Consider the following 57671-nt stretch of genomic DNA (forward strand, 5'->3'; position numbering starts at 1 on the left):
CTCTGTAAGCGCATATTTGTTCTTACAGACAACAAACCTAGCCTTTTCTTYMTCYTTAAGAACCTATGCGTGCTTACAGCTCCATTTCCACCTCGAACAAACGCTGCCGCAACTCTGTAAGCGCATATTTGTTCTTACAGACAACAAACCTATCGTTTTCTCTCGCTGTAAGAACCTATGCGTGTTTACAGCTCCATTTCCACCTCGAACAAACGCTGCCGTAGCTCTGTAAGCGCATATTTGTTCTTACAGACAACAAACCTATCGTTTTCTCTCGCTGTAAGAACCTATGTGTGCTTACTGCTCCATTYCCACCTCGAACAAACGCTGCCGCAACTCTGTAAGCGCATATTTGTTCTTACAGACAACAAACCTATCGTTTTCTCTCGCTGTAAGAACCTATGCGTGCTTACAGCTCCATTTCCCACCTCAAGCAGACGTAGAAATTCGCTCGCCTACCATTTATTTAAACAAACATACATAGACCAAAAAAGAAAAATGACGGCACTGGAATAAGTTCCTGTGACGCCATTTTTTCAATATTTTTATGGTTTTTAATTAAATCGAAATATCTCTTCAGCGAGTTTAACTCTTTTTGGACACCCTATCTCTGCTACTTAACCGATGCCGCTAAAATATCGCCATAAGCCCAGTGCTTGCTAGTAACATCCTTCCACGGGGATGATGTTATGCCAACTAGTTTGACTCTGCCCAGCATTTTGTTGATCATACTGACTGCTTCTGCACGCGTCAGCGCGTTATTTGGCTTAAAGCTTCCATCCGCATAGCCATTAGTGATTCCAGCGGCTTGCACATTTAGAATAGCTGCCTTCGCCCAATGAGTCGAAATATCGGTAAAACCTGCTCCAGCCTTTGGTGCAGCACCGATAAGCGTGGATATAAGCTTCGCCATTTCAGCGCGTGTCATTGCTTTTTCAGCACCAAACGTTCCATCTTCATATCCTTGCATTAAGCCCATTTTTGTTACTTTCGAAATCGCATCCTTCGCCCAGTTGCCTGCGAGAACATCATGATAAGAAATGTCCGCCGCAGTTGCTTCCTGCTTCACGATTCTTAACAGAATAACCGCCATCTCAGCACGAGTAATCTTGTTTTCCGGTCTAAATGTACTATCCTCATAACCATTCATATAAGCGGCACCCAAGCTAGAATCGGCTAAACCCTCCACATGGACGAGTGAAAAAAGACTGAATTTGTCGACTGTGAATTGAAGGCCCATCTCGCCCTTGTCGTTAAACGGTACGATAATGCCCTTCAGCAGCTGCTTCGTTCCGTCGCTGTGCTCGATATATACAGCCAGGTCCTTCCGGTCTGCTTCGCTCAGCTTCACATCCTTCAAAGGCAAAATGAGGGTTACATTGCCTTTTGGCATATTCGTTTCAATGCTCATCGGACGGCCTATTATAGATGCCTCTTTATTTCCTGCAACGATCCTTAACATCGCTTCTTTATTCGCTCGACCCGCAATTTCCTGCTTCTTCGCTTCCTCCTTAACCGGTGTAAAACGAATGAATAGATCCTCCAGTGATGACTGAAGCAAGCCGCTAGCCACCATTATCTTAACGTTTTCTGTCGATATGCCTAAATCAATTTTTGCATCTGCGAACACTTTATTTGCTTCCTTCGGCAGAGTGACAGAAGTTAGTGTTACTTCATCCTTCGTATCAGGAATCGTGATATTAACCAATTTGTGTCCTGCTGCTGTGACGCTGTTTACAGCTTTTTGCGCTTGATCAACAGTAATCGGCACATCATCCGTTTTCTTGCCATCCGCTTGTGTCGTACGCGTGATTACAACCTTAGCGGCATTTTCAACTTCAATCGTGATGAGCTCCTTAGCTGGAGCACTCGTGGTTATAGGTGCCGATGTTGGTGTTATCGATGGCGTTGCCGACGGCGTCGGCGCTATTGTTTCTTCCGGTGTTGCTGTTGGCGTTGCTGACGGTGATGCTGTTGCCGTTGGTGTTGCCGATGGCGCTGTTGTTGCCGTTACCGTTGCTGTTGCTGTTGGCGCTGTTGTTGGCGTTGCCGTTGGCAACGTCGCCGTATTCACCTCAAACTTCACACCATCCACCAACATATATTCGCCGGATTTTTTAACCGCCTTAATCGTATGAGCGCCATTTGCTAGCCCAGATATGCTGTATACCGCTTGCTGGGTCAGTCTGCTCGCATGATGCGCGCTTACTGTTTCCTTAAATACATCGTCAACGTAGACGTCTATGTCACCTTGAGAAGCTGACTTCGGCGCAATTAATGTTATGCCGGTTCCAGTGAATGAATATTCAACATAATCGCCATCCGTCTCCGTAGCGTGCAGGTCATTTTGATAATCGCCTTTATAGGAAATGGCTAAGCTCACCGTTCCATCCGGCTGTGCGGCAAGATATTCTTTTTTAACTGTAATCACACTACCCGATATCGTGTAATCACTGCCCGCCGCAAGCGTTATAGCGCCATTCGTAACACCAAGCAGATTGCTGCCATCAATACTAAGCGTTGTCGTTACATCGGCTTGTGCCGTCTTGTCAAAGCTTGCAGCATCCGGACTAATCATATCTGCAACTCTAAACTGTAATTGGTCTAACAGCATATAATACCCGGATTTCTTAACGACCTTAATTTTATGTGTTCCTTCAGACAATCCCTCAATACTATAAACCGTCTGCCTAATTTGCCGGCTAGTATTGTACGTGCTGATCGTTTGCTTAAACACGTCATCCACATAAACATCGATATCCCCTTGCGAGGAATCTTTCTCCGTTACGATCTCAATGCCTGTTCCCTCAAACCCATATTCAAAATAATCATTGTTCGCCTCCGTGTAATGGACATCATCCTTGTAATCGCCTAATCCACGGTTTCTTCCATGCTGCCATGCACCCTTATAAGAGATTCCGCTATCATCATTATTAATAGATACATAGCGGCCTCTAGACGTATCGCTTACTGCGATAGCCAGTATTTGCGCAGCTCCACCGCTAAAAGACAACGTCAGATTGGTCATTCCATTTGGCTTGGCCGCAAGGAATTCCTTCTTAATCGTAAGCTGGTCGCCCGACAACTGATAATCGACGCCTGCCTGCAAAGCCGCCGCACCATCAGCAATACCGCTCAAGCTGTTCCCGTTAAAAGTGAGCTTCGTCCAAATATCTGCTTGTGCATTCGCTCTCTTGTCGAAGCTTAATGCGCTTGGGACCATTGTGCTGTTCTGACCTGTCGTATCACTTACGACAATCGATAGGTTCTGTACCATTCCGTGATCAAAGCTAAAACTCAAATTCGCCATGCCGAGCGGCAATGATGCCAGATACGCTTTATTAATTGTGACTGTACCGTCCAAAACGATATAATCGCTGCCTGCCGTCAACGTCGTTGTGCCATTCGAAATACCGACAAGCGTATTTCCATTCAGCGTTAACGTTGTTGCGATATCTGCCTGCATATCTGCCTTCTTATTGAAGCTAGCTGTGACGGGGTTAATTGTGCTGTTAGCAGCAGATGAATCACTTACAGCAATCGCCAGCGTCTGCGTCGCTCCGCCATTAAAGGCAAAGATCAAGCTCGCAGTCCCAAGAGGCTGTGCCGCCAAATATTCCTTTTTAAGCGTCACTACATTGCCATCAACCGTATAATCCGCGCCCGCTATCAAGGCTCCTGAACCACCTGCAATACTGCTTAGGCTGTTTCCATCGACTGTTGTCGAAAGAGTAAAATCAGCCTGCTGCCCATCAGCCTTATCAAACATTCCACTGCTCGCGCTAATTAAATCCGGCACACTAATTCTCAGCTTATCGAGCAGCAGGAAGTAACCAGACTTCTTCACCGCTTTAAGCGTGTGGGTTCCGTTAGTGAGTCCTGTTATGTTGAATACTGGCTGCTGTGCCAGCCTTCCGATGTTGTAGGTGCTGATCGTTCGCTGGAATACGTTGTTCACATAGATGTCTATTTCACCTTGTGAAGGGTCCAGCTCGGTAATGAATTCAACGCCCGTTCCCGTAAACGTATACTCAAAATAATCGTTGTTGTTCGCCTCCGCATAATGCACATCATCCATATAATCGCCAAGCCCGCGGTTATAGCTGCGGTTCCAGCCGCCTGTATAGACAATAGACGGATGATCATCATTGATGGAAACCGACCCGCCTACAGATGTATCCCTTACGACTAAGGAAACATGCTGCTCCGCACCTGCACTGAATGAGAAGGTTAAAGCCGTCGTTCCCATAGGAAGCCCCGCTAGATACTCCTTCTTAATCGTCAGCTGGCTTCCCGATACGGTGTAGTCTGTGCCGATTGCCAAAGCGTTTCCTTCATGCGCAGCGCCCGTTAATTCATTGCCGTTTAACGAGGTCGTCAGCGTAATATCAGCTTGAGTGGACAGCTTCTTATCAAAGCTCACTGTTGCAGGAGTAACCCTGCTATCCCTTATTGTCGTGTCGGTTACGGTTATGGCAAAAGTCTGTGATGCCCCGCCGCTAAACGCAAATGTTAAATTCGCGATGCCTGCCTGTCTTGCTGCTAGGTACTCTTTTTTAATCGTAACGGTATCACCTGATACGGTGTAATCCGTACCAGACAACAGTACCGTTCCATTGTTAGTGATACTATTCAGTGTATTTCCGTTCAGCGTCATTACCGTCGCAGCATCAGCCTGCTCCGAAGCCTTCTTATTGAAGCTTGCCGCAGATGGGCTAATACTGCTGTTTTGCGCTGTGTTATCCCTTACATCAATAATGAGATTTTGCTTGTCTCCGACTAGCTCCTGCCCGCCGTTGCGAACCCAATGGCCAGAATATTTCATTCCGGTGTCGTCGTCATTAGCAGCTGCTGTTCCATCCTGTGCCACTACCTTGAACAACCTCGAAGCATGCGAAGCCAAATTTTCATCACTGAATCCAGTCGCAAATGAGCCCAAATCCTCATGGCTCCACAGATCACGGACAGTGGCTGGACCGGTGATGCCAATATCACTCCAATTCACGTTAACCGTCGCAGCAGAGCTTCCGAGATTAAAGAAACCAACCGTATAGCTTCCATCACCATTATTCGCATACCACACCTGCTGTTCCGTCGCTGTCGATACAGGATGTCCCGGCCTGCCAGCCTGATTGACCGCGATTACTTCTTCATTCGTCAACAGCTCGATGCCGTAATCGTCCAAATTTGTCATGTCATTGCCGATGTATAATTGCGCCGATGAAATCGCCCAGAACGACATCGCCGACATCCGCTCGTCCTTCGTGATGCCATCCATTGTTCCATTTCCGATATTCAATGAATCAAAATCATTCCAGCCGCCTGGACCTGCATGACGCCAGAACTGCTCTGCTTTCGGGAATAGTCTAGCGATATTAGGCCAAGCCGTTAAACCTCCGTTGCCGCAGTAGCATTCGATGTCCCAGTCCACACGCCATCCGTTTGCATACTGCTTCCAGTAATCGATGTATTTGATATCAAGCGCCCAGGAAAGCTCCAGCCAAATTTGGTGGGGAGCCAGCGCCTGCGACCAAGCCTTTACATCGTCACGCGCATCCAACGAAAGGTCAGAAATGCCTGAGCCTGGCGTCACGCTGTCAAATTTCAAAAAGTCGATGCCCCATTCTCCATAAAGATCGGCAATTGAATTTATGTAGCTCTGCGCGCATGGCTGGCTGAAATCTATTTTGTAGCCGAGCCCCCAATAATCCGACTCCTGAATCGGCTGAGCCGCGATGTCCTTCATCGAGCAGCCGGGAGCGCCATAGATCGGCAGATCCTGATCATAAGCTTGCGGCGATAAACCTGGAATGCCATACAAGCCGATCTTTTGCCCATTCGCATGGACGTAATCGATCACCTCTTGAAAGCCATTTGGATATAAAGTTGTACTTGGGATTGGCCGCCCATACTCGTCCATTCCGCCATTCCATGCCGCATCGATATTAATATACTCGTAGCCATAAGGCTGAAGCTTCTCATGCATGGCATCCGATTGCGCCTTAATATTGTCTGCGTTAATCCACTGCCCATTGCCCGTATAAACCTGCAAGCTGTAGCTGCTCCAGCCCATATATGGCTTCGCAGCTAATCCATTATTCGCCGCCTCCGCAACATCTGTTTTTGGTATCACGATTCCTAGCTGCGCTGTAATCATCACAACGATTAGCAGCCACAAACGTGATTTTTTCATTATTTGCGTCATTATTTAGCTCCTTTGTTTATGAAATAGGATCAGGCTTTTATCTCGCAATAAAGAACCTGATCCTTTGAAATCACTATTATTTAAATGATTGGTCGTACGCTTTTTGCAAAATTTCGAGATAACGATCGATTTTCAGATCCTTGAGTCCCTTCACGTAACCGTCCCAATCCTTCTCAAGCGATTTATTTCCGGTAATGAATTGAAGCGCATTTTGCTCAATAAATGACTTAATGTTTGTTTGCAAAATGCTTGCCTCATCGATTTCCGCTGAATCAATCCAAATCGCCCACAATGGGAAAAGCTCCTTCGGCTCATGGCCTTGATACAGTAGCGTCGCTTGATACAGTCTGCGCTCATAGTTGGCGGAATCATAAATATCCGTACCTTGAACCCAACTGTCTCGGTATTCCCTTGGCATGTAGAAGTGAGCCGTTCCACTCCAACCTGCATTACGAGGCGCTTCGCCTTCAACCGCAGGAATCGTTGCTACCTTCGGTGTAACGCCTTCTCCAAGCGCTACTTCGCCTTCCTTCGGCTTTCTCCAGTCGATGCCTTCCATGCCGGAAGCGCCGTTCGTTTGTCCTTCTTCTGTAAACATGTAATCCACCAATTTAATAAGCGCAATTTTTTGTTCTTCAGATGCTTTATTTGTGATTACAAATTTTGCTCCCGGCGCAACGCCGCCGCCATCATGAGTCGCGAACGAGCCATGTGGTCCTGTAAGCGGAGGTACGGGGTTGTAATCAGCTGAGTTTTTGTTGCCTACATCGATATTTACGAAGATAGCAGGATGCATGCCGGCGCCAGCGCCCAAAATTTGAGCATCGCCATTTTCGCCAATCTTTTTGAAAGCTTCCGCGTTTTGTGCAAAGGCGCCCGGATCGATTAAGCCTTCATCGTATAACGATTTAATATACGTTAAGCCTTCTCTCCATTCCGGCTTAAGCGCAGCCGACTCTACTTTACCGTTGGTTAGATTCAAGTAATTGCGGTCATCGTCATAGACAAAACCATTCATGAGGAATGGAATGACGCGTACGCCAAAGTCCTCGATTGAACCGCTTAGCGGCACTTCATCAGCAATGCCATTGCCGTTTGGATCTTGTGTTTTGAACGCTTTTAATACAGCCTTAAACTCTTCAGGCGTTTTGGGCATTTCCAGCTGCAATTTATCCAGCCATTTCGTATTCAACCACATTTTGTTCGGATACGAGCAGTGGAAGCACTGGCTGTAAGCGACAAGTCCGTAAATATTGCCATCGGGTGCCGTGTTGAACGCTCTTAAGTCAGAGTTATTTTCCATAGCTGCTTTAATGTTTGGCGCATATTGCTCGATCAGATCGTTCAGAGGCACCAGCACCCCTTGTTTTCCATACTTCACAACATCAGCCTGCGTGAATTGATCAATGTAGCCAGGAAGCATATACGCATCCGGGTAATCTCCGCTCGCTAATGAAATCTGACGTTTTTCCTTCGCGCCATCCGGTGGAGTCGTTTCAAATTTAAGTTTTATGTTGAATTTCTCTTCTACAAATTTGGTGAATTTATTCGTAGCCATATCGATATTCGGCTCTTGTACCGCAAATATCGTAATTTCAACCGGTGCGGTTGCTCCCGTCTCTTCCGATTGTGCCTTTGGCGTATTTGTTGCCTTATTAGTGTTGGAAGTTCCTTTATTATTCGAGCACGCGGCAAGCACCAAGCTGATCATCAGCATGATTGCGAGCAAACTTACGAGTCTCTTTTTCAAATGTATCGCTCCCTTTTTCGATTTGTGCCATACTTTTGTATTGCAATTACACTACAAATGAACCACCTCCTCTCATGCAAACCAGCGCAGTTTCTGCCTCTTTCCGGTTAGCCTTTGACTGAGCCAACAAGCATTCCTTGTACGAAATAACGCTGTACGAAAGGATAAATAATAAGAACTGGCAGCGTAGCGACTACGATCAGCGAATATTTAAGTAGCTCTGACAGCTGCTGCCTTTCCACTTGCTTCAAGGCATCCGTTACGCTTGCGCTGTTGTTCATAATGATGATGCTCCTCAGAACGAGCTGAAGCGGAAACAGCTTCGCTGATTTGAGAAAGATTAAGGCATCGAAGTAGGCATTCCACTGACCTACGCCGTACATTAGGAAAAGCACCGCAAGAATGGGCTTGGATAACGGAATAACCACGCTTCGCATAAATCTGATGTCGCTGCAGCCATCGATCTCGCTTGCTTCAAACAATTCATCTGGAATGGACGACTGGAAGAAGGAGCGTGCAATAATCACCTGCCATACCCAAACGGCATTCGGAATGAGCAGCGCCCACCGCGAATCGATCATGCCAAACTCCTTCACCACCATGTACGTTGGAATCAAACCGCCGCTGAAGAGCATGGTGAACGTAATGAGCATCATAATGACGCTGCGGCCAAAAAAGGATTTGCGCGACATCGGATACGCAATCATGACCGTAAGCACTACGCTGATCAACGTTCCTGCTGCAGTATAGAATAGTGAGTTCCCGTACCCTCTCATAATTTCCGGCGTATCGAACAGAACCTTAAAGCCCTTAAAGGAAATATCAACGGGCCACAGCCAGACACGGCCGGAAGTAACGGCTGCCGGGCTGCTGATCGAGCTACTGATAATATAAATAAGCGGATAAATAACCGCGATCAACACAACTGCCAATATGACATAAATAATGAACAAAAAAATCTTATCGCCTGTTGAATCCTTAATCGTTTGTCTGATTGGTGCCTGCGATGCTATCTTCGTTGATGCCATAGGCGCACTCCCCTTTTACCAAATGCTTGATTTCATAAACCGTTTGGCCAAACCGTTAACCGTGAACAGCAGCAAGAGATTGATGAATGAATTAAACAAGCCTACCGCTGTAGCGAAGCTGTAATTGGCATTTAAGAGTCCAATTTTGTACACGTATGTGGCGATTATTTCGGAATTAACGATATTGAGCTGATTTTGCAGCAAATAAATTTTCTCGAAGCCAATCGCCATTACGCTGCCTACATTTAGAATGAGAATGATCGTAATGGTCGGCAAAATGCCCGGCAAATCAACGTGGACGATTTTCTGAAATCGCGAAGCGCCATCCACTTTGGCAGCCTCATAAAGCGTAGGATCGATGCCCGCAAGCGCCGCCAAATAAATGACCGCGGAATAACCAGCCGTCTGCCAAATATCCGACCAAACAAAGATCGATCGGAACATGCTGGCTTCACCAAGGAAGTTGACTGAATCCATGCCGAAGTAGTGGAGCGCCACATTCACAAAGCCAAGCCGCGGCGCCAGAAACATCATAATGATCGATACCATAACGACTGTAGAGATAAAATAAGGAGCGAAGGTGACCAGCTGTACAAGCCGTTTGAAACGGCCATTTCGCACTTCATTGAGCATCAACGCCAAAATAATTGGTATCGGAAACCCCGCGAGCAATAAATAACCGCTGACGTATATGGTGTTCTTGACCAGCGTCCAGAACATCGGATTTTCAAAGAAAAGCCTGAAGTTTTTGAGCCCGACCCATTCGCTGCCCCAAATGCCTTTAATGACGTTGTAATCCTTAAAGGCAAGCACCGCATTCAACATCGGGTAATATTTAAAAATAAGAAAAAACAATACAGGCGGTATAATGATAAGGTACAGCTGCCAATGCTTCTTGAAGCTTTTGCTCGCTTCATCCGCAAGGCTGCGCTTGCTCTTTTGCTTTAGCAGCTTGTTATTCAATACAATCTCTTTTTCCAGAACAATCCCCCCCTAGGTAGCTAATGGCCGATGAAATGACAGCGCTTTCTATACGATGATCATAGTAGAAATCTATATTATCCAAACAGGTACATTTGCGTCTTTTAACGTACAATAACCCCTGTTTTCAGGGGGCAAATCGCCGCAGCGGCGTACAATTTTCAGGATTGCTGCTTAGAAACGCCAAAAAAACCCGACTGCTCGGGCAGTCGGGTTATTGCTTATGCAATTCTAGTGCATAGGTTTGTTTTGGTCATATGCTTTTTGCATGATTTCAATAAAACGATCGACCTGCATATTTTCTAGTCCGCTCACGTAAGTATCCCAATCCCTATCCAAATCCAAGTTGCCGGTAATAAATTGAAGCATGCTTTGATCGATGTAATTCATCAAATTTGTGCTCAGCATACCGACTTCATCAGCTTGTGCCGAATCAAGCCAAATGTTCCACACCGGAAACATTTCATCTGGCTCATGTCCCTCATACAGCAGAGTCGCTTCAATAAGCCTCCGCTCATAGCCGTCGGGCGCGTATATGTCTTTGCTTGCGACCCAGCTGTCTCGATAATCTCTTGGCATATAGAAATGAGCCATCCCGCTCCAGCCGGTGTTCTTTTGCTCTGTGCTTTCGATGGGGATCAGCGTTGCAAATTTGGGCTCCAGCCCTTCACCAAGCGCCACCTCACCAGCTACCGGCTTTCGCCAGCCTACGCCTTCAAGACCTGATTGCGCTAGGGTTTGTCCTTCCGGCGTGTACATGTAGTCAACCATTCGAATTAAGGCAATTTGCGCTTCTTTGCTCGCCTTATTCGTAATGACAAATTTAGCTCCCGGTGATATGCCGCCGCTGGCAAAGGTAGCATAGGAAGCATACGGCCCCGCAAGCGGCGGCAGCGGTGCATAATCCTTCGTTCGCTCACTCACGAAGATAGCAGGATGCATGGCTGCAGCTGCGCCGAGAATATCAGCATTTGCATTGTCTCCAGCTTTTTTTAGCGCCTCGGCATTTTGAATAAAGGCTCCCGGATCAATTAAGCCCTCGTCATAAAGTGACTTAATATAGGCAATCCCTTCCTTCCATTGCGGCTTATTGGCCGCTGTATCCACCTTCCCATTATTCATATATAAATAATTGCGGTCGTCATCATAAATGAAGCCATTCATCAAATAAGGAACAATATGAACGCCAAAATCTTCCGTCGAGCCGCTCAGCGCAACTTCATCCATCAAACCATTTCCGTTCGGGTCGTTTTGCTTGAACGCTCTCAGCATCTCTTTGAATTCGTCTGTCGTTTTGGGCATATCAAGCCCTAACCGCTGAAGCCACTTCGTGTTTACCCACATTTTGTTTGGATAGGAGCAGTGGAAGCATTCGCTATAAGCAACAAGCCCATAAATATTGCCATCAGGAGCTGTATTCAAAGCTTTAAGCTTCGGATCTTTTTCCATCGCGGCTTTAATGTTCGGCGCATATTGCTCTATGAGCTCATTTAACGGCAGAAATACGCTTTGCTTGCCATACTTCAACAAATCGGATTGTGTGAACTGGTCAATGTAGGCCGTTAAAATATAAGCATCAGGAAAATCGCCGCTTGCAAGTGAAATTTGCCGTTTCTCCTTTGCGCCGTCCATCGAAATAATGTCCCAATTAAATTTGACATTAAATTTATTTTCAAGCAGCCTCGTAAAATCATTTTTTTTTAAATCGATGCTGGTATCCTGCTGGGCGAAAACATTAATCTCGACCGGCTTGTCTATGGAAGCAAGCGAAGCTGCATCCGTATGAGCTGGCTCATTGCTTTGCGAGCACGCGGCAAGCAGTAAAACTACAAGAAGTATAAGCGCAGATAGGCCTGCGATTCTTTTCTTCATTCAAACCCTCTCCTTATCGGTAACTGCGCTGAACGCTTACACTTCGATCGATTGTCGATATGAGCTTGGCGCAACGCCCATGACTCGCTTAAAGGCTCTTCGGAACGAATGAGAGCTGTTGTACCCGACGCGAGCAGCGATTTCATCAACAGTATAAGCGTTCGTCCGTAATAAGGAGGAAGCCTGCTCTATACGAATCATCTCCAAATAGTCAGAGACATTAATATCCGTAACCTCTTTGAACAATTGGGAAATGTATTTCTCCGGCCGCTCCACCCGCTCTGCAATGCGGTATAAGGTCATCTCGGAGTCGCCATAAGCCTCAGCAATAAACTGCTTAATTTCCTCGACGGTTTGAATATGAACATGATTTTTTTTGCTGTTGATGATGCTGCATAATGCTTCTACAATTTCGATGATTTCCTCCTGTATAGCCGCCATTGGATTAGAAGCTTGAATGCCGATGATTTGATTTTTCAACGCATGCAGCAACTCGGATTCCATGAACGTTTTCTGGTCCAGCAGCTTAAGCAGCGTACCCTTCAGCTCGCCGATCAGCTGCTGCTTCATCTCGATAGAAAGCTGCTTATTTTCCATATTAATATTCATAACCGAATGAACCATCCGCTTTGCCTCATCCGAATCTCCCGCACGAATGGTGCTAATCAAGCGCTGCTCAATGTCCATTGGATAATAATATGTCGCTGTTTCAAGCCTAGAGTCCGTAAACCATACGAAGCTCTTTTTGCTATTAAATTCGGCATACTCGATCGTTTGCTTCGCCTGCTCATAGGAATGGCTAACGTCAAGAATAGTCGTGAACGCATCTCCGAATGCTGCAGTGACCGAAATCTTATACTCCCTATAAGCGATATCGGACAGCTTCTCAAGAATATGACTCATTCGCAGCTTAGCTGCTTCGACTCCATACTCCCCTTCCATGGACGTTATAATCGTCACAATTCGATCCGAGCCAAGATCCGTCATATGCAGCTGGCTGTCCAGATCGATTAACGCCTTTTTCAAAATGAGTCTTGCTGCATACAGCTCGTTCAGTATTTCTACGTTGTCCATGCCGGAGTATCCATTAATCTGCAAAATACCGACATAACCCTCATTTGTATCAAACCTCGTATCCGCCTGTACAGCCGCTGCCGTAATTTCCTCAGTGGTGTGAAACTCCCCAGCAATTAACCGTTTTAAGAAACCATCTCTAACTAAAGGAAGCTGCCGTTTTAATTCCGTCTCCAGGTGGCGATTGCTCGTAATGATGCTCGATATGTTGCCCTGCAAAAAATCATATTCGTTTCGGCCCGTAATGCCATCCTTGCCAAACTGCTCCTTCATTACCGTAAGCAGCCTATTCATTGGTGCGCTGTTTCGGTAGGACAGGAGCAGACCAGCCAGCAGGCCGAGAAGTAAAGCGATACCTGTCACCAGCCAAGTAATATGTTTAATTTGATTTGCGTTTTCCATCAGCACCTGCTTTGGAATTCCCGCTCGATAGGTCCAACCATTTTTTTCGGAATGAATCGTAATGACAAGATCATTATTATAAAATTGGCTAACTTTGTCTTGGATGAGGCGTGAATCCGAAGACAGCAGCTTGGCATTTTCCTCGCTAATTCCGCGGAGTCCTACTGTATTCCCTTGCGCATCGCTAATATGAGCCCAGCCGCCGTAACGATCCTCTACTCCCGCGAGCAGGCTAGATATGTTTTCTTCATCAATCATGACGACCACAGTAGCAGGTGATGAGCCGCTAAAGCTGTCCAAAGGGAGCGACTGCATATACGTAACGACGGAGGATTGTTTGGCATTGCTAGTAAAGGAGCGAAGAGGCATAATTTCACTTCGGTGAGTTTTGTCCAGTACTGTTTCCTTCCATTCCGCGAGCGTAAGATCGTTATAATGAAAGTTCTGATAATAATGTTCGGGACGGAAATAGGCGGAGCCCTGCGTAAAGATCACATCATAGTTATTTAAGTAGATAAAATAGTTTTGCAAGAAATCATTTGTCTGGCTAAACGGCGTTACTTGTCTCACCATGCTCCAAATGCCATAGACGTTGACGATGTCGCCTTTTTTCTGCTCATTCATTAATTTATTTAAATCAGGATTCAAAGCGAGCTGCCTTGTGAAGCCCTCAACCTCAACCATCCTTCTCTCCAAAATATCCTGGCTCCGCTGCAGCAATGTGACGCTATTCTCAATGGAAATGGATTGTGTCACCGAGATTGAAGTACGATAGGAAACGTAACCTGCTATGCTTGGAATGACCAAGATAATAAGATATGAAATGAGAAATTTCCGAAAAATGGTTGAGTACTTTGGCACGGTCAACCCACCTCCCTTGATTGTTAGCGCTTTCATAACATAGGCAGTACAGAAGCCTAGAAGCAACAAAAGAGCTTCGCTCATTTATAATAACTTACTGACGCGAAAAGACAACTACTATTAAAAACAAGTAGTTGTCTTATTCACTGACTAGGCTCATTCCGTTTAAGCTTCTTGCTGTACTAGAGCTTTCAAGTCTTTATCGAATCGATATACGCGGCCGGGCATCAAAGAGACTTGCACTTCCTGCTCACCGAATCTTACGACCGTTTCACCTGCAGAGAAAGCTTGAATCGTTACTTCAGTCAGCACGCCATTTTCCCACGAGACGTCAACCTCTACATTTCCTTTGGCACGCAGTCCTTTGTATGACCCTTTGTTCCAGACAGCCGGAAGCGCTGGAAGTAAGTGAATTTCGCCCGGCTGGCTTTGAAGGAGTAGATCCGCTACCGCCGCAGTTCCGCCATAATTGCCGTCGATGACAAAAATATTCGTCTCCGCTCCGGCTACACCCGCCTTGGAATAGGTCAGCATATTATCGAAGCACAGCTCTCCAATTAAATGAGTGATATGCTTTAGCGCACGATCTCCTTCGTACAATCTGGAGAAGCCGGTGGCGAACAGTACAGCTGTAAATTCAATATCCTCCAGCTCATCGGTCTGCATCCGGCCAATCAACGTTTGCTTAGCGGCAGCACTCAGCTCCGGCGTCTTCCGCGGCGTAATTTGATTGCTCGGGTATAAGCCAAATAGATGAGCAAGGTGGCGATGCTCCGGCTGCGCCTCCTCATAATCCTCGAGCCATTCCTGCAGCTGTCCTTTTTTTCCGATCATGAGAGGCGGCATCAGCAATAACGCTTGCTCCAGCTTCTCTTGGAACTCAGAATCCATTTGCAGCAGCTTCGCCGACTCTAGGCAAAAGGTGAACAAATCCCATATCAGCTGCTGGTCCATCGTCGAGCCCATCGACAGCTGCTGAGCTTCATCCTTGCTGCCGCTCGGATAAAAGCTGTTCTCAGGCGAATTGGACGGTCCGGTTACGAGCCAGCCATAAGTAGGGTGCACAGTCATATAATCGAGGAAAAAGACCGCCGATTCCTTCATAACGGGATACGCCTGCTTCATTAGGAAATCGCGGTCAAGCCCATACTCATAATGCTCCTTCAAATGCATCGCAATCCATAATCCGCCTGTTACATTCAGTCCCCAGCCCGTCTCCCAGCCCGGAGCCGAGAAGCCCCAAGCATTCGAGAACACATGCGCCACCCAGCCCTCGCTTCCGTAGAAATCCTGAGCCGCTTGCCTGCCTGCGACAGATAAACGTTCAATATAATTCATCAAAGGTACATGGCATTCCGCCAAATTGCTTATTTCCGTCGGGTAATAGTTCATTTCCGTGTTGATATCCAAGTGGTAGTCGCAGCTCCAAGCCATGCGATTCGCTTCGCCATCGTTCCACACGCCTTGCAAATGCAGCGGCAGCGGCGAATCCTCGCGCGAGCCTGCAATCGTTAGATAACGGCCGTATTGGAAAAATAAAGCGACTAAATCCGGATCATCATACTGCCCGTTCCGAAGCTGCTTCATCCGCTCGTCTGTTGGTAGCTTCGCACTCGCCGTATCGCCTAAATCAAGGGTCACACGAGCGTACAAATCGCGATAATCTACAATATGATCCGCTCTTAGGCGCTCATAACCTTTGGCAATAGCATCGTTAATTTGCGCATGGCATTCCGAAGCCCAATTCTCATCTGTCCTGCCATAATCCGTATTCACCGCAAAATATATAAACGCCTCATCCGCTTGCGATACCTTGATTTCATTACCAGTGGTTTCGATAATGCCGCCCACGGCAACGACCTTAACCATACCCTCGCAAAACACACCACATTTTCCGTTGCTGTGCACATCTTCCGTCGCTTGGCCGCGGAATCCAATTGCATCGTCATCCGCAGCTGTCGTTGCAAAATCTCCGGTTCTTCCTTGAATGCTCAGCGAGAAGGATATTGCCCCTTTTAACTCACTCTTTATGCGTGATACAACAATACCATCGGCATGCGTTGCGAACGTTTCACGTGTTATTTTGCCGCCTGAGCTTGTATAGGAAGTTTGCACAATTGCCTTTTCCAAGCTTAACTCACGTACAAGATCTTCCCCTTGCTGCTCGAAGCGCAAATTGATATCGCACACAGATAGGTTTGTGCCAAAGTTTTGCTTATTCGGCTGCAGCCCTTGCTTAGCAAGCCGGTCTCCCTCGCTATAATTGCCCTTGAAAAACTGCTCTCTCATCTGCTCCAGATTGGCTTTCGGGTTTCCATTTCCTTGAATGCGCTCCACTTGACCCGACCAGTAAGTAATTTCTGTCATGTTCCATGTTTCGCTTTCTATTCCACCGTGAATGACCGCGCCTATTCTTCCATTCCCTATCGGCAGTCCTTGCTTCCAATCCGTTGCTGGCCCTGAATACCAAAGCTTTGAATGATTCATGCAGTCCCCATCCTTTAGTTATAAGATTCGTGTAACAATTGAATTGTCAATTTCCCTGCTATCTATCGAATACGGAATTCATTAAAATATTTAGGAATGATTTCAGTGGAAGCGCCCGGCAGCTCCGGCAGCACATATTGTCCATTCTTGACGGTTGCCGGTTCAACAAAGATCGTTCTGATCCAAGGGATATACTCAAGCATCATTGCCCCCGGCGTAGCCGCCACCAAATGCTGGTGAATTTGTCCCATATCGCCGACATGCGGGCAGATTGGTATGTCGTACGAAGCGGCCAGCCCCGCGACCTGCAGCCACTCCGTAATACCCGCTACCCGCGTAACATCAACCTGACAATATTCGATAGCGCCTTGATGAATATAATCACGGAACGCATATTTCGAGTACACATGCTCACCGAGTGCAATCGGAACATTTAGTGCATCCGCCAGCTTCTTATGACCTAGAATATCATCAGGATTAAGCGGCTCCTCCAGCCAAAATAAATCAAATTCCTCCAGCTTCTTGCCCCAGGTCATCGCCGTATTAATATTCCATTGCTGATTAACGTCGATCATAAAGATCACCTGATCGCCAATCGCTTTGCGCACCGCCTTCACTCGGTCATAATCTTCATGTGGATCGGACTTGCCAACCTTAATCTTCACCCCCGTAAACCCCTGCTCAACAATGTCCGTGACATCCTTCAGCAAACGCTCCTTCGACCAGTTCAACCAGCCGCCGTTCGTGTTATAGGCTTTAATGCCTTTTGATTTATGTCCGCCAAGGTACTGCCATAACGGCTTGTTGGACGCCTTCGACATAATGTCCCATAACGCAATATCCACAGCAGCAAGCGCCATATGCGTAATGCCTGCCCGTCCGATCCAGTGCATTTTGCCATACCGCAGCGTCTCCCAAATCTCTTTTACCATAAAAGGGTCCTTGCCGATCAACTCCGGAGCGTAATAACGTTCAATCGTGTCGACGATCATATCATCGCCATGGGCGCAGGTTCCTGTGTAGCCGTATCCGACGTAACCTTCATCTGTAAAGATCCGAACGCCTGACAGTCCCCAATGCGTCGCCACATTAATCGCATCCGTTATTGGCGGGTCGATGGGCACATGAAGAACGAATGTTTCAACTTTTGTAATTTTCATCGTTTGTACTTCCTTCCTTTTGTTTAATAGCCTAGCGAAGCTCCACCCTCAACCGGAAGAGCTACACCCGTAACAAAAGCCGCTTGCTGGGAAGCCAAATACAGTACCGACTGCGCAATCTCCTCCGAGGTTGCCGATCGGCCAAGCGGATGCATCGCATTCAGCGCATCCAGCGCTGCTGCTTGATCAGGCTGCTGTCTGAGCCAATCTTCCAATAAAGGCGTCATCACACCGGCCGGACACACACAGTTGACTCTTACACCATCCGCTGCAAAATCGAGCGCCAATGACTTCGTCAGCGCAATAACGGCACCTTTGGAAGCAGCATAAATCGGATTATTCCGCTGCCCGATAAGACCGTTCAGCGAAGCCATATTCACAATCGTGCCTTTGGTCTGCCGCAATAGCGGAATCGCATGCTTGATCATCAGATACACGCCCTTCACATTTACCGCAAGAACATGGTCAAATGACTGCTCATCGATTTCCTCAAGCGGCTTTGGCAAAATAACCGCCGCATTGTTATACAGAACATCGAGCTTGCCGAATGTCTGAACCGTTTCTTTCATAAGCGCTTCAACCGCACTCTCATGCGATACATCCGTCTGAACTGCCCGTGCACTTATATATGGAAGCCCTTTCAAAAATCCTTGTTGTTTATTGATTTCATCAGCCACGCGCTGCCCTTCATGCTCATTCCAATCCGCTATGACGACTTGTGCGCCTTCTGCCGCGAACAACCGTGCGCTTTCCTCGCCGATACCAGAACCGCCGCCGGTTATAAGCACAACCTTATCTTTAAATCTCAAAGGCATTCCTCCATATACACGCAATCGTTAATGTAGCTAAAGAAAAGATTTATGTTGTTAATTGATCCACATCAGCTATTGCTGTTCATTCCCTAATATTTTTGTTATTGTATCATCTATACAGGAACGTGTATTTGATCAGACATCCATTAAGTTGACAATTCATCCGCTAAATTTTATATGAATATACCAAAGAAAAGGGTGTTCGCTTGAAGAAGCTGAACGAGATCACGCCTCATGTCGGAGATTCCATGTATTACCTTTATGATGGCAGCTCCAATGAGAAGCTGCGCATTTGCAGCGTTTATGCCTTTCATTTATTTACTGATGGTCCCGGAGAAATGGAGATTGACGGCAAGAAATACCCCATCAACAATCGAACGCTGATCTTTCTTAGGCCAGAGCAGCCTCACGCCTTCCATATTTCATCCGACCATCCGCTGTCCTCCTACAATTTGTATTGTGATCTCTGGAATCAGAGTGATCCCGTCTCTGCCAATCGAACGTTCATCTACGCCCCGGAGCCGTTCGAGCTGAATACCGTCGCCCCTTCCATGGCATGTGATGAACTCGACACCCTGCCATGCGTATTTTCCTTGCAGCCTTATCCAGAGCTGTATGATTCCTTCTTAATGCTCGCTAAGCTGTATAACGATACGCAATTTTACCGAACAGAGATGATGAACAGCTTGCTCTATGCTTGGATTCTGAACTGGTACAATACGATTCATACGCACCAGCCTACCGATTATCGCATCGTCCGCTTGCTCACGCATCTAAACGCTCATCCTGAGAAACGCGAGTCCGTCGAGACATGGTGGGAATTTTGCGGGCTGAAGCGAACCTACTTTCATGCTTTGTTTTTACGAGAAACCGGACTCACGCCTAAAGCCTACCATCACAAGCTGCTCATGAGACGCGCTTCCCATCTCTTGCTCGAAAGCGAGTTGAGCGTTACCGCCATTGCCGAGAAGCTTGGTTATGCCTCTATCCATCCATTTACACGCCATTTCAGTGCCTTCTATGGCACCAGTCCAAAACATTACCGTATGCAGCCTCAGTCAGAGAAATGACCACCCCAGTGTGCAGCAACGAAAAAAGCTGTAAGCACGTATATGTGCTTCTTACGCCAATTCGACGTGCGCGGAACAATGAAAAATGGCTGTAAGCACACATTTGCGCTTACAGCCTCAAAATAGCCTATGTAGCTCGTCCGTAAGCACACATAYGTGCTTMTTRCGCCAATTCGACGTGYGCGSAACAATGAAAAATGGCTGTAAGCRCAYATTTGCGCTTACAGCCTCAAAATAGCCTATGTRGCTCGTCCGTAAGCACACATACGTGCTTATTACACCAATTCGACGTGCGCGGAACATTGAAAAAGGCTGCTCCTCCTCCTATTTGAAGGCGGTTAACAACGACTTCGCTTCCTCATGTTCTGGCTCCATCGCCAAAACTTGATGCGCATATTGCAATGCTGCTGGCTCTTCGCCCTCTTCATAGCAGCAAATCGCCAGCTTGTAGAGTGCATCCACAGTCGTCTTGCCAGCCTCCATCGAACGCTCCAAATATAGCCTCGCATCCGCATACAGCTCCAGCTCATAAAGCAGACTTCCGCATGCCAAAGCCAAATGGTGCTGTTCATTCATCGGATAATAGCCCGCCCACATCATTTGCATGCCTTGCCGAAGATCATCGGCTTCTTCGTCGCTGCTATCTGGCAGCAGCGAGTGTATGCGCTCAGCGCTTTGAATGAACAATTGCGCATCGTAGCGGCTCAGTCGCCAGAAAGCTAAAATGGCGTACATCTCTAGCGATTCCAAATGCTCGTCAAACCATAGCTTCAAGCTAAAGAAATCATCCGGTCCAAAACGTTCGACAAAACGACGATAAGCTAAGCGTGTGTTCGCATAGGTCGCTGGCTTCTCCAGCATGATGATGCAGCCGACATTCAAATTTTTATAATGATGGTTAGTAAAATAGGACAATGCGCCTTTTTGTTCAAAAACATGCTGTATCGCATGATAATTGGCCGTGAGCGAAAAGCTGCCGTGATGAATCAGTTCGGGCGGCTCAGCAAATGCCCAGTTCTCCATTCGGTGATCGCCTTTATCGGCTGTAAGCAGTACAAATCCCGCTTGTGATAACCGTCCAAGCCGTTCAAGACAATCCATCCCAATCTCCGGGAAGAGGATATGCGAATCCTCAAGCTGCTGCTTATACAGCTCGATCACATTCCGATAGGGGTACGATTGCTCTTCATACTCGGCTGCCCTTCGGTAATGATACTCGGGCTCTATGCTCACCAGCATGTCCGATACATCTATGCCATTCTCCTCAGCAGCAGGTACCGCAAAGGACACCTTACATTCAAAAATATGACCTTCATCCACATAAATGAGCTCTTGCGGAATGCTGTCAAAAAAATAATTGGCAACAAGCAGCAGCGGCTCCTTCAGGCCTGCCTGCTTTATCGTGACACCCGATTCCGTCAGTTGAAGCTCTGTATCACGTACCGCGTCAAACTTAGCGAAATCGAGTATGCCTTGCTGGACAAATGGCTGTAAGCGTTCATGCTGCTGCCAATAGTCAATATTTTTGACTGGCAAATCACTCATGATGTAACGAAACGGCGGAAGCTCCATACCAGCAAAATCTATCAGCTCACATAATGCCGTCAGCACTTGATAGGCTAGTCGACCCGAGCCTGCTCCAAGCTCAAGGATCGTAATCGGTTCCTCCGATATGCCACCTAACCTTGCTCTATCCTGTAAAAATCCAAATATGATCTCCGCATAAGCAGACGCGATCACAGGATTGTTCGTAATGTACTGCGGCACTTCATCATTTTGCCACGCCTCGATGCCCTGCTCTTCAAAATAAGCGCGCTGCAGCTCCCAAATAGGTGCTTCGCTAAATCGATAAATCGGCTGATCGCTATTATTCATTCTTTTAAACCTACTTTGCTTAATGTAATAAAAGAATTAAACTGGCCTTACCCAAATATCCTAGGTCAAATCCATCAGCTTTAAACCTAGCATCTGTATGCAGCCTTGTCTACTCTTGCCTTAATGAACCAACGAAAAGGTTTCACCTGCCATACGCAAAAAAGGAGACGCGCCTGCAGGCTCGTCTCCTATTTCTGACTATATTAGACGATTTAAAATACCTTCGTCGTCCAAGATTCACAGTTCCATGTATCGGTTACAACATCGCGGTAAAATTCTGGTTCGTGAGAGATAAGCAAAATGCTTCCTTTGTACGCCTTAAGCGCACGTTTCAGCTCATCCTTCGCATCGACATCCAAGTGATTGGTTGGCTCATCCAGTACTAACAGGTTTGTTTCGCTGTTGATCAGCTTGCAAAGGCGAACCTTCGCCTTCTCGCCGCCGCTAAGCACCGCAATTTTGCTTTCAATATGCTTGGTCGTCAGCCCGCATTTCGCGAGTGCCGCACGTACTTCGAATTGGGAGAGTGAAGGGAACTCCTTCCACACTTCCTCAATACACGTATTGTAGTTTGCATCCTTAATTTCCTGTTGGAAATATCCGATTTGCTGATGCTCCCCGCGTTGTACCGTACCCGATATAGCTGGAATTTCGCCTAAAATACTGCGAAGCAGCGTCGTTTTACCAATACCGTTCGCCCCTACGAGAGCAATCTTCTGACCGCGTTCCATACGAAGATCAAGCGGTCTCGACAACGGACTGTCATATCCGATAACAAGCTCCTTCGTCTCGAATATGAGCTTGCCGGAGGTTCTTCCGTCCTTGAAGTTGAACTGCGGCTTCGGCTTTTCCTTCGCAATTTCAATGACATCCATCTTATCGAGCTTCTTCTGTCTCGACATCGCCATGTTCCGCGTCGCTACGCTCGCTTTGTTGCGTGCTACGAAGTCCTTCAGATCAGCTATTTCCTGCTGCTGACGCTTATATGCCGATTCAAGCTGCTGCTTTTTCATTTCATGAACCTGTTGGAAGTATTCATAGTCGCCAACATAGCGGTTCAGCTCTTGATTCTCCATATGATAAATGAGGTTAATTACACTGTTAAGGAACGGAATATCATGTGAAATGAGAATAAATGCATTCTCGTACTCTTGCAAGTAACGCTTCAGCCATTCGATATGCTGCTCATCGAGATAGTTCGTCGGCTCATCGAGAAGCAGAATGTCCGGCTTCTCCAGCAGCAGCTTCGCTAGAAGCACCTTCGTCCGCTGCCCTCCGCTCAAATCATTAACGTCCTTATCAAGACCAATATCCGTAAGGCCAAGACCACGAGCCGTTTCGTCAATTTTCGCATCGATCAAATAGAAATCCTGATTCGTCAGCGTATCCTGAATCGTTCCAACATCCTCAAGCATTTGCTCGAGTTCCTCTGGCGTTACATCGCCCATTCTGCCGTACATATCGTTCATTTCTTGTTCCATATCGAGCAGGTACTGAAAAGCTCCCTTCAGCACGTCCCGCATCGTCATTCCTTTGCTGAGAACCGCATGCTGATCGAGATAACCTACGCGCATGCGCTTCGACCATTCAACCTTGCCGTCGTCAGGCTGCAGCTTACCTGTAATAATGTTCATAAAAGTGGACTTGCCCTCGCCGTTAGCGCCGATCAGTCCAATATGCTCGCCTTTAAGCAGGCGGAAGGATACGTCGTTGAAGATCGCGCGATCTCCAAAGCCGTGGCTTAGTCGTTCTACGTTTAATATGCTCATGAATGACACCTTTTCTTTTGGAATATTATCGTTTTATTATAAACGTTATAGGCCCTACAACTCAATGTGGGATTAAATTGTTCATGAACTTCGACACGATTCGATAATTTTGATATAATTAACATGAAATTTTTAACATATTTCGGGTTAGGCGGTGCCATCATGAGTTGTCAAAATTGTGAGCTTGTCCCCCCTATTCAAGACCAAGGTAAGATAAAACTCGTTACCCCGCAGAAATCCGAACAGATACAATACACATCCAAAGAACAGCTTTTGGAGTATTTGAACAAGCTGTTGCAGCAATTGAGTCCGGAGGAGCAATCAGCTGTTCAAATCGAATTTGGGAACGTAGGAGAGACAAGCTCTGCTTTGACTCCCAATCGTCTCCCTCTCAACCTATTTGCCGCACGCATTCATCACCATCACCTCGTCCATATGATAGCTGATAATCATTTTACAAGTTTTATGCAGCCCATTATGGATATCGATAGCCAAAACATTTTCGCCTATGAGTTTCTCATGCGCCCTGCCGAAGGGCAACCTGCCTTCCAACCTTATGAACTCTTTCAGGTTGCACAGCAAACTGGCCTGCATTCTTTTCTTGATCGCTCTGCTCGTATTTCAGCAATTCAAGTCAGTGCCATGCACCTCAAAAAGGGAACAAAACGGTTCATAAACTTTTTGCCTTCATCCATTTATAATCCTAATTATTGCTTAAGTCATACCTTTGAGGCGATTGAGCAATATGAGCAGGACCCGCAGGATTTTGTTTTTGAAGTCGTAGAAACGGAAAAGATTTCGGATGTGTTGCATTTAAAAAACATTTTTAATGTATACAAAGAGCACGGTATTCAAGTTGCACTGGATGATGTTGGATCTGGATTTTCTACGTTAGACGTTTTGGAAGAGCTCAAGCCCCATTTTGTAAAAATAGATCGTGAATTGGTAAGCCACTGCGATAGCAACGATAAGAAACAGAAGCTCATTGCAGACATCGTGCGAAGTGCGAGATCGTTTGGTGCTACGGTTTTAGCAGAAGGAGTGGAACGGAAAGAAGAGCTCGATTTCTGTAAAACGCAGCAGATCACTCTTGCTCAGGGTTATTTAATAGGCAAGCCTGCCCCGCTGCCATTATCTAATCAACCAATTTTGATTTAATTAACTTCATCTGAACCCATCTTTGCCACGGTATCCTCCATGTGATTATCGTGGCCTTTTTTTATACATGTTCAACACATTCCCTCTTTCTCTTAAACTCCAATAATCAAATGCAGCTCTCCAAAGCGCAGTTCGCGATTGACAATAGCAAGGCAAGTGGTTAATATTGTCGYATAAAACTATTATAGTTTTTTTAGTTTTATCAAGTCTAAAAGTTTTCTCTCAGGGGGTCTGTTCTTGATAGATCGAATTATGAAAGCATTTATCGAAGAGATTCATGATAAAGGAATCAAATTTACAATGGACGATTTGGCCTCTCGGCTAGGGATTAGCAAACGGACATTGTACGAGCATTTCCCTTCTAAAGTAAGTATTTTGGAAGCACTCATTGCGCAAACTTTAGGTGAATTCGATGAGAAAACAGCTCTGATCACGCAAGACGCAAGCTTATCCATTATTGAGAAAATCAGAGGTATTGTAACCCTTCTAACAAAACATTATGAATTATATGATATACGGATATTGGAGCAAATGAAGCGCTACTACCCAGAGCAATGGAAAAAAATTGATGATGCGCTGACCGATGACTGGGATGCATTGCGCAGCGTCATTGAACAAGGCATTCACGAAGGTATAATAGTTAACAAAAATATATCTGTCATTATGAAGCTAATGATCGACGCAGCAAACTCAACACTCGATCAACGCTTTTATCAAAAAAATGATATTACGCTTTCCGAAGCTTTATCCACCATTGTCGATATTATTCTATTTGGACTAGTGCCTAGAGCTGCAAAGGGAGAATAAAAGCCAACGCTTTTATTCTTTTTTTAAACAGCTAGAAAACTATAAAAACAAAAATAGTTTCATGAGTATTGAAATTTACTGTAAAAGAAAGCGAGTGAACAGAATGAGTCTTCATTTTTGTGAAGTATCAACAGAAAACTGGCGCGCTGTAGCCGCATTATTGGTGTCCAAGGAGCAGCAATCATTTATTGAAAGCAACGCCTTTTCTTTAGCCGAATGTTTATTTGAGAAAAACGCAACTTCGCTTGCATTATATGATGGCGAAACTTTAGTCGGCTATGCGATGTACGGCTGGCAAAACAACGTGAACAAGAGTGTGTGGCTTGACCGCTTTATGATTGATTACCGATTCCAAGGAAACGGATATGCCAAGCGGTTTATTCCTATACTACTCGAATATTTTCAGCAATTATTTGAAATCAGAACCATTTATTTGAGCCTCCATCAACATAATTCGCGTGCTCAACAGCTTTATGAACATTTTGGATTCCGCTTAAACGGTGAGATTGATGCAGAAGGGCCGGTTGTCGGAATGGTCATGGAATTAAATTTATAGAAACATAATAGGTGAAACCATATGAAAACATTATTTAGTAATCGTGTTTATTTATTAGTTACCGCTTCTGATTTATTGCAAAATATAGGTACATGGATACGTAACATTGCTTTGCTCTTTTTTGTATTGGAAAAATCAAATAATGACCCGGTCGCTGTGTCGATGCTGACGGTTATCGAATATTTTCCTATCTTTGCTGTTGCCCTTGTAGGCGGGGCGCTCGTTGATCGGTGGAATCCCAAAAAAACGATGATTATAGCTGACTTATTAAGTATCGTATCTATTTTGCTCATCATTGGCGTTTTGGATCTAGGCTTCTGGCCAGCTATTTATATCGCCACTTTCGTATCCACTATTATTACACAGTTCTCTCAGCCATCATCCATTAAGCTCATTAAACGTTTTGTCGAACCGCAGCATGTTGGAGCAGCAGTTGGTTTAACGCAAAGCATGAACTCGATTTTCATGATTGTTGGGCCTGTCATCGGTACCGCTATTTACGTTAATTTTGGACTTAAGGTATCCTTATACAGCTTATTGATCCTATTCGCCCTTTCTGCCTCCTTCCTTTCGTTTCTTCCTAAACAGACCCGTGAAGAGAAAAAAGAAAACAGCTCTGTTCTGAAAGAAATTAAAGAGGGCATGATCTACCTCCGTCAAAATAGAATATTGGTTGTTATAGCCGTATGGTTTGCTATTGATGGTCTGTCTTGGGGACTTATTCAACCACTCGATGTATTTATATTGACGGAAAGGCTGCAATTACCGAAAGAGAATTTGCAATGGTTTAGTATGTTATACGGAGTCGGGATGTTAGCTGGGGGATTAATAGCTGCTTCTATTGGCAATCGTTTTGAAACTCGGAAAATATTTACCGTTGTTATTATTGTAACGGCGACGGGAGTGCTCGTTCAGGCGCTTTCCACTTACGTTTGGTTAACCGCATCATTCCATCTGCTGGTCGGTTTATTTTATACCGTGCTGCAAGTACTGCTGAATATGCTATTTATCAAATCCGTACAGGATGAATACGTTGGCCGGGTTAACGGTGTGATGGTTCCTGTATTTATCGGATTTATGTTAATCGGTACGTTTTGCTCAGGGTTTCTGAAAGAAGCGACCTCTTTAATTTTTGTGTACGGGACTTCCAGCTTCGTACTGCTGCTGACGCTGCCTATCATCGCTAGAATAAAGCCAAAGCATTTGAGCAAAATGAAGCACTAGCCGTGAGCTAGGTATTAAATCAAAGAAAACACCCAACTATTCTCGCGAAAAAGCGAACTCGCAAGTTAGATGGGAGATTAGATTAAATCGCTATGATTAACCTTTTTTTATGGCTTTTAATAAAAGGATTGCTCTACGTTACTCTATCTGTTTTTTGTCGTGCGACGCGAAGTTGCGGCTGTCCGTGACTTTGCGTCGTATTTTTTATTTTTTATTCTTGCCGGTTTTCTGGATAGATTGCTGACGGTTGCCTTTGGTCCAAAAAATGAACCAACTACTTTGAAAGTAGGAGGGATCTGTTGAACGAAGCCAAACAACTGCTGCATTCTTCCCATCATGGACATGATTCCATCCATACCGCCGATTCGACTAAACATAGACCCTGCTCTTTCAAAACCAGGCTCAAAAGTAGAATCAACCGGTTGACTAAAGTCATTAAATGGTTCATCTACAGTAGGAAGAATTGCGCTTATACGAGCTCTTTTTCTTCTTTCCACTTCGAATCACATTCCTTTTCTTAGTAATGTTGAAATAGGTCTACTTCAAACTATGCAAGTACACCTCTATCGGTATAGTTAGTCATCTATAAAGCTCAAATTTTACCTTATCTTTTTAAAATATAACCTTTCTGCGGGCCTTTTATATGCTTCCAGCCTACTAGCTTTACATTATCAGGATTCATCGGCGATATATCAAACGTCAATCGGTCCTCTCCGACTGAAATGTGCGGACCAACTACAGGAATGGCTGCCCCTCAACCAAAACCAGAACAAAACTGAATAAAACCGAATAATATGGAATTGTAACTGGTTATAAAATCCAGAGGAGGCGATTCGATTTGTTTACCGATGAGCGTCGTGACAAGATTATTGAGCTGCTACAAAAAAACGGCAGAGTACTCGCCAAGGAACTAGCGGATATGTTTGAATTGTCGATTGATTCCATCCGAAGGGATCTATCGATTATGGAGGAGAAAGGGCTGCTCAAACGTACGCATGGCGGCGCAATACCAGCTGCTAAAGTCCGCAGCGCCCCGCTCCCGCCAAACCTTCGTTATAAAGAGGCTTCACCGCATCAAGATGCCATATCGAAATTAGCAGCTTCTTTTATACAAGAAAAGGATACTGTATTTATAGGCAGTGCAGGCATCCATTACGGCATGTTAAAGTTTCTTCCTGAGGTACCTTTTACGGTAGTTACGAATGCAATCAGAGTGGCTGATGCGTTGAAGGATCGTGAAGAAATTGATGTTTATTTGATAGGCGGCAAAGTGAAAAGTTCCGGAAACATTTCCGATACACTCGCTAATCAGTTTCTTAGACAATTCACTTTAGATCTGTGCTTCGCTGCTGGGGGCGGAATTTCTAAAAACGGGGTAAGCACCTCTTCTCCAGAAGTAGCTTCATTAGGACGAACGGCGGTCGAAATTTCTAGAAAACGAATTTGTCTAGCTCCTCATGAGAAGCTAGGCGTCGATTTTTTTGCAAAAGAAGGCCCCATCACCGATATGGATCTATTAATTACCGATAGTGAAGCCAGCATAACGGCTATTGAGGATATTGAGAACAAAGGTGTCAAAGTGTTAATTGCTCAGATTCCAGAGGTATCTTAATCATTCTTAATCGGGGCTGCGGCTGCAGCTCCGTCTTGCTATTTATCAACATGGGACGTATCACATAGATCGCTCGCGTTTGCTTGTATCCGAGCGTTAGCGGAAAACCGCGAATGCTTGCGCCTCAACTAAGAGCTAAGACATCAATTAATCGTAATTACCACACTTTTGTTTCGTTTCCCGCTTGTCGCTCTTGACGGTAACGCTGCACCCACTGCTCTGCCACATCTTCTGCTAACTTATCAAAAGCTGGCGGAGCAACCTTCACCGACTCGGACTGAATGTTCAGAAAATCCAGCACCCTCAGCACTGTTCCTTCATAATCGAGAATAAAATCTTCGTAAACGATCGTAAGTGGAACGATCCCTTCTTCTGTAAAAAAGTCCTCCATCGCCGCTTCCCGAAGCGAGCTTTCGATGAACAAATGGTTGATTGCATCAAAATTATACTTATCGGCAATATCATGCTCTTGCGGTTTTTGGCCATGCTGCCGATGCCACTCTCCGGATACGATGGCCCGCCACCAAGATACGGCTAAACGGACTTTATTTCTTCTCGTCATATAGATATGTTTATCGCAATTCGGAAAAGCTGCACGCCAGACACTAGCTTTTGTCGCCGTATCAGGCAATTGAAAGATGTTCCGAAATGCAGTGATCCATTCGCTATTCATACTTGTTTTCAAGCCAAAAACACCATTTGACGAAGTACCTTCCCGCCACATCTGCTCCATTTTGTCCACCGTCATTGTCTTGGGATCATTGAAGAGCAGCCATTCCGCAGGATTTCCTGCTAGGCCAGTTGATGAAAGAGCTTCGTTCAGCAGGGTACTCCCTGTACGCTGTGAAAACCATATCGTATAACTTTTTTCCGGTCTCATTTATATATCACCCTCTCTATTCTAGATATTGTTCAATCGGGATTCGATGTACGCAACAAGCGCATTTATAGCATCTGCTTCGCCAAACTTCTCCGTGTCTATGATCATATTAGGTTGTATCGGCGTCTCGTAAGGGGAATCAATGCCCGTAAAATCCTTTATTTCTCCTGCTCTCGCTTTGCGATATAAGCCCTTGGGATCACGTTGTTCGCATTCCTCCAGTGAGCATTTCACATACACTTCAGCAAAATCATCCGGACCAAACCGCTGCTTGATCTGCTTTCGGTACGATTCATAAGGGGAAATCATCGGTACAAGGACAACAAAACCTTTCTCTAGAAACATATCCGCAATCTCCATTGCACGGCGCATATTTTCCAGTCGTGCCTCTTCCGTAAACCCAAGATCCCGATTCAAGCCTTGCCGTAATCGATCGCCGTCAATGATGACACATCTGACCCCCCGCCTCAGCAGCTCACTCTCCGCCCCGCAAGCAAGCGTCGTTTTTCCTGAACCGGACAACCCCGTTAACCAGAAAATAGAACCATTATGACCATTCCACTTTTCCCAACTCGTCCTTTGCATAGCCGAGGCCTCCTTTCGATATGGAGCCGAAGCCCACCATGTCATCTGTTTGTTTTTAGTATAGAGATTTGGGATGTATACGGGCAAGGTAATGATTTATTATAGCCGTTTGTGGGGGAGCAACGCTTACACCAGCTACAGCTGAATTATGATTCTTTTTCCGTCTCCGCTTCCCACTTGGCAATTTCCTCTCGGACGCGTGGCGCAACCTCTGTTCCTAGCAGCTCAATGGCTCTCATCACTTGATCATGCGGCATAGTACTTAAAGGCACGTACATCATAAAACGCGTAACGCCTACATTTTTCCGAAGATGAATTATTTTTTGGGCAACAGTTTCCGGATCACCCACATAAAGTGCTCCTTCAAAGCTCCGCGCGGCATCAAAGCTGGAACGGTCATAATGCGCCCAGCCTCGCTCTTTCCCCAGTTTATTCATGCCTGCTTGCGTGGAAGGAAAAAATGTATCTGCTGCTAGATCCGTATTTTCTGCAACAAAACCTATGGAATGAGACCCCACTTTAAGGCGCGACTCATCATGGCCGGCATGCGCAGCCGCTTTCTTATAAAGCTGTACCAGTGGTTCAAATTGCATCGGGCTACCGCCAATGATCGCCAGCATCAATGGCAGGCCGAGCAGTCCAGCACGGATTGCAGAGTCCCGATTGCCTCCGCATCAAGTCCCACCTGATCGGCAAGGACAATTTCCTCGACAACCTCACGCAATCGCTGCGCATGACTTATTACTGCACCCGTTTGAATATCCGGCTTTGTTTCTACAAACGAAGTTATACCTATTTCCATGGTCAATCTCTCCTGTTCAAAATATTTATTTTCATACGGCAGGGGCAGTACGCCTCGTCATTGCCCAAAACAGAAGAGCGAGTGTACTAACCGATGCTCCAAGCAAACATACTCCGTTCCAGCCGTAATGGGCATAGGTAAGCGTCGATGAGATCGAACCAACGGCACTTCCAATGGAGTAAAAAACCATGTATCCCGCTGCAAGCCGGCTGCGAGCTTCCGCATGCAATGCGAAAATCATGCTTTGATTCGTGACATGTACCGCCTGCACAGCCAAATCAAGAAGAACAATGCCAATAACCAAGGCGAATAGCGACTGATCTGTATAGCTGATTAACAACCATGATAGGAGCAATAGAATCAAAGCTATGCCCGTCGTTCTCTGTCCATAACCTTGATCGGCAAGCTTTCCCGCCCTTGCAGCAGCTAACGCTCCAACAGCGCCCACGAGGCCAAACGCCCCAATGGCAGTGTGAGAAAGAGACCATGGCAGTGCGCTAAGGGGCAGTACTAATGAAGTCCACAATATACTGAAAGCCGTAAAAATCAGCATAGCCAGAACTGCCCTTATACGTAGGATCCTCTCTTGTACGAACAACATAAACACCGACTTAAGCAGCTGAGGATAAGACAGTGATTTCACTTCTCGCTTTGCATTTGGCAAAACTTTAAATAATGCAACAACCATAAGAAGCATCAATGCTGCAGAAAATAAATATACGGAACGCCAACCCGCTATATCTGTTAATACTCCTGCTATCGTTCGTGCAAGAAGGATTCCAATAACAATTCCACTTGTTACCACGCCAACGACACGTCCTCTTTCGGCAGGGGCAGCTATGCTCGTTGCAAATGCTACAAGCGTCTGAGCTACAACCGCAAGCAGTCCCACCAAGGCCATACCTGCGAAAAGCATCAGGCTGGAGGAGGCAAACCCAACGATAACTAGAGCGATCACGGAAAATAACATCTGACCGATAATGAGTCGGCGCTGGTTCAGTAAATCTCCAAGCGGTACCAACAGTAACAATCCCAATCCATAAAAAATTTGGGTGATCGTAATCAGAATGCCAATGGTTGAATAGTCAATTCCAAACGCCATCGACAGATGATCGAGCAGCGGTTGTGCGAAATAGATATTCGCAACAGACATCCCGCAGGCAACTGCAAACAACAGTGTGACCAAGCGAGTCATGGAGGAACCCTGAACGGAATTGCGATCGTTATTTGTTCCCTGTGATGAATTCATCTTTACCTTGTTATAGACTGCTGCTTTTTCTCTAAGCTCCTCCATTTCAAACACACCTTTTCTTCATTCATTTTAAAAACTATTTTTTATGTACCGATCGGTACGTTATATTGCTCGGTAAATATAGCGCATAAAAACGATCTCTGTCAACGGAAAAATGTTTTCACATGGTTTTAGGTTAAAAACCAAGTTTATATTGTGATTAACGGATCTTTCATTTGACATTGCAAATCGCAAATTATAAAATAATACCATACCAATTGGTACGTAAATATAGACGATTGACTATTGTATTTGATTAAACACTAGAAAATAAAGAGTACCGAGAGGTTTTGACTATGGGAAGAACCCGCGAATTTGACGAAGAAAAAGCATTGGATGCAGCTATGCAGCTGTTTTGGGAGAAGGGCTATGAGGCTACCTCACTTAGCGATTTAACTTCCAGAATGGGTATTCAACGACCTAGCCTATACTCAGCTTTTGGTGACAAAAAAGAATTATTCGAAGCTGCACTGCGCAAATATACGATGTCGCGCGCTGCTCTCGTTCGAACCAAGCTTCAGAGCTATTCCTCTGTAAAGGATGCCTTTCGCCATTATTTTGAAGGGGTTGTTGCTGAGGAATACGGAGAAAATCGCAACCGTGGATGCTTTAGCATCAATACGATAGTCGAGCTTGCGCCGCATGATGAAAAATTCGAAATTCTCACAAGAGAACATCAAATGTACCTGTCCGTCATATTTCTAGAGACCATCGAACGGGGCATACAATCGGGTGAGCTCGAAATTTCAGTAAACGCGAAAGCTTTATCACAGTCGCTAATCGTATCGTTAATTGGGTTAACGGTAATATTGAAAGCACGTCCAGAACAATCATTTATTGATAATACAATAGAAATCATACTTGCACAGCTTAAAGAAGCACCCGTTCACGGTCAGTAATTCAGTAGAAGAATGAATGTTATTACCATCTATGCACCACATAAAAATAAAGCCCACTGACCTGTTGGTCGGCGGGCTTCATCCGTTTATCTCATGCTGTAAACAATAAATTTCACCTTGCCTCAATGCTCATGAGAAAGAATGTTGATAAGCTTACCAAATGGGTCGCGTACATAGAAACGCCGAACACCCCATGGCTCCACAGCGATGCCATATTCGATTGGAAACCCAGCTTTTTTCATGCCATCAAAAGCAGCTTGGAGATCATCGACTTCGATTGACATATCAGGCACAGGCGTGTCAGATCCCCCTTGTGTGGCAAAACTAATTTGTATGCTCATCTCTTCGCTCGAACCGTAAGTTCTAATCCAACCATGATCCATTAATAACTCAAGACCGAGTACATCCTCGTAAAAGCGTTTTGCAGCGGTAATATCCTGCGCTTCAATATTCGTGACGATCCGTTTGACCCGCATCTTAATCCTCCCATCATCATTCGATAATTACTAATGCTTCTTCCCGTAATAATTCGGTTAAATGCTAGTGACAACCTTTTCAATGACAGGGATAATAAAAATAGAAAACAAAATTTCATTTTTCTAGAGGTGAGCTAATGACGGAACGTCTGCCCTGCCAAACAGAAGGCTGCATAGCAACTGTTCTACCAGCTACCGCAGCCAAGACAGGCGGAATATGTATGCCCTGCCAACAAAAAAAGCTTCGATTGGAAAAGGAAGACTATATTGCCCGCAATCGTAGATTTGTCGATCCTTATAAAGATGTTACCGAAACCGTTGAAATTCTTAAAATCATGCATACACCTAAAAAACATGATCCGCTAGAGGTCCTTCTCTCCTACCCAAAAAGCGAACAGGAACTCTATCATAACCTCACTCCAAAGGAAGTCGCTCAAATGGAGGCGTATGCTGTACAACTTATTGAAGAGGGGGAGCTGGATCAGGCCGAAGAGATTTTGTTATCGCTCGTTTGCTTTGCTCAGGCAACCATCCATCTTGGCTTGGATGCGTTAGTACAAAAAGAATGTTTTTATCCAGGGATTCTTTTCAAAGATGCTCTGCCTTCCATTAGAAACAAAATCATGGAACGGATTCATTACGATAAGGAGAATCGCAACCATCTACTGTCAGCCCTTGTTTGGATCGGAGATGAAGAGATTGTACGTCAGTTTGATAGCTGGGCAAAGTCAGCTCCACACTGGGCTAGCGAACTTTATGTATCCCCTGAAAGCTATACTCATGAGGCCGGTTGGGAGCTGGATGATGAGGGAAACAAGATAACATTATTCCATTCGGTTCGCTATGCATTTAAGGCTGAAGATCAATTTACTGAGAATAAAGCAGTGCTTGCGCTTAAGGACAGTAATCACACCTGCCCATGGTGCGACGGCCCAATAGAAGTACTATTTGATTGCAATCTCCTCGACCCGGTTCTGCAATTTCTGAATCTTGAAGGTGAACGTTTGCGATTGGCTGCATGTATGCGGTGCGCTGCTTATTATGGTGTGCAGTTCATGGAAATTGATTATCAGGGTCATTTGAGCTGGAGTTCCTATAATCAGCTGCCGAAGCATTTTTCTCGAGAGATTTATGAGGATACAGAGCCTGTCCATTTGCTACACATGGTAGACCAGCCTAGAGGCAGTTATGAAGCTTCGTACTGGACCCTTGAAGTACCTGCCACACAAATTGGAGGGCATCCGACTTGGATTCAGGATGCTGAATACCCGTCTTGCCCTAGTTGTGAGCAAACAATGGTATTCATTGCCCAGCTGGACATGGAGCAAGTCGGAAATAGTGAAGGTATTTACTACACCTTCCTTTGCCGTAGTTGCCAGATGTCAGCGACAAGCTTCCAGCAGACATGATTTGAAATCGGAGAAGAGACCCACTCCGAGTGGGTCTGATTACCTCAAAGAGGAGGTTAGCTCTCCGCGCTTACGATTTGACGAATGTTTTCTTAATCGCCTCTAAATACCCGTACCCGTACAAATCGTCCGGCAACAAATAACTCGTCTCCGTCCACTCATTCCAGCTGTTCACCGTGATGAGCGGAGGTTGCTCTGGATGTGCGTCCGCATATTGCTTCGCTTGTTCAAACGCCTTCTGAACGTTGTCTGGCGTATTGTTCTGAACAACAAGCGGAACACGTTCCTTAAATCTCGGATTATTATCCCAGCCAACCGAGATGTGCGGATAATACGGAATGTCGTATGCTTCGTCAATGCGGGACCACTCTTGAACGACATCCACCATGATTTCGTTGTAATCACGGTCTACGTTCACGAAATGAACGTACTGATAGTGGGTCAAGCTGTCGAAGCCAAGCAGCTTCACGATCTCTTTCGCCGTTACCTTTTCCCCGCCGTCAACGCCGCTGAGATTGAAGTTCTGCTCTCCCCACAAAGTGAGCTGCAGGTGTAAGCCAGGCAAGCCTTCTTCGACGCATTTGGCTCTGAACCAAGTGAATGCATCCTTCGTTTCTTCCGCACCGCCCAAACCTCTCATCAGATTGGCAAGATCGTAAATATTAAATATTGGTTTGCCATCAATCGTGTAGTAAGACGGATGCTTAAAATATTGATTGATCACGCGATCGGCGATGATCTCGAATTCTTTGCGGTCGACCGCGCCATCCCAGATCATGGCGCCTTCCATATCGTGCGACAAGCGGATATCCCACGTATTATTCACGCTATGGTTTGCCCACATCAAATAAAATTTTACTCTATCGTTGTTTCTCGCCTTCAGATAGCCGTCGTTGAGGCAATTTTCCAAAAAGGGGCGTTTGTCGTACCAGTACCAATCGTAAATGAATACATTGACGCCGTGGTCCGCCGCCGCGTTGATCTGCATCTCCATCACATAGGGGTCCGCTTCGTTGCAGTAGCCCCACAGCGGCTTGCGCGGCCAATTATGTTCGGGAAACTTCTTGACGGCGTTCTTGACAGATTGCCACTCCCCAATCCCCTCCGGCCAGAACATTCTAGTTCTTGGTTCGTCCCCTGTATAAGCTGGCCATATGTATGCCGCGACGTCATACTGTTTGCTCAAGTGCATTCCTCTTTTCAACGATTTTTAGAATTGGAAGCCCTTACACAATGCTCATTATAACCAATATCCCACACACGAACAGGGGTAAAAAAGACATTAGATCCGGGTAAATACGACATAAGACTCCCTAACCGCCATCATATTACAACAAATAGAAGATGCCAATCAGAAATCTCTAGTTAACTGAATACTACGAATAGAGTCACAACATCCCTCTTTTTACAAAATATAAAAAGGAATCTCTTTCCCCTTATATCATTGAACATAAAAAACGGAAAACACCTAATTTATCTAATAGGTATTTTCCGGCTTCTAATCGATAAAGAGGCTGCGGAATCCGCAGCCTCTTTATGTAATGCTTAAATGAATTTAGCTTTTTGAAGCAGCCTTTGGATAATGGCGGCTGTTTCAGCCCTAGTAATATTTTTCTGAGGCTGCAGCTCCCCATTATAACCGCCGATAACACCGAATTGAATCGTTAATGCCGCGGCTTGGCGAGCCCATGCTGCTATTTTGGTATTATCTTTAAAACCATGAAGCAGATTTTGCTGCTGTACATTGCCAAGCTCATTATACAAATCTGCCAGCTTCATTGCCCTCGATAAAATAACCATTGCTTCCTGTCTAGTAATCTTTTCGTTAGGCTTGAATGAACCATCGCTGTATCCATCAACCAATCCGTACGAATACGCGATTTGAGCTGCTGAATGATACCAATCCTTTTCTGATATATCTGTAAAGCTTACAGATTTAGCAGCAGAGCTTAAACCTAATGCCCTTATCATTATAGCTGTGAATTCTGCTCGAGTTATTTCGTTATCCGGTAAAAACCGCTGCTCGTCAGAACCATTAATGATAAGTCTTGATGCCAGATCATGGATGCTTGTTTTGGCCCAATGCGTTGCGACATCGCTAAATGATTTTTGATGATAAATGAGACCGTACATGCTGTTAGTCATGCTGCTCAGGACAGCGTAATAACGTCCGCCTTCTTCTATTACCTTAGTTGGAATATGAATGAGCGATCCGTCCGAAATTAGCTTTACTCCCGTCATAATACGCTTAGGATCTAGTCCTTCAGGCAATGCGATGCGTCTCTCTACAAAAGTATCAAATTGATTCAGCTCTATTTCCTTGCCCCCAAAGGATGCTTTCACTGAAAACCTGACTGGCGGAGCGATAAGTGTAATTTGTCCGTTATCTCTATCCTTATAAACAAATTCTGAGTTAGGAGCATGAATGATTTCCATCTTGAGAGTTATATCCTTCAGTGAAACATTAGATCCGAATTGGTTAAGCCATTCATCCATATGAACTTGATCCATCGGAAAGCTATAAGACGCTTTTTCAGACATTAGTTGAATAACAGCGTTACTGCTTTCAAAGACTGAAAGAAGCCCAGCATTTATTTCCCAATTCACGATATCAGATTGATTATGGACCGTAATCGTAATAACGGGTTTATCGCCTGCTCCCTTCAAAAGCTCTTTAAGCTGTGCTTCCTCAAAGACCACCGTCGTTACTTTTTTACCTTCTATTGTCCTGACAGTTGCCTTAACCATTTGTACTGGCTTGTTTCCTATGCTAACTGTGATATCAGAATTCGTTTCTGCATTACCACTGCCATTGCTGGAACCGCTGCTTGCTTGGTATTCAATAGATGCTGCATGTGCCACACTACTATTACCTGCTGCATCTCGGTATTGAACGTATAACTGCTTAGATCCATAATCTCCATCCAAAATCCAATTTTTGGTGAGCAATACATTCTCCCAAGCTGACCAAGCCAACTTATCGGCAGAAAACCGCATTTCAGTAACACCACTACCATCGCCATCTGAAGAAGTTAGAGATAGTTTCACTTCCTTGCTACTCGTTACAGTAGCTCCGCTATTTATGGTAATCGTTCCTGTTGGTATCGTCTGGTCAAGTTTTATTTTATCTTGAATAACGGAATGACTTACATTGCCTGCCTTGTCTTTAAACTGTACGAATACTGATTTCTCCCCGTCGCCTGCTCCAAAGCTCCATGCCTTCGTTGCAGCGGATGGCTCCCAGCTACTCCAATCCGTCCCATTGCCCGAGAAGCGCATCTCGACAACGCCACTTCCTTTACTACTGTCATCGCTAGTAAGAGTTAGAGTTGTATCCGCAACATTCGTCCATTCCGAACCAGCTTGATCAATGGTTAATGTACCGGTTGGAGCAGTAGTATCCACTAGGAAAATAATCGTAGTAGCATTACCCGCTCCATCCGTTACGACAAGTGTATAGCTACCGTCTACAGTAATCTCCGTACCACTTGTAAAAGCTGCTCCATTCAATGTTGCCGTTCCTTCATTGAAGCTAACTGTCACTTTATCCTTGTACATGCCACCATCCGCAACTCCTGTTACGATTGGTGCTACTTTATCAATCACAAAGTTCACCGTTGTTACATTTCCAGCTGCATCCGTCACGACGAGCTTATACGTGCCGTCTTGAATGACTTCAGTCCCACTTATAAAAGCAGTTCCATTCAATGTTGCCGTTCCTTCATTATAGCTAACTGTCACTTTTTCCTTGTAGATTTCACCATCCGCAACACCTGTTACGATTGGTGCTACCTTATCAATTAAAAAGTTCACCGTTGTTGCATTTCCAGCTGCATCCGTCACGATGAGCTTATACGTTCCATCCTGATTAACTTCAGTACCACTTGTAAAAGCAGTTCCATTCAATGTTGCCGTTCCTTCGTTAAAACTAACTGTCACTTTATCCTTGTAGATCCCATCTTCGGTTACTCCAGTTACTACTGGTGCTACAGTATCAATCAAAAAGTTCACCGTTGTTGCATTTCCTGCTGCATCCGTTACGACAAGTGTATAGCTACCGTCTGCAGTAACCTCCGTACCGCTTGTAAAAGTAGCTCCATTTAATTTCGCTGTTCCTTCATTGAAGCTAACTGTCACTTTTTCCTTGTACATACCACCATCCGCAGCTCCTGTTACGATTGGTGCTACTTTATCAATCACAAAGTTCACCGTTGTTGCATTTCCTGCTGCGTCCGTTACGATGAGCTTATACGCGCCGTCCTGAATGACTTCCGTACCACTCGTAAAAGCAGTTCCATTCAATGTTGCCGTTCCTTCATTATAGCTAACTGTCACTTTTTCCTTGTATATTCCACCATCCGCAACACCTGTTACGATTGGTGCCACGGTATCAATCACAAAGTTCACCGTTGTTGCATTTCCTGCTGCATCCGTTACGATTAGCTTATACGTGCCCTCTTGAGTAACTTCAGTCCCACTTGTAAAAGCTGCTCCATTCAATGTTGCCGTTCCTTCATTGTAGCTAACTGTAACTTTATCCTTGTACATGCCACCATCCGCAACACCTGTTACGATTGGTGCTACCTTATCAATCACAAAGTTCACCGTTGTTACATTTCCTGCTGCGTCCGTTACGACAAGTGTATAGCTACCGTCTGCAGTAACCTCCGTACCGCTTGAAAAAACAGTTCCATTCAATGTTGCCGTTCCTTCATTAAAGCTAACTGTCACTTTATCCTTGTATATTCCACCATCCATAACACCTGTTACGATTGGTGCTACTCTATCAATCACAAAGTTCACCGTTGTTACATTTCCAGCTGCATCCGTCACGATGAGCTTATACGTTCCATCCTGATTAACTTCAGTCCCACTTGTAAAAGCAGTTCCATTCAATGTTGCCGTTCCTTCATTGAAGCTAACGGTCACTTTATCCTTGTACATGCCACCATCCACAACACCTGTTACGATTGGTGCTACTCTATCAATAACAAAGTTCACCGTTGTTACATTTCCAGCTGCATCCGTTACGACGAGCTTATACGTTCCATCCTGAGTAACTTCAGTCCCACTTGTAAAAGCAGTTCCATTCAATGTTGCCGTTCCTTCATTGAAGCTAACTGTCACTTTATCCTTGTACATCCCACTTTCGGTTACTCCAGTTACTACTGGTGCTACTTTATCAATCACTAAGTTCACCGTTGTTACATTTCCTGCTGCATCCGTTACGACAAGTGTATAGCTACCGTCTACAGTAATCTCCGTACCACTCGTAAAAGCAGTTCCATTCAATGTTGCCGTTCCTTCATTGAAGGTAACTGTCACTTTATCCTTGTACATTCCACCTTTGGTTACTCCAGTTACTACTGGTGCTACTTTATCAATCACAAAGTTCACCGTTGTTACATTTCCTGCTGCATCCGTTACGACAAGTGTATAACTACCATCCGCGTCAATCCGCATTCCACTAGCAAATGCCGCTCCATTTAACGTCGCCGTTCCTTCGTTAAAAAACACCGTAACCGGGGCTTTATAACTCCCACCATGTGTTACTCCACTTACAGATGGTGCAGTCTTATCTATCTCAAAGCCCACTGTTGTTACATTCCCTGCTTGATCAGTTACAACAAGCATATAAGTACCGTCTATTGTAACCATTGTTCCACTAGTAAATGCTGCTCCATTTAATGTCGCCGTTCCTTTATTAAAGGTGACTGTCACATTCCCCTTATAGATTCCACCATTAGTTACACCTGTTACAACCGGTGGAGCCGTGTCTATTTTAAAGTTAACCGTTGTTGAATTCCCTGCCAAATCTGTTACGATCAGCGTATAAGTACCATCCATAACAATCTCTGTCCCGCTATTAAAGGGGTTGCCATTTAATAGCCCACTGCCTTCATTAAATGCGGGGGCCAACGCCTTGTTATATGTTTTATTATTCTCTACATTTGATATAACTGGTGGTGTGGTGTCTACAGAAATCGTGCTGCTTATAGTTCCTGTACTCAAATTCCCGACCCTATCTTTATATTGAACATATATTGTTTTAGCGCCTTCTCCTGCTGAGAGTACCCACGACCTCCCATTCAAATCAGAAATATTAAACCAACTCGTTTGCCAACTACCGCTAACATTCGAGAGCCGAGCTTGCTCAACTCCCGAGCCACTCCCGTCGGAATAACTTCCGCTCAAAGTCACAGTGTAGTTTTTAGTAAATGCAGCATTATTATTAATGATAAGAGATCCTGTTGGAGATGTCTGATCTAATAGTATACTCTGGGAAGATGTATTCGAAATTCCATTTTTGGAATCCTTTAATTGCATATAGATCGTCTTAGCCCCGTCACCGCCAGCTAGACTAAATGTTGCTGAATTGCTAAAAGGCAACCAAGATGCTGCCGACAAACCAGCAGAACTATTTGAAAATCTCATATGCGTAACACTATCGCCTGCGTCAGCGTCAGATCCCGTTACAGATAGATTAACAATTGACGAGCTTGTAGCTGCGCCTTCGTATATCGTAAAAGAACCTGTCGGAATCGTATTTACAGGTCCGGTCTCATAGGTAACCACTAGTTTAGGATGATACGCAGCATTTGCAGTTTCCATGGAATAAAATAAAAATCTACCACTATCAGCATCTGACTCATTACCATTCAGAATTAAGGTTATTTTACGATCAGAACTGTCCGTAAATGCATCTACAGCTGCTTTTACGTTAAGAGTAATCGTTTGATTCTGAAGATATGTACCCATAGGCACTTCACTAGTACTCTTTGCTGTAAATTTATCCGCATAAAGGGTGTTCGTATCCATTGGCGGAAAGCTTACAAGGTTCAAATCATTCGCTGTAGAACCCCTAACTTCCGTATACAAAGTATGACCAGGGACTCTAAGGACAGTAGCGACAGTCAAGACCAACTCTGCTGAAACAATAGTTCCTTCGGGTACACCTAGATTAAACATAGTTGCCATTCTATTTCGGACATTTACGAAACCGTCATTATTACTCATACCAACATAAAGAAAACCATCCCCATCATTATCATATATGCCGTCATATTCCTGCTGACCTCTCAACTCCATCGTATCCGCAGAGGCAGCGTAACTTCTTGTAACTGTACCCCCAGCCGCATCCGCTCTATTAGGTACTAGTCCAGGTGAAATAACTGATAATAAAATAGCGATGACCAACAAAAAAGATTGTTTCCTCATCCTTCATTCCTCCACTTTCTTGTATGGAACCATAGTTAATCATTGATATGTCATGAGGTCTTTAGCTGCCTTTTTACCATGGCTTCAACATGATCCTTATAATAAAAAACTCATCATTAACTACTATAATTAAAAGGGAGGTTGTCTTATAGTGACCGCTGTCATCAATTCTGTCATATGACAATTTTTTTAATGTGGTTCGAGAAATGAGGATATTTTTCGGGTTGATACGCTGTGTCCATTTAAAATATAATTTACATTATTCAAGACCGTCGTATGTACAAAGGAACATCGTTGCACCTTTATCACCGTTCATCGCATTACCTTTGGCACTGAGTTTAGTTTCAATCGCTTCCGCCAATCCACTTGCGCTCGAAATTACAGCTGATTTTTCAAAGAAAATGAAAGCAAAGAGATAACTTTAATAACATGAAAAAAGAACCGTTCTAGAACGGTTCCTTTTTAATCATTAAGTAGGTTTAATATATAGCCATTGATGCTAATCCTGTATTTTTTTGTGTTGAGTTATTAATGTTTATCATATAAAAACGCCCATTGTACGTCACTCAGCCCTTTTGCACGGTTACACAAAAGGGCTGAGTGTTCTATATATTTGTTACGCTGAGCTAAATGCATCCGCACTTACCGAAAATACGTAAACTTATCATGTTTTATGACTCTATATCCGAAATCACACGGTAATCTGCTAACACTTCCGGTTTAAATTGCATACTGTCCGCTTGTGTAATCTGGCGAATTACTCTGCATGGAACACCTGCAGCAAAGGAGCCTTCTGGGATATCTTGAGTCACCACACTACCTGCTCCTATCACGCATCCGTCTCCGATGGTAACACCGCCGCATACCGTTACATTGGCTGAGAGCCACACATCGTTTCCGATCGTCACAGGCTTGGCGTAACATAGCGACTTACGATCACCATTTTGATCAAGCATTTGCCTACGTTCAGAGGCGATGAACGGATGAATAGGTGTAACAATCGTTACATTAGGCCCAAAACTGACATTGTTCCCAATGGTAATCTTTGCATCGTCCTGTATGGTAAGATTGTAGTTGCCAAAGAAGTGATTTCCGATTTCTGTGTGAACCCCGTAATGAAAGAAAATAGGACCCTGAATGAAGCTGTGTTCCCCCATCCTGCCAAGCAGCTGTTCAAGTATCTCTTTGCGTTCCACTGTCTGATCCTCAAAAGTGCGACTATATTGACTGCTAAGGTTATGTGCACGGAGCTTTATAGCCTTTAACTCGGGAGCTCCCGGACTAAATAAAATCCCCTTAAAAATTCGTTCCTCTTCCGTCATATGTTCATCTCCAATGTATCCGGCCGAAACATATGTCTCAAAGCCGTAGGATGATTGTTTTGCAAATTGCTAATAGCACACTTTTAATGTACTCACTAACATCATCTAATATCTGACTAGTAAGGGTAAATACCACTGGTTGAAAGTATTTTTAATACTTAAAATGCGTTTTTACCATTCTACCTGATCAAAACGCATGTTTTTGTAGTAAAAAATTTCGTCTTGATCCGTGATCTCTCGGAGCACCTTGCAGGGATTACCGACTGCTACTACATTGGCTGGAATATCTTTAGTTACAACACTGCCGCCCCCAATAACGCTTCCCTTTCCGATTGTGACACCCGGTAAAATGATAGCGCCGCTGCCGATCCAAACCCCATCTTCTATAACGACCGGCAAGGCAAACATTCCGCCTCCTTTGCGCATGACCGGGTGCACCGGATGGTTGGTCACAGCGATGGTTACATTTGGGCCAAACATCACGTCATTTCCAATCGTAACCTTATAGTCATCAACAACCGTTAAATTAAAGTTGATGTACACATTATTGCCTACCGTAGTATTCGAACCGTAGGACATACGAATTGGCGGCTCCATCCATACATGTTCACCAATGCTCCCAAAAAGCTGTTTCATCAGCAATTTCCGTCCATCCAAATCATCGGGATGCAATTGATTGATTTCATAGCACAGAGCTTTGCCACGCTGGCGCGCACGAGCTAGAGCAGCAGCTTCCTCTGGGTAATTAGAATCGTGATCGGTAAACAATTGACCGTTTTTCATTCGCTCTTGAATATTCATGCATTAGTCTCCTCTGGACAAAATTTATATTTTTCATATATATGAAATGGGTATAAGCCGCTTTCTTTAACTAACTTGTTCAAAGTTTCTTGTAATATTGTTCAACCATTTGTATTGACGATAACGGATATAAGTAACAGGAAGCTTAACGACCTCATCTAAGCAAATTACGATATACAGCACGATGGGAGGTACGTGGTAAACAAAAGCACACAAGTAGCTGAGTGGTAATATTATGCCCCACATCACAACCGTATCGCACCAAAATCCAAATTTAGAATCGCCGCCAGCTGTAAATATACCCGCAATGATCGTGGCATTCATCGACTTGGCAATACAATAAAAAGCACTGATATACAGCATGCCATCCAAGTAATTTAGTGCAGCAGTGTTCAAGCTCACGACAGAGAAAACCAGTGGTTTTAGCAGCAAAATCGTGAATCCTGCAATAACTCCAAAAATCAGAGCGTACTGGCTCATCCGTTTACCCGCATGTTTCGCTTTCTCAATTTCTCCCTGCCCTAAATATTTTCCAATTAGTACAGATCCGCCGCTGGCAATGCCTCCACATAGTACAACAGCAAGGTTCTTGACCACGGATGCCACGGAATTCGCTGCCACCATATCAGAGCTTACATGGCCGATAATTGCGGCTGTCGCAGTTAAAGCTATGCCCCAAACAATATAATTGCCTTGGACAGGCAAAGTGTATTTCCAGAAATCCTTTAACAAATGACGCTGATTGCCTTTAGATGTAGGAAGTCGGAAGCGAATCGGTCCTCTGGTAACGGAATGTACAATACAGCAGGCAAGTTCAATGAAACGAGCTAAACCCGTTGAAAGGGCAACCGATGCAACCGCGAGCTCCGGCTTCGTCGGAAAGAGAACAAAGATGCAGATTGCATTGAACAATATGTTCAAAATTAAGCATATAGAGCTAATCGAAGCACTCAGTCGTGCATTTTCCATGCTTCTGATTACGGTGAGATACATTTGCGAAAGACCCATTGCAATATACAAGAACGAAAGCATTTTTAAGAACCTTGAACCATACTCTATCAATTCGTTATCCTTTGTAAAAAGTCGCATTAGCGTCTCCGGAACAAAAAACGTAACAGAAAAAAATATAACAGAGATAAATAACGAGAACATGCAGGCAATACTGAGCACGCGCTGTATCGTTTCTAAATCTTTCTTGCCCCAATACTGCGCAGTAAGAATACCTGCTCCCGTAGACATTCCCATGTAAAACAAGGTCAATGCAAAGGTAGTTTGGCCTGCGAGCGATACAGCCGACATCGCAGTTTGACTAATCATGCCCACCATGACCACATCTATTGAAATGACCAAAGCTGAGATCAGATTTTGCAATGCAATGGGAATCACGAGCATCATAAGCTCCCGATTAAAATCACGGTTCATGGGAGATGTTAGTTGCATACGATTTCTCACCTTATTTTATCCCCTCTCCTTCCTGTTCAATTGAATGATATCAATATAGAACAAAATTATTGTCCAATCTATTAAAATTGACTATATTATTATAAGAATCGTATATAGATCAAAGGAGAGTTCCGTTTGACTAAAAATTTAGAAGTGTTTTCGGATTTATCGGAACGCTTGGATTATAATCTTCCTGATTTACCTCTTTATATTCGAAAAGGAAGTCTGCATCAATTTAATAATTATGCTGCTGCAGCTCATTGGCATTTAGATGTAGAGTTCATTTATGTGCTAAAAGGATCCATGGATTTTTCTGTTAACGGACATATTACTCGCATAGAGCAAGGGAATGGAATTTTCGTGAATAGCCGCCGATTACATTTTGGTTTCTCCCAAGATCATATCGATTGTTTATTCATTGTTGTTGTCATTCACCCCGCCCTTCTTGGCGAAGGTGCATCCCCGCTTCAAACCTATTGGGACGAAAAATTCAATCAACTAACGGACGACTTTATATTGCTTACAAACCAAGTTGCATGGCAACAGAGCATATTGCTGTCTCTTCAAGCGATCTATGATGAAATGCACGATAGCAATTCCCCAAATCCGCTTCGTCTCACTTCACAGGCTTTATCTTTATGTGCTTTAACCGGAGATCACCTGCAACCGAAGGTAGGGCAATCTGAAGACATACAATTGTGGACAAATGTTCAGAAGATGACCAATTTCATCCGACAACACTATGATCAAAAAATAACGCTTGAAGATATATCATCGGCGGGTACTGTTTGCAGGAGTCGCTGCTGCACATTGTTTAATAAGTATGTAGGTCAAACCCCTAACACGTATCTCACTAGATATCGAATTCAGAAAAGTTGTGAAATGCTGACAGAAACAAAACGATCCATAAGTGAAATTGCACTGGCTTGCGGTTTCCAAAGCGGCAGTTACTTCACATCTATTTTCCGAAAACAACTGGGTTTAGTTCCACAAGATTATCGAAAACAGACAAAAAGTAAAAATATGTCTTACGGAGATTAACCACGAAAAAATACAATTCAACCGATGGATATTGTCAGCTCATCAGCTCGTCCGAGATAAGGATTGCCTTCATGCTTTACTCTTTTAAAAAACAAATTTCGTTCCCGCCTTCATAAATAAACCGATAAGGCCACCGAAGTGATATGCTCCCCGTCACGGAATCCTATTTTTCTTGCTAATTTCATTTATCAGTTGATATGGAGTTATTTAATAATTGAGCAGATTATAGTTGTGGGAAACCGCATAGAATATTACCCTTACCTTTTACATATTGTTATGGCTTCTAGTTCAGAGTGGTATTATTTCAAATACAGTAAAAAGTAAGCCAACGGGTAACTATTGTTGAACAAATAAGGAGATGAAACTGGTTCTATACTGGAATTTACAAAGGCAGTTGTTCAAGCACTGGACTTATTGTTAAAGCAACATGGACGGGAAGGTTACAAAGAAAAATGGATTAATTATGACTTCCCTATGGATAACTACTTGAAGCTAAAAGGTTTCACATCGAATAAGGGTTACGCTAACCGGTAACGATAGTTGAAGACTAAAAGGGCTGCCACGTGGCAGCCCTTCGTCGTTACGCTAACGGGCAGTTTTGTATACTAAATTTGTGAGCGAGTTGGGGAGGGGATTAGTGGATGGATATTGAATGTATTACCAAATAACTTGTAAAGAGGTGTTGTGGATGCAAGTTGAAAAGATTATTTTACACTCTGAGTGGGGCAGGGATATTTCTCACAAACACATAAAAAATGATAACCCCTCAGTTGCTGTGTTTTTCCCTGGGCAGAATTACTCATGTGAATTACCTCTTTTATACTATACGGGCAGATCCGCATATGATGCGGGCCATGATCTATTAATGCTTGAATATGGCTACCAATCTGCGAGAACCGCTTTCGAAGAAGCTAAAGTTGATCAGTTGATTCATGAATGCTACACCTCAATAAACCAGATAATTAATGATTATAATGATGTCGTATTTGTCAGCAAAAGTCTTGGAACGTACATAGCTGGTAAGACAGCTGAATTATTTAAAGAAAGATCGATAAGACACATGTTCTTAACACCTATAAGATCAACAATCCCGATAATTGAGAAATTTGGTGGATTAGTTGTAAGCGGCACAAAAGATCCAGTTTTTCATGAGGATGATATTGAACATATCGAAGGATTTCCAAATACAGAAGTCCTTAGAATAAAAGATGCAAATCACATATTAGAGGTAAGCGATTTGCATCAGTCTTTAAAGATATTGAAAAACTTAGTGGAGGTATCTAGTGGGTTTTTCAATCATAAATAGTGCACAAGATAGTCATTAAGCTAACGAGTAACGTTAGCTGAATAAACCGCCCTACGTAGGGCAGTTTTCTTTAAGTTGAAAATTAACATTAGGATTTAACATAACCATAGCCTTCTATAAAGACATCTACCCATTAGCAAAGACTTATTTCCTTGTCTAAAGCTTTATTTTCACCGTCTAACACTAATTTTCTTACTACACACTAGTCGCGAATAACTTCATTGTATACATCACTTTTAATATAAAAAAGCCTGCATTTCGAAGAATGCAGGCTTTTTGGGGAGGAGTGTGACATTTTTATATTAAAATTTCACACATTCCACTCCAACCCTAACTCCCTACTCCACCGTAACACTCTTAGCCAAATTCCGTGGTTTATCCACGTCATGCTCAAGAGCTAACGAAGCATAATAAGAAATCAGTTGTAGCGGGATAACCGATAGCGCTGGTGACAAAATCGGAAGTGTCTTTGGAATCGCGAACAGCTCGTCGACAGATTTCGCAACTTCTTCCTCTGCCCCTTGGTTCGCTATGCCTATAACGTGAGCGCCGCGCGCTTTTACTTCTTTAATGTTGCTAAGTGTTTTCTCGTACAGCTCTTCTTGTGTAACAAGAGCAATAACCGGAATCCCTTCCTCTATGAGAGCCAAGGTACCGTGCTTGAGCTCACCAGCTGCATAAGCCTCGGAGTGAATATACGAGATCTCCTTCAGCTTCAGCGAGCCTTCTTGCGCTACGGCATAGTCAACGCCGCGGCCGATGAAGAACAAGTGTTTGTGATGCGAGAACGACTCTGCAACTTGTTTAAGCACATACGCTTGCTCAAGGATGCGCTCAACCTGAGTTGGAAGCTGATGCATAGCCTCAAGAACTTCTGCGATGTAAGAAGCTTCTTTGGTCTCAAGCGTACCTGCCATGTGTAGACCAAGCAGATAAAAAGCAATCAATTGCGAGCTGTATGCTTTTGTCGAAGCAACCGCAATTTCAAGACCTGCCCATGTAATAAGCACATGATCCGCTTCGCGGGCAACCGAGCTGCCTACTACGTTCGTGATCGCAAGCACGCGAGCGCCATTGCGCTGTGCTTCACGTAGAGCTGCAAGTGTATCAGCCGTTTCACCAGATTGACTTACAACGATAACCAGCGTATCCGGAGTAATGATCGGAGAGCGGTAACGGTACTCGGATGCCACATCTGTCTCAACCGGAATGCGAGCAAGCGACTCAATGACCGTTTTGCCGACAAGACCTGCGTGATATGCCGTTCCACATGCTACGATGTGTACTTTGCGGATCGATTTAATATATTCAGCTGTCATACCCAGCTCTTTTAAGTCGACAGATTTACCGTCTTCTGAAATGCGGCTCATCATAGTATCACGGTAAGCTTTTGGCTGTTCGTGAATTTCTTTCAGCATGAAGTGATCAAATCCAGCTTTCTCTGCCGTTACTAGATCCCAATCGACATGAAATATTTCCTTGGAAATACTTTCGCCTTCAGTCGTCATTACTTCGACAGCATCGCGTGTCAGGATTGCCATTTCGCCGTCGTTCAAAATATAAACGTTGCGCGTATGCTCCAAAATAGCCGGAATATCCGAGCCAATGAAGTTTTCGCCTTCACCTACACCGATAACAAGCGGGCTTGCATAACGAACCGCAACCAGGCGATCCGGTTCAAACTCAGTCAAAACACCAAGCGCGAACGCTCCACGCATACGTTTAACCGCACGCTGTACAGCTTCCACGATGTTGCCGTTATATTCATCAGCAATCAAATGGGAAATGACTTCCGTATCTGTCTCCGATACAAAAACATGCCCTTTTGTCACTAATTCTTCCTTAAGATTCAAGTAGTTCTCAATAATTCCGTTATGAACAACCGAAAATTTAGCCGTGTTGTCCGTATGCGGATGCGAGTTCACATCAGATGGTTTACCATGAGTAGCCCAGCGTGTATGACCAATGCCAATAGAACCTTCGAGCGGTACTTCACGCAGCAAGCCTTCAAGATTCGCGAGACGTCCTTTGGACTTTGTAATTTCGAGCCCGTTTTTCGTGAAGACAGCGATACCAGCGGAATCATAACCCCGGTACTCCAGCTTCTTCAATCCTTCGAGCAAAATGTCCTGCGAGTCGCGTTTACCAATATATCCTACAATTCCACACATAATTTAATAGGCCTCCGATAGGTTATTTTCCCGTCCTTATCGGATGCCGCCAATGCGTGGCACAGGCACTATGAAGTTGTCACAAAATAATCCGAATGATTGCGGAAAATGTAACCCCTCTGCCCATGCCCACCCTGCTGGTGGCATCTTGGACATACGGGAGTAATATTATAATCGAAGCCTGCCGCACGATTGTATGACCGGTCGCCCGGCCGTTTTACGTAACGGCTTTCGGTTGGCTTGTAATACCGGAAGGTCCCCGCCGAATGTTTCGAACACCTTCACCTCGTCAGCTTCCCGTATGAATACCCGCTTCAAGCTGATCTATCTTAGCTCTACCACCGATCATTCATCACGCAAGCTCTGGCGCTTATGTTGCTTAAATAACCTCTATCCTCGCTTTCCTTCTTGAATCACACTACCTATCATATTCATTTTCCAGCCGCTGTGCAACCTTTCACGGAAAATATACTCGTCCATTTTCCAAAATAATGCTAAAAAAGCCCGCCGGCTACAAGAACCGACAGGCCTTCGACACCATTATTCTCTATGATTAACCTAGTTCACTTTTAACGACATTTGCAATTTGATCAACGTAAGCCTCGACCTGTTCCTTCTCTGGCCCTTCAGCCATAACGCGAATCAAAGATTCCGTACCCGATGGACGAACAAGCACACGGCCGTTGTCGCCAAGCTCTAGCTCTACACGTTTCACCGCTTCTTCTATCGCTGCATTGCCTTGATACAAGCTCTTGTCCGCTACGCGTACGTTAACAAGCTTTTGCGGGTATTTACGCATAAGGCCTTTAAGTTCGCTTAGCTTCTTGCCGGAGGCTGCAATCGTATCAACGAGCTGAAGCGCAGTAAGAATACCGTCGCCAGTCGTAATATGGTCAAGGAAAATAACATGGCCGGATTGCTCGCCGCCTAGATTGAAGCCGCCGCGACGCATTTCTTCCATGACGTAACGATCGCCAACTGCCGTTTGCGCTGTCTTCAAGCCAATGCGCTCTGCTCCCTTGAAAAAGCCGATATTGGCCATAACCGTCGTTACAATGGTATCCTCTTTCAGCTTGCCTTCACGCTTCATCGCATCGCCAATAATACAAAGAATAAAGTCGCCGTCTACTTCTTCGCCATTTTCATCAATTGCAATTAAACGGTCAGCGTCCCCGTCAAAAGAAAGCCCAAGGTCTGCGCCATGCGCCAGTACCTGCTCACGCAAATATTCTGGATGCGTCGAACCAACGCCAGCATTAATATTCAAACCATCCGGCTCAGCGCCTACTGTTATAATGTCCGCTCCAAGCTCGCGGAATACCGAAGGAGCCAGCTCATAAGCGGAACCGTTCGCGCAGTCCAGCACGATTTTCAAACCTTTGAATTCGCCTTTAATCGTTGTTTTCAAATAATCCAAATAACGCTGCTTAGCGCCTTTATCGCTTGATACCGCTCCGATATCTCCGCCCTCAGGCCGCGGCAATTCATCTGTAAGAGCATCAATTAATTGTTCGATTTCGAGTTCGGTATCATCCGACAATTTAAAACCGTCGCCAGCAAAAAATTTAATGCCGTTATCCTCTACAGGATTGTGTGATGCGGAAATCATAACGCCAGCGTCAGCGTTAAGCTCACGCGTAATATAGGCAACTGCCGGTGTGGATACGACGCCAAGACGCACGACGCTTGCACCAATCGACAAAAGACCCGCAATCAGTGCAGATTCCAGCATAGGGCCGGAAATCCGTGTATCAAGGCCAATAACCACCTTCGGCTTTTGTGCCTTATGTGTTAGAACATAGCCGCCGCAGCGACCGATTTTGTATGCTAGCTCAGGTGTAAGCTCACGATTGGCTACGCCACGAACACCGTCTGTACCGAAATATTTCCCCATGTTTAAAAAGCTCCTTTGTAATATATTGCTTTCGTTGTTATATACTTATTCCGCTCTGATGATTATGGATTCGTAGTTGAACCGCCTGCTGCGTTTCCGCCACCATTGCCAGTCTCCTCACTGGTGTCTGGAGGCGGTGTCGTAGCAGGGGGAGGAGACTCCTCTGTCGGAGTGCCTCCGACCTCCTCGGAGTTGTCTCCGCCTGATCCTGATCCTGGTACGGAGTTGTCCGTTATTTCTATCGTTACCGTTAAAGTTTGCCCATCAGCCAGTACGGTCTGAATATACGCAGGCACATCGACCTGAAGCGTTACGACATGCGTGCCTACACCTAGACCTTCTACATTGGCAATAATGCTAATATCCGATGCCTTAAGCGTAGACAACACCGGATCTGCTCCGCTGACGGTTAAATCAAACTTACCGTTTGCCGGCGTCCGTATAACCGCTGACAGCCCGTTTGCGATACCTTCTATAGCTACATCTAGTCCTGTAAGTGTTCTATTCTTAACGGGAGCTACAACGACATTGAGCTCCACCTCTGCTGGATCAATTGCCTTTATTCCATCAATCAATTCCGTCTTCACACGAATGGTTCCTGTTTGCTTCACCTTCGAGAGATCAAGCACGACCCCATCGTAAACCTGCAGCTCGTCTAACTGCTTTTGCTCGCCGTATACGGTCACCTTGTCAATTGCCGGCTTCACCGATACTAAGCTCAGTCCCTCAGGCAGAGTGCCCGTATAGCGCACCTGTAGAGGCAGTACCTTAAGCGGAGGCGTTACCTTGACCTCGACATGCAGCGTTTCTGGTGAAACAATCGCATTTGTCATTTCAATACCGTCTACATCGTATACAATTACTTTTGCTTTTTTGTTAACAACCGTTTTATCTGCACCCTCAATATTGATCTCCGTCGTAACAGCACCGATTCTGCTCATATCATCCTTAGGCAGTGTAACCTGTACACCTGTTGTCGGTGCTACAATCGTCGATGCTCCAACAATATAACCGTCTGCCGGCTTGCCTTCCACAATGACTTGCGGCTCAAAAGGCTTCGTTACAATTTCTTCGATCTGAACCGTAACGGTGCGCGGCGACATCTCCACAAGCGTAATCCCTTTAGGCAGTTTTACCGTCAAAGGCAATTCCTGTATACCGGGTTTTACTCCCTTCAAGTCCACTTGAACCTTATAATCATCTTTCGAAGAAGCATTGAACAAAACAGTTAACCTGCCCTGCACGTCAAGCCGCACGACGGTAGGTTCCATCGCCGTAAGCACGTACTTATCTGTATCTAGGCCATCTGCCGTAATAACCGATGCTTCGATCGTTTTGGTATCAATATTTGATGTCGCCGTCTGCGGTGAGGTGTCCGGATCAATATGTACAATAGCCCAGAGCAGCAATCCGACTATGACGGATATTACTTTGAGAGAGGTGGGGTGACTTAACCATTTATCCATCACTGCCTCCTTTCCGCTTCCAAAGAGACGATATGGTTACACGTTCCTTCGTACGACCTGTCGTCTTCGGAGTCAGCTCATCAAAGAGCTTCGAAATCAGCGATTCCTCGTTAATATCTCGTACGATCATACCTCCTAGAGACAATGACACTTGCCCCGTTTCTTCCGAGACGGTTACGGACACTGCATCCGTTACTTCACTTACTCCAATAGCGGCACGGTGGCGAGTTCCAAGCTCCTTGCTTATAAAAGGATTTTCCGATAGAGGCAAGTAGCAGCCCGCCGCCATAATCTGATTAGCGCGTATAATGACAGCTCCATCATGCAGCGGTGTATTCGGTGTAAAGATGTTAATCAGCAGCTCCGATGTAATTTTCGATTCCATACGGATGCCCGATTCAATCAATTCACTGAGGCCTGTGCTCCGCTCAAATACGATTAACGCCCCGATTTTTCGTTCTGCCATAAAACGGACAGCTTTAATTACGCCGTCAATTTGTTCATTGACGACATCCCGATCAAGCGAAAATGACCGCGCAAACAGCTTTCCACGACCAAGCTGCTCAAGCACGCGTCTCAGCTCAGGCTGAAAAATAATCAGCACGCTCACAATTCCGAAGGTGAACATCTGGTTCATTAACCATTTCAACGTATACAAATTGAACCATGTACTTAGTCCCCATACAGCGACGAGTACGACGATCCCTTTTAAAAGTTGAACTGCCCTTGTTCCGCGCACAAGCAAAATCATTTTATAAATAATATAACTAACTATACCAACGTCTATAATATCCTTTAAATAGTCATGCCATGTTAAATCTGAGAAATAACTCATATGCCAACCCCCAACAGCCGATCCCCTTATTATTGTCTAATTATCGGTTTTCAACTTTATTATTTTCTATATATGGGATTGGAAATCCTTTTTTTCAAAAAAAAATTAAAAAACGCCCCCCTGCAACAGGGAGGCAGCTTGCTTTAGCGAGCGTTACCGCCAAAAGTTTGCGTTACTTTGTACCAGAACCAATCAAGCGCTTGATCAATCGTTCTGCTCTGACCCGCGATATGGCCGGTTGAAGCCAGGTTCAAGGTTCCGTCAATGACGGTTACGTTGCCGTCCACCTCGCCCTTAACATCGGCTATTCCATTTTCTACGGTCAAATTACCCGTTAAATGAGCACCCTCTGGCACAATAACTGTATTTCCTTCTATAATGACCTGCTGAAGATCCTCGCCTGCAACAATCAGCTTGGTATCCTCTTCCCACATCGTGAAGAAGCTGCCTAACATAACGAGTACAAACACAGCAGCTGCTGTTACTCCGGGGTACCGATAAATAAAACGTACGATGCGGTTTCTCTGCTTGCTCTGTTTCTTCGGCAGTTGCTGCATAATTCGTTCATTTAAAAGCTCGGATGCCTTCTTGTCATAATCCGCGGCAGGCTTAATCGCTTCTAAAGTCTGGAACACCGCGGCGTCCGTCTTCTGGAGCTGTTCAAACCGGCTGCGACAAGCGGGACAGGAAAGCAAATGAGATTTTAACGTAACGATATCTTCACGCGGCAGCTCGCCGTCCAAATAATCATGCATCCATACGATAGCGACGTTGCAATTCATAGCAGCCAGTCCTTTCTTTCAGTTGCTCGCGCATTAAGTTCTTATCTCGCTATTAGGATACGTTACTAGCAAGAAGGATGTTTCACTTTTTTTCGTAATCGCGTAAGTAATCCTTTGCAGGTAAGGAATTAGCTTGAATTTCTCCCAAAAAGAAGCCTATGTCTGCGCTAGACATGGCTTTCCTTTGGAGGATTGTATCATTATTTGTAATTATAACTTATGCTCAAGCTTCTTCCGAAGAAATTCCCTGCCGCGGTGAACCCGCGTTTTGATCGTCGTGACAGGCATGTCCAGCACATCGCCAATTTCCTGCAACGACAGGTCCTGCATATATCTAAGCGTCATCACGCTCTTATATTTCGGTGGCAGTGAAGCAATAGCCGCATGTATAATGCGCTGTGTGTCCGAGAGAAGCAGCTCTGATTCTGGCGTCCGATTATCGCTCGGTATCATGGAGTAGCCATCCAGCCCCTCGTGATCCGATGACTCCGCATCCAGCGAATAGGTCGGCTTGCGTTTGCGCAGTCGATCAATACATAAGTTCGTAGCAATTCTATATATCCAAGTTGAAAATTTTAACGTTTCATCATATCTATCCAGGTTTTTGTAAACGCGAAGGAACGTATCCTGTACAACATCCTCCGCTTCCTGGCGGCTGTTTAACATTCGATAAGCCATATGAAAGAGCTTGTCTTGATAGAGGTCTACAAGCTCAGCAAAAGCCTGCTGATCGCCTTTAAGCGATAACTTCGCCAGGCGTGCTTCCAATACAATCACCTAAACTCCTCCAAACCTTCCATTCGATCGACTGATCGCCTTGCTCTATTTTATAAATATATAATGTCCGCATCCATACACCCTAGAAAAATCGTAATGCACATGGGCTGAAAAAGCAAGACAATTGAGAAAGATACTTCCAATATGAGCATCGACCCTAATTAGTCGTAATGTTCATAGTCATGAGCAGCAATGTACTTACATCAGGTTCAGGTTTCATTGCCGTTTGCTCCAAAAAATACTAACCGTTCTAATAATTATATAGGTTTGACGTTCAGTCAGCAATCGACCTGAGGCTAGTTGTTTTTTCGACTTTCGGCTAGGAACGCTAAAATAAAGCAAAAAAGGTCTAGGAAACGTAATGTTCCCAGACCTTCAATGTTCATGCGCTTTATATTTATTAAAGTGTATTTGTTTTCAATTGCTCGAGCACCTTTGTAATCGTCGTCGTAGGAATCGCAAAGCCAATGCCTTGTGCCTCAGCGTTCACAGCCGTGTTTATACCGATAACCTCTCCCTTCTCGTTGAGAAGCGGTCCTCCAGAGTTCCCTGGATTAATAGAGGCATCCGTTTGCAGCAAATGCTCGTAATTATGGTTCCCTTGCTCATCTGCAATCGTAATTGGGCGCTCTTTCGCGCTTAACACGCCCATAGTCAACGTTTGATCGAAGCCATATGGATTGCCGATCGCCATCACCCAGTCACCGATTCGCGTTTGGTCAGAGCTTCCCAGTTTAAGAGACGGGAATGCTTTGCCGTTAGGCTCTTCCACCTTAAGCACAGCCAAGTCTAGATCATAACTCGAACCAAGCACCTTTGCTGTTAGAGGCTCGTCATAACCTTGAACCGTTACTTTAACCTCCTTTGCACCCGCAATTACATGCTCGTTCGTCAGAATATAACCATCCGATTCGAAGAAAAAGCCTGTACCAGAGCCTACTAACTCAAGATTTGAACTGCTTGGCTGTTGTTCTTGAGATTCTTGCTGCTGCCCGTTGCTACCCGACCCGCCATTTCCAAAAAACTGTTGAAAGCGTGGATCGTCGAACATGGAGTTCGAACGTGCTGGCTCCCCATAATTTTCGATCTTCACAACCGCGGGGCTCGCAGCTTTATAGACGGAAGCGATATCTTCACTTGAGCTTAGCGATGCTGTAGACAAGCCAGCATCCTGCTGTCCTGAATTGCTAACAACGCTGGAGCCCGAGTTTTGAACGGTTTGTTCCCCTCCGCTGAACAGATTGTTTTTATCTGCCATGTAGGAGAAACCGCCAATGACGAGAGCGCCAATCAAGAACGATGCAAGCAGTGTTTTTGCCGAGCTGCCGCCCGCACGCTTTGAACGTTTTTTACCGCCTGGTGCTGACCCTGACCCGCTTCCGTTCTCATCCTGTCCCAGCCCAAGCTCCCTCTCATATGAAGCTCTAAGCTCATTTGTTGATTTGTTGGATTCATAAATATAAGTAGTGACAGGAGTCCGGTTCGTTTCATTCGATGTATGGTTCGACGTGTAAGTATCACCGCTCGTTTCTGAGCGTTTGTTTTCCTCGTTCATCTCTATCATCCTCTC

Annotated in this window: 39 protein-coding genes and 1 pseudogene; 10 read left to right on the top strand and 30 right to left on the bottom strand. The window is 44.8% G+C overall.

Going from position 1 to position 57671, the window contains the following annotated elements; all coding sequences use genetic code 11:
* Positions 1-613: 613 nt before the first annotated feature.
* The 9 genes from AB4Z50_RS31305 to AB4Z50_RS31345 form a co-directional block, all read right to left on the bottom strand.
* Positions 614-6205: a X2-like carbohydrate binding domain-containing protein gene (locus AB4Z50_RS31305; protein WP_441885504.1), complete on the bottom strand. Its 5592-nt coding sequence runs from the start codon at positions 6203-6205 to the stop codon at positions 614-616.
* A 76-nt stretch (positions 6206-6281) separates the two neighbouring features.
* Positions 6282-7955: an extracellular solute-binding protein gene (locus AB4Z50_RS31310; protein WP_076270350.1), complete on the bottom strand. Its 1674-nt coding sequence runs from the start codon at positions 7953-7955 to the stop codon at positions 6282-6284.
* Positions 7956-8062: 107 nt separating this feature from the next.
* Positions 8063-8983, bottom strand: a complete 921-nt coding sequence (locus AB4Z50_RS31315; RefSeq protein ID WP_441885506.1) for a carbohydrate ABC transporter permease — start codon at positions 8981-8983, stop codon at positions 8063-8065.
* A gap of 15 nt (positions 8984-8998) precedes the next feature.
* Positions 8999-9853 carry an ABC transporter permease gene (locus tag AB4Z50_RS31320; protein ID WP_441885576.1) on the bottom strand — a complete coding sequence of 285 codons (855 nt, stop codon included), beginning with the start codon at positions 9851-9853 and terminating at the stop codon, positions 8999-9001.
* Between the two features lie 342 nt (positions 9854-10195).
* Positions 10196-11836, bottom strand: a complete 1641-nt coding sequence (locus tag AB4Z50_RS31325) for an extracellular solute-binding protein (protein ID WP_441885508.1) — start codon at positions 11834-11836, stop codon at positions 10196-10198.
* Positions 11837-11872: 36 nt separating this feature from the next.
* A complete protein-coding gene (locus AB4Z50_RS31330; RefSeq protein WP_441885510.1) occupies positions 11873-14173 on the bottom strand; it encodes an AraC family transcriptional regulator in 2301 nt (766 codons plus the stop codon).
* Between the two features lie 165 nt (positions 14174-14338).
* Entirely contained in the window at positions 14339-16660 is a 2322-nt protein-coding gene (locus AB4Z50_RS31335; protein ID WP_441885512.1) for a glycoside hydrolase family 95 protein, read from the bottom strand.
* 62 nt (positions 16661-16722) lie between these two features.
* Positions 16723-17820 carry a mandelate racemase/muconate lactonizing enzyme family protein gene (locus tag AB4Z50_RS31340; protein WP_441885514.1) on the bottom strand — a complete coding sequence of 366 codons (1098 nt, stop codon included), beginning with the start codon at positions 17818-17820 and terminating at the stop codon, positions 16723-16725.
* Positions 17821-17843: 23 nt separating this feature from the next.
* Positions 17844-18629, bottom strand: a complete 786-nt coding sequence (locus AB4Z50_RS31345; RefSeq protein WP_441885516.1) for an SDR family NAD(P)-dependent oxidoreductase — start codon at positions 18627-18629, stop codon at positions 17844-17846.
* Between the two features lie 209 nt (positions 18630-18838).
* On the opposite strand from AB4Z50_RS31345, the gene AB4Z50_RS31350 reads away from it, so the two are divergent.
* The gene (locus AB4Z50_RS31350) at positions 18839-19702 is read left to right on the top strand and encodes a helix-turn-helix domain-containing protein (protein ID WP_441885518.1); all 864 of its coding nucleotides are present in this window, start codon (positions 18839-18841) and stop codon (positions 19700-19702) included.
* Positions 19703-20026: 324 nt separating this feature from the next.
* On the opposite strand, the gene AB4Z50_RS31355 is transcribed toward AB4Z50_RS31350, so the two are convergent.
* Complete coding sequence (locus AB4Z50_RS31355; protein ID WP_441885520.1) at positions 20027-21577, bottom strand: SAM-dependent methyltransferase; 1551 nt, start codon at positions 21575-21577, stop codon at positions 20027-20029.
* A gap of 212 nt (positions 21578-21789) precedes the next feature.
* Positions 21790-23346, bottom strand: coding sequence for an ABC-F family ATP-binding cassette domain-containing protein (locus tag AB4Z50_RS31360; protein ID WP_441885522.1), 1557 nt, complete (start codon positions 23344-23346; stop codon positions 21790-21792).
* Positions 23347-23469: 123 nt separating this feature from the next.
* Between AB4Z50_RS31360 and AB4Z50_RS31365 the strand changes: the two genes are divergently transcribed.
* From AB4Z50_RS31365 to AB4Z50_RS31380, 4 genes are all read left to right on the top strand, one after another.
* Positions 23470-24504 (top strand): EAL domain-containing protein, encoded by a 1035-nt coding sequence (locus tag AB4Z50_RS31365; RefSeq protein ID WP_441885524.1) that lies wholly within the window; start codon positions 23470-23472, stop codon positions 24502-24504.
* A 252-nt stretch (positions 24505-24756) separates the two neighbouring features.
* Complete coding sequence (locus tag AB4Z50_RS31370; protein ID WP_441885577.1) at positions 24757-25311, top strand: TetR/AcrR family transcriptional regulator; 555 nt, start codon at positions 24757-24759, stop codon at positions 25309-25311.
* A gap of 103 nt (positions 25312-25414) precedes the next feature.
* Complete coding sequence (locus AB4Z50_RS31375) at positions 25415-25867, top strand: GNAT family N-acetyltransferase (protein WP_441885526.1); 453 nt, start codon at positions 25415-25417, stop codon at positions 25865-25867.
* 21 nt (positions 25868-25888) lie between these two features.
* The gene (locus AB4Z50_RS31380) at positions 25889-27091 is read left to right on the top strand and encodes an MFS transporter (protein WP_441885528.1); all 1203 of its coding nucleotides are present in this window, start codon (positions 25889-25891) and stop codon (positions 27089-27091) included.
* A 143-nt stretch (positions 27092-27234) separates the two neighbouring features.
* Here the strand turns inward: AB4Z50_RS31380 and AB4Z50_RS31385 are convergent, their stop codons facing one another.
* Positions 27235-27588 (bottom strand): hypothetical protein, encoded by a 354-nt coding sequence (locus AB4Z50_RS31385; protein ID WP_441885530.1) that lies wholly within the window; start codon positions 27586-27588, stop codon positions 27235-27237.
* Between the two features lie 341 nt (positions 27589-27929).
* Between AB4Z50_RS31385 and AB4Z50_RS31390 the strand changes: the two genes are divergently transcribed.
* Positions 27930-28703 (top strand): DeoR/GlpR family DNA-binding transcription regulator, encoded by a 774-nt coding sequence (locus AB4Z50_RS31390; RefSeq protein ID WP_441885532.1) that lies wholly within the window; start codon positions 27930-27932, stop codon positions 28701-28703.
* 157 nt (positions 28704-28860) lie between these two features.
* On the opposite strand, the gene AB4Z50_RS31395 is transcribed toward AB4Z50_RS31390, so the two are convergent.
* The 5 genes and pseudogenes from AB4Z50_RS31395 to AB4Z50_RS31415 all read right to left on the bottom strand — a co-directional run bounded on the left by AB4Z50_RS31395 (position 28861) and on the right by AB4Z50_RS31415 (position 32264).
* A complete protein-coding gene (locus tag AB4Z50_RS31395) occupies positions 28861-29583 on the bottom strand; it encodes a Stf0 family sulfotransferase (protein ID WP_441885534.1) in 723 nt (240 codons plus the stop codon).
* Positions 29584-29604: 21 nt separating this feature from the next.
* A complete protein-coding gene (gene cysC, locus AB4Z50_RS31400; protein ID WP_441885536.1) occupies positions 29605-30168 on the bottom strand; it encodes an adenylyl-sulfate kinase in 564 nt (187 codons plus the stop codon).
* Positions 30169-30314: 146 nt separating this feature from the next.
* A pseudogene (locus tag AB4Z50_RS31405) lies at positions 30315-30839 on the bottom strand (LLM class flavin-dependent oxidoreductase); the annotation flags it as partial.
* On the bottom strand, positions 30788-30970 hold the full coding sequence (locus tag AB4Z50_RS31410) for a hypothetical protein (RefSeq protein WP_441885538.1): 183 nt from the start codon (positions 30968-30970) through the stop codon (positions 30788-30790). The pseudogene AB4Z50_RS31405 and the gene AB4Z50_RS31410, both read right to left, overlap by 52 nt.
* A gap of 31 nt (positions 30971-31001) precedes the next feature.
* Positions 31002-32264 (bottom strand): MFS transporter, encoded by a 1263-nt coding sequence (locus tag AB4Z50_RS31415; protein WP_441885540.1) that lies wholly within the window; start codon positions 32262-32264, stop codon positions 31002-31004.
* A 293-nt stretch (positions 32265-32557) separates the two neighbouring features.
* Here AB4Z50_RS31415 and AB4Z50_RS31420 point away from each other — a divergent pair, with 293 nt between their 5' ends.
* The gene (locus tag AB4Z50_RS31420; RefSeq protein ID WP_441885542.1) at positions 32558-33160 is read left to right on the top strand and encodes a TetR/AcrR family transcriptional regulator; all 603 of its coding nucleotides are present in this window, start codon (positions 32558-32560) and stop codon (positions 33158-33160) included.
* A gap of 122 nt (positions 33161-33282) precedes the next feature.
* Here AB4Z50_RS31420 and AB4Z50_RS31425 read toward each other — a convergent pair whose 3' ends face one another.
* A complete protein-coding gene (locus tag AB4Z50_RS31425) occupies positions 33283-33636 on the bottom strand; it encodes a VOC family protein (protein ID WP_441885544.1) in 354 nt (117 codons plus the stop codon).
* 137 nt (positions 33637-33773) lie between these two features.
* Here AB4Z50_RS31425 and AB4Z50_RS31430 point away from each other — a divergent pair, with 137 nt between their 5' ends.
* Positions 33774-35045: a DUF1963 domain-containing protein gene (locus AB4Z50_RS31430; RefSeq protein ID WP_441885546.1), complete on the top strand. Its 1272-nt coding sequence runs from the start codon at positions 33774-33776 to the stop codon at positions 35043-35045.
* A 70-nt stretch (positions 35046-35115) separates the two neighbouring features.
* Here AB4Z50_RS31430 and AB4Z50_RS31435 read toward each other — a convergent pair whose 3' ends face one another.
* From AB4Z50_RS31435 to AB4Z50_RS31455, 5 genes are all read right to left on the bottom strand, one after another.
* Complete coding sequence (locus AB4Z50_RS31435) at positions 35116-36231, bottom strand: glycosyltransferase WbsX family protein (protein ID WP_441885548.1); 1116 nt, start codon at positions 36229-36231, stop codon at positions 35116-35118.
* A 359-nt stretch (positions 36232-36590) separates the two neighbouring features.
* Positions 36591-42263 (bottom strand): S-layer homology domain-containing protein, encoded by a 5673-nt coding sequence (locus tag AB4Z50_RS31440; protein ID WP_441885550.1) that lies wholly within the window; start codon positions 42261-42263, stop codon positions 36591-36593.
* Between the two features lie 671 nt (positions 42264-42934).
* Positions 42935-43585 (bottom strand): sugar O-acetyltransferase, encoded by a 651-nt coding sequence (locus AB4Z50_RS31445; RefSeq protein WP_441885552.1) that lies wholly within the window; start codon positions 43583-43585, stop codon positions 42935-42937.
* A gap of 171 nt (positions 43586-43756) precedes the next feature.
* The gene (locus tag AB4Z50_RS31450) at positions 43757-44386 is read right to left on the bottom strand and encodes a DapH/DapD/GlmU-related protein (RefSeq protein WP_441885554.1); all 630 of its coding nucleotides are present in this window, start codon (positions 44384-44386) and stop codon (positions 43757-43759) included.
* Positions 44387-44452: 66 nt separating this feature from the next.
* Positions 44453-45838: an MATE family efflux transporter gene (locus tag AB4Z50_RS31455; protein ID WP_441885556.1), complete on the bottom strand. Its 1386-nt coding sequence runs from the start codon at positions 45836-45838 to the stop codon at positions 44453-44455.
* A gap of 126 nt (positions 45839-45964) precedes the next feature.
* Between AB4Z50_RS31455 and AB4Z50_RS31460 the strand changes: the two genes are divergently transcribed.
* Positions 45965-46870, top strand: a complete 906-nt coding sequence (locus AB4Z50_RS31460) for a helix-turn-helix domain-containing protein (RefSeq protein WP_441885558.1) — start codon at positions 45965-45967, stop codon at positions 46868-46870.
* A 688-nt stretch (positions 46871-47558) separates the two neighbouring features.
* Positions 47559-48176, top strand: a complete 618-nt coding sequence (locus AB4Z50_RS31465) for an alpha/beta hydrolase (RefSeq protein WP_441885560.1) — start codon at positions 47559-47561, stop codon at positions 48174-48176.
* Between the two features lie 338 nt (positions 48177-48514).
* On the opposite strand, the gene glmS is transcribed toward AB4Z50_RS31465, so the two are convergent.
* The 7 genes from glmS to AB4Z50_RS31500 form a co-directional block, all read right to left on the bottom strand.
* Entirely contained in the window at positions 48515-50347 is a 1833-nt protein-coding gene (glmS, locus tag AB4Z50_RS31470) for a glutamine--fructose-6-phosphate transaminase (isomerizing) (RefSeq protein WP_441885562.1), read from the bottom strand.
* A gap of 553 nt (positions 50348-50900) precedes the next feature.
* Positions 50901-52241 carry a phosphoglucosamine mutase gene (gene glmM / locus AB4Z50_RS31475; RefSeq protein ID WP_076271680.1) on the bottom strand — a complete coding sequence of 447 codons (1341 nt, stop codon included), beginning with the start codon at positions 52239-52241 and terminating at the stop codon, positions 50901-50903.
* 62 nt (positions 52242-52303) lie between these two features.
* The gene (locus AB4Z50_RS31480; RefSeq protein WP_339205258.1) at positions 52304-53707 is read right to left on the bottom strand and encodes a CdaR family protein; all 1404 of its coding nucleotides are present in this window, start codon (positions 53705-53707) and stop codon (positions 52304-52306) included.
* The gene (gene cdaA, locus AB4Z50_RS31485) at positions 53700-54542 is read right to left on the bottom strand and encodes a diadenylate cyclase CdaA (protein ID WP_076271682.1); all 843 of its coding nucleotides are present in this window, start codon (positions 54540-54542) and stop codon (positions 53700-53702) included. The genes AB4Z50_RS31480 and cdaA overlap by 8 nt, the downstream gene beginning before the upstream one ends.
* 143 nt (positions 54543-54685) lie before the next feature.
* Complete coding sequence (locus AB4Z50_RS31490) at positions 54686-55324, bottom strand: zf-HC2 domain-containing protein (RefSeq protein WP_076271683.1); 639 nt, start codon at positions 55322-55324, stop codon at positions 54686-54688.
* A 210-nt stretch (positions 55325-55534) separates the two neighbouring features.
* Positions 55535-56101, bottom strand: a complete 567-nt coding sequence (sigW, locus tag AB4Z50_RS31495; protein ID WP_054025284.1) for an RNA polymerase sigma factor SigW — start codon at positions 56099-56101, stop codon at positions 55535-55537.
* Positions 56102-56501: 400 nt separating this feature from the next.
* Positions 56502-57656 (bottom strand): S1C family serine protease, encoded by a 1155-nt coding sequence (locus AB4Z50_RS31500; protein WP_441885566.1) that lies wholly within the window; start codon positions 57654-57656, stop codon positions 56502-56504.
* Between the last annotated feature and the right edge of the window lie 15 nt (positions 57657-57671).

Source organism: Paenibacillus sp. 2TAB26, from assembly GCF_052115145.1.
Classification (GTDB): domain Bacteria; phylum Bacillota; class Bacilli; order Paenibacillales; family Paenibacillaceae; genus Pristimantibacillus.

What these genes read in the sequence shown, in the direction of transcription:
- AB4Z50_RS31305 (WP_441885504.1), bottom strand. Translation starts at nt 6,205, where the DNA reads ATGACGCAAATAATGAAAAAATCACGTTTGTGGCTGCTAATCGTTGTG.
- AB4Z50_RS31315 (WP_441885506.1), bottom strand. Translation starts at nt 8,983, where the DNA reads ATGGCATCAACGAAGATAGCATCGCAGGCACCAATCAGACAAACGATT.
- AB4Z50_RS31325 (WP_441885508.1), bottom strand. Translation starts at nt 11,836, where the DNA reads ATGAAGAAAAGAATCGCAGGCCTATCTGCGCTTATACTTCTTGTAGTT.
- AB4Z50_RS31335 (WP_441885512.1), bottom strand. Translation starts at nt 16,660, where the DNA reads ATGAATCATTCAAAGCTTTGGTATTCAGGGCCAGCAACGGATTGGAAG.
- AB4Z50_RS31340 (WP_441885514.1), bottom strand. Translation starts at nt 17,820, where the DNA reads ATGAAAATTACAAAAGTTGAAACATTCGTTCTTCATGTGCCCATCGAC.
- AB4Z50_RS31355 (WP_441885520.1), bottom strand. Translation starts at nt 21,577, where the DNA reads ATGAATAATAGCGATCAGCCGATTTATCGATTTAGCGAAGCACCTATT.
- AB4Z50_RS31360 (WP_441885522.1), bottom strand. Translation starts at nt 23,346, where the DNA reads ATGAGCATATTAAACGTAGAACGACTAAGCCACGGCTTTGGAGATCGC.
- AB4Z50_RS31365 (WP_441885524.1), top strand. Translation starts at nt 23,470, where the DNA reads ATGAAATTTTTAACATATTTCGGGTTAGGCGGTGCCATCATGAGTTGT.
- AB4Z50_RS31370 (WP_441885577.1), top strand. Translation starts at nt 24,757, where the DNA reads ATGAAAGCATTTATCGAAGAGATTCATGATAAAGGAATCAAATTTACA.
- AB4Z50_RS31375 (WP_441885526.1), top strand. Translation starts at nt 25,415, where the DNA reads ATGAGTCTTCATTTTTGTGAAGTATCAACAGAAAACTGGCGCGCTGTA.
- AB4Z50_RS31380 (WP_441885528.1), top strand. Translation starts at nt 25,889, where the DNA reads ATGAAAACATTATTTAGTAATCGTGTTTATTTATTAGTTACCGCTTCT.
- AB4Z50_RS31395 (WP_441885534.1), bottom strand. Translation starts at nt 29,583, where the DNA reads ATGAGACCGGAAAAAAGTTATACGATATGGTTTTCACAGCGTACAGGG.
- cysC (WP_441885536.1), bottom strand. Translation starts at nt 30,168, where the DNA reads ATGCAAAGGACGAGTTGGGAAAAGTGGAATGGTCATAATGGTTCTATT.
- AB4Z50_RS31410 (WP_441885538.1), bottom strand. Translation starts at nt 30,970, where the DNA reads ATGGAAATAGGTATAACTTCGTTTGTAGAAACAAAGCCGGATATTCAA.
- AB4Z50_RS31415 (WP_441885540.1), bottom strand. Translation starts at nt 32,264, where the DNA reads ATGGAGGAGCTTAGAGAAAAAGCAGCAGTCTATAACAAGGTAAAGATG.
- AB4Z50_RS31420 (WP_441885542.1), top strand. Translation starts at nt 32,558, where the DNA reads ATGGGAAGAACCCGCGAATTTGACGAAGAAAAAGCATTGGATGCAGCT.
- AB4Z50_RS31425 (WP_441885544.1), bottom strand. Translation starts at nt 33,636, where the DNA reads ATGCGGGTCAAACGGATCGTCACGAATATTGAAGCGCAGGATATTACC.
- AB4Z50_RS31430 (WP_441885546.1), top strand. Translation starts at nt 33,774, where the DNA reads ATGACGGAACGTCTGCCCTGCCAAACAGAAGGCTGCATAGCAACTGTT.
- AB4Z50_RS31440 (WP_441885550.1), bottom strand. Translation starts at nt 42,263, where the DNA reads ATGAGGAAACAATCTTTTTTGTTGGTCATCGCTATTTTATTATCAGTT.
- AB4Z50_RS31445 (WP_441885552.1), bottom strand. Translation starts at nt 43,585, where the DNA reads ATGACGGAAGAGGAACGAATTTTTAAGGGGATTTTATTTAGTCCGGGA.
- AB4Z50_RS31450 (WP_441885554.1), bottom strand. Translation starts at nt 44,386, where the DNA reads ATGAATATTCAAGAGCGAATGAAAAACGGTCAATTGTTTACCGATCAC.
- AB4Z50_RS31465 (WP_441885560.1), top strand. Translation starts at nt 47,559, where the DNA reads ATGCAAGTTGAAAAGATTATTTTACACTCTGAGTGGGGCAGGGATATT.
- glmS (WP_441885562.1), bottom strand. Translation starts at nt 50,347, where the DNA reads ATGTGTGGAATTGTAGGATATATTGGTAAACGCGACTCGCAGGACATT.
- glmM (WP_076271680.1), bottom strand. Translation starts at nt 52,241, where the DNA reads ATGGGGAAATATTTCGGTACAGACGGTGTTCGTGGCGTAGCCAATCGT.
- AB4Z50_RS31480 (WP_339205258.1), bottom strand. Translation starts at nt 53,707, where the DNA reads ATGGATAAATGGTTAAGTCACCCCACCTCTCTCAAAGTAATATCCGTC.
- cdaA (WP_076271682.1), bottom strand. Translation starts at nt 54,542, where the DNA reads ATGAGTTATTTCTCAGATTTAACATGGCATGACTATTTAAAGGATATT.
- AB4Z50_RS31490 (WP_076271683.1), bottom strand. Translation starts at nt 55,324, where the DNA reads ATGAATTGCAACGTCGCTATCGTATGGATGCATGATTATTTGGACGGC.
- AB4Z50_RS31500 (WP_441885566.1), bottom strand. Translation starts at nt 57,656, where the DNA reads ATGAACGAGGAAAACAAACGCTCAGAAACGAGCGGTGATACTTACACG.